Genomic DNA, 57,671 nt, shown 5'->3' on the forward strand with positions numbered 1-57,671 from the left:
TCAAAGTGAATACAGCCCAAATTCTATGTTTGGGGGTTCCCCCCAAACATAGAATCTCCCACACTTTGATTGTGTCTAACTGTTAGAGGGCTTCTCGTGACGGCTGGCCATCCACCAGGCGCTGGATGCGCAGCGGATTGCCATTCTTCAACGCGTCCGGCAGCAGACTGTCCGGGTAGTTCTGGAAGCACACCGGGCGCAGGAAACGGTCAATCGCCAAGGTGCCCACCGACGTGCCGCGCGCATCGGACGTCGCCGGGTACGGTCCGCCATGGACCATCGAATCGCAGACTTCCACGCCCGTCGGATACCCGTTCAGCAGAATCCGCCCGACCTTTTGCTCCAGCAACGCCGTCAGCTCGCCGAACTGTTCAAAGTCCGCCGGATCGCCAATGATCGTCGCCGTGAGCTGGCCATGCAGCCCGTTCAGTGCGGCGCTCAGTTGCGCCTGATCAGCCACTTCCACCACCACCGTGGTCGGACCGAAGACCTCTTCCTGCAAGACGTCATCGCCCTTGAGCAACAGGTTGACGTCCGCCTTGAACAATTGCGGCTGAGCCTGATTGCCCTTTTGCGCGTTGCCCGCCAGATGCGAGATGCCCGGATGCGCGAGGAGTTTTTCCAGGCCTTTGCCATAGCTGCTCAACGTCCCGGCATTGAGCATGGTTTGCGCCGGCTGATCGTTGATCAACCACGCGACCTGCTGCACGAACGTGCTGAACTGCGGCGAACGAATACCGATCACCAACCCAGGATTGGTGCAGAACTGACCACAGCCTTGAACCACGGACGCCGTCAGGTCTCGGGCGACCGTTTCAGCGCGGCTCTGCAATGCCTGCGGCAGCACGATCACCGGGTTGATGCTCGACATTTCCGCGAACACCGGAATCGGCTGCGCGCGTGCAGCGGCCATGTCGCATAAGGCGCGACCACCCTTCAACGAGCCGGTAAAACCGACGGCCTGAATCGCCGGGTGCTTGACCAGCGCTTCGCCTACCCCGCCACCGTAGATCATGTTGAACACACCCGCTGGCATGCCGGTTTTTTCCGCGGCACGCAGGATCGCATCGGCCACCCATTCGGCCGTGGCCATGTGGCCGCCATGCGCCTTGAACACCACCGGGCAACCGGCTGCCAGCGCCGAGGCGGTGTCGCCGCCAGCCGTCGAGAATGCCAACGGAAAATTGCTGGCCCCGAACACGGCGACCGGGCCGAGACCGATACGGTATTGGCGCAGGTCCGGACGTGGCAATGGCGTGCGCTCGGGCAATGCTTTGTCGATCCGCGCACCGTAAAAATCACCGCGACGCAGCACCTTGGCGAACAGGCGCATCTGGCCGCTGGTGCGGCCGCGCTCGCCTTGAATGCGCCCTGCAGGCAGCGCGGTTTCGCGGCAGACCACGGCGACAAACTCGTCACCCAGCGCATCCAGCTCGTCGGCAATCGCATCGAGGAATTGCGCACGACGTTCCGCGCTCAAGCTGCGATAGGCCGGGTAAGCCGCTGCGGCGGCCTTGGCGGCGGCGTCCACTTCATCCGGGGTGGCCTGGTAGAAATCGTGTGGCAACGCTTCGCCGGTGCTGGCATCGATGCTCTGGAGTTTGAGCGAGCCAACAGCGCTGCGCTGGCCACCGATGTAGTTGTGTCCAAGGATCTGGGTCATGCATGTCTCCTTAAAGGGTGCCGACGGTGCCGGGTTCGAACGCTGCCTGTGCAGGCTCGATGCCATTGATCAACGGCGCACCAAACTCGGCCTGGCTGATTTCAAATACATCACCCGGCCGCGTACGGATACCGTCGGCGAACGACAAGGTCGCGGTGCCGAAGAAATGAATGTGCACGTCACCCGGTCGCAGGAACTGGCTGTACTTGAAATGGTGGTATTCGAGGTTTTCCAGGCTGTGGCACATGTTGGCTTCGCCGCTGAGAAACTCGTTCTGCCACAGCACTTCGCCGTCGCGCAGGATGCGGCTGGTACCGGCCAGGTGTTGGGGTAATTCGCCGACCCGAAGCTCCGGGCCGTAACTGCAACTGCGCAATTTGGAGTGCGCCAGGTACAGGTAGTTTTTACGTTCCATGACGTGGTCGGAGAACTCGTTGCCGACGGCATAACCGAGGCGATAAGGCTTGCCATCGTGGCCGATGACGTAGAGGCCGCTGAGCTCGGGCTCTTCACCGGCGTCTTCGGCGAACGGTGGCAGCGGGAACGGGTGGCCCGGCCGAACGACAATGCTGCCGTCGCCCTTGTAGAACCATTCCGGTTGCACGCCAGCCTGCCCCGCGCCCGGTTTACCACCCTCCACGCCCCATTTGAAAATGCGCATGGTGTCGGTCATGGCCGCTTCGTCACCAGCGTGTTGATGCATTTTGTCCCGTGTCGAGGCGCTGCCCAAATGGGTCAGGCCAGTGCCGCTGACCAGCATGTGCGCCGCGTCCGGGTGATCCAGCGGTGGCAGGATGCGCAATGTGGCGAGCAGTTCGGCGTAGTCGTGGCTGATGCCAAGGCCCAGGGCGTTTACTTGCTGCTGCAGAGTTGTGCCGGCCTCGATCGCTGCCAATGCCAGGTCGCGAACGGTGTGCGCGTCTTGCACTTCAAGGACCAGACTGTCCTCGACGACACCGACGCGGCGCTCGCCGTTACTTAATTCGAATTGAACCAAACGCATGATTTTCTCCTTTGAACACAATTCTTCAAAACACTGCCGAACTAATGTGGGAGCGGGCTTGCTCGCGAAAGCGGTGTGTCAGTCACCATTAATGGAGAAAGTGACGGCCTCTTCGCGAGCAAGCCCGCTCCCACACTTGATTGATGTTGGCCTTAAGTGCGGGTCGCACCGCGCGCACTGGCCGCAAACTGATCCGCCGGCAGCACATGCTTGCGTTCCAGCAACCGGTAAACCACACCCGTCAGCACCAGCCCGAACACCATCACACCCGACAGGAAATACAGCCCCGACGCGAGGTTGCCGGTGTACTCCTTCAGCGCGCCGATCACGAACGGACCGATGTAACCACCGAGGTTGCCCACCGAGTTGATCAAGGCGATCCCGGCCGCCGCACTGGCCCCGGCGAAGAACCGGCCCGGCAAGGTCCAGAACACCGCCGTGCAGGAAAACAGCGCGAATGCCACCAGACACAGCGCCGCCAGTTGCAACACCGGCACCGTCAGCCAGGCGCTGAGGAACAGGCCGATGGCGCCGAGCACGTACAGCACGGCCAAGTGACCGTAGCGGTCATTCAAACGGTCGGAGCTGCGCGGAATGATCAGCAAACCGACGATGCCGAAGATGTACGGCACCGCCGAGACGAAACCGGTGACGAGGTCGCTGCCGCCGAACTGTTTGATCAACGTCGGCAACCACAGGCCCAGGCCATAAATGCTCAACGTCACTGGCAGATAAAACAGCGCCAGCAGCAGCACCCGTTTGTCCTTGAGCGCGTGCAACGGGTTGCCGTGACGGGTCTGGCCGTATTCCTCAAGGTCCTTTTTCAGCTCGCCGGACAACCAGTCCTTTTCGGCCTGGTCCATCCATTTCACTTGTTGCGGACCATTAGGCAGGTAACGCAGCACCGGCCAGGTCAGCAGGATCGCCGGCGTTCCGATGACGATGAACAGCCACTGCCAGCCGTGCAGACCAAGGGTGCCGTCCATGCCGAGCAAGCCGCCGGACACCGGGCCGGTGACCATCATCGCGATGGGTTGAGAGAGGATGAACAGGCCGAGGATCTTGCCGCGATGGCGAATCGGGAACCATTGGGTGATGTAGTACAGGACGCCCGGGAAGAACCCGGCTTCCGCCGCACCTAGCAGAAAACGCATCACATAGAAGCTCTGCGGTCCCTGAACGAACGCCATGCCGATGGTGATGGCGCCCCAGGTGATCATGATCCGCGCGAACCAGCGTCGTGCACCGAAGCGATCGAGCATCAGGTTGCTGGGGATTTCAAACAGGAAGTAACCAATGAAGAACAGCCCGGCACCCAGACCGTAAGCCGCGTCACCGAGGCCGATGTCGGCGCCCATGTGCAGCTTGGCGAAACCTACGGCGGAGCGATCCACATAGGCGATCAGGTACAGCAGGATCAGGAAGGGAATCAGTTTCAGCGTGATGCGACGAATCAGCCGCAGTTCCTGGCTCATGAGATCGGTCTCCGATTGTTGTTGTTATAGAACCTCGGGGGCCGCCTCTCGCCGAAAATCACCAGGGCCAACCCTCCGTTGAAAACGACTATATAGTAATACTAATTACCCAACAACACTTCCAAACCGGCGAATTTGCGCTTATGTTACGCCTTAGCCGCAACAATATAGTCATACAATAAGAGAATCGATCATGTCTGATAAGAAACCCACCCTGCGCTCCGCCCAATGGTTTGGCACCGCCGACAAGAACGGCTTCATGTACCGCAGCTGGATGAAGAATCAGGGCATCGCCGACCACCAGTTCCAGGGCAAGCCGATCATCGGCATCTGCAATACCTGGTCGGAACTGACCCCGTGCAACGCGCACTTCCGCCAGATCGCGGAGCACGTCAAACGCGGGGTGATCGAGGCCGGTGGCTGGCCGGTTGAATTCCCGGTGTTCTCCAACGGCGAATCCAACCTGCGCCCGACCGCCATGTTCACCCGCAACCTGACGAGCATGGACGTCGAAGAAGCGATTCGCGGCAACCCGATTGATGGCGTGGTGCTGCTGACCGGTTGCGACAAAACCACCCCGGCGCTGCTGATGGGTGCGGCCAGTTGCGACGTGCCGGCGATCGTCGTCACCGGCGGTCCGATGCTCAACGGCAAGCATAAAGGTCAGGACATCGGTTCCGGCACGGTGGTCTGGCAGCTCAGCGAACAAGTGAAAGCCGGCACCATCACCCTTGACGACTTCCTCGCAGCCGAGGGCGGCATGTCCCGCTCGGCGGGCACCTGCAACACCATGGGCACGGCATCGACCATGGCCTGCATGGCCGAAGCACTGGGCACCTCCCTGCCCCACAACGCGGCGATTCCGGCGGTTGATTCACGCCGTTATGTCCTCGCGCACATGTCCGGCATGCGTGCGGTGGAAATGGTTCGCGAAGACCTGAAGCTGTCGAAAATCCTCACTAAAGAAGCCTTCGAAAACGCCATCCGCGTCAACGCCGCCATCGGTGGTTCGACCAACGCCGTGATCCATCTGAAAGCCATCGCCGGCCGCATCGGCGTGGACCTGGAGCTGGACGACTGGACCCGCATGGGTCGCGGCATGCCGACCATCGTCGACCTGCAACCGTCCGGGCGCTTCCTGATGGAAGAGTTCTACTACGCCGGCGGCCTGCCCGCCGTGCTGCGCCGTCTCGGTGAAGCCAACCTGATCCCGCATCCGAATGCCTTGACCGTCAACGGCAAGACCCTCGGCGAGAACACCAAGGACGCGCCGATCTACGGCGATGACGAAGTGATCCGCACCCTCGACAACCCGATCCGCGCCGACGGCGGCATCTGCGTGTTGCGCGGCAATCTGGCGCCTCTCGGTGCGGTGCTCAAGCCGTCCGCGGCCACCGCAGAACTGATGCAGCATCGCGGGCGCGCGGTGGTGTTCGAGAACTTCGACATGTACAAGGCGCGGATCAATGATCCGGAGCTGGACGTCGACGCCAACTCGATCCTGGTGATGAAGAACTGCGGTCCGAAGGGTTATCCGGGCATGGCCGAAGTCGGCAACATGGGTTTGCCGGCCAAGTTGCTCGCCCAAGGTGTGACCGACATGGTGCGCATTTCCGATGCGCGCATGAGTGGCACTGCGTATGGCACCGTGGTGTTGCACGTCGCGCCGGAAGCGGCGGCAGGCGGGCCGTTGGCGGCTGTGAAGGAAGGTGACTGGATTGAGCTGGACTGTGCAAGCGGCCGTTTGCACCTGGATATTCCGGATGCTGAACTGGCGGCGCGGATGGCGGATCTGCAGCCACCGCAACAGATGATCCTGGGCGGGTATCGTCAGCTGTACATCGACCATGTACTGCAGGCGGATCAGGGTTGCGACTTCGACTTCCTGGTCGGCTGCCGCGGCGCCGAAGTGCCGCGCCACTCTCACTAACCACCACCGTCCAAGTGTGGGAGCGGGCTTGCTCGCGAAAGCGGTTTAACATTCAGCAGTGATGTTGACTGTCACACCGCCTTCGCGAGCAAGCCCGCTCCCACATTTGCTTTGCACCTGCCTCAAGATCCCGTCGTGCCTGTTATCATGCGCGACACCCCTTCGCACAGGACCGCGCCGTTCCCCATGGATTACCGCAAACCCTCCGACCGCAAAAGCATGCACTCGCGCATTGTCCAGGAACTGGGCATGCAGATCGTTTCCGGGCGCTTCAAGCCGGACGACAAACTGCCCGCCGAAGCCCTGCTGTGTGAGGAGTACGCGGTCAGCCGCCCGGTGCTGCGCGAGGCCACCCGAGTGTTGGTTGCCAAAGGCCTGGTGTATTCGCGCCCGCGTGTCGGCACGGTGGTCAAGCAGCGCAAGGAATGGCACATGCTCGACCCGGACGTTTTGCATTGGTTGATGCAAAGCAGCCCGCAAAATCAGTTTTTCGATTTGCTCACCAGTGTGCGCAGCATCATCGAACCCGCTGCTGCGGCACTGGCCGCGCAGTTCGCCACGGAGGCAGACATCGCTTCCATCGGCGAAGCCTACCAGCGCATGGAAGCGGCGCCGACGCCGGAAGCGTTGCTGCAACCGGACCTGGACTTCCACAGCCGCATCGCCGATGCGACCCACAACGACTTGCTGGCCAACCTGTGCAACATGCTGTCGGTGGCGATTGCCGAGGCGCTGAAGCATTCCAACCAGCGGCCGAACCTGCATGAACTGGCGCTGCCCCGGCACAAGGCAATCCTCACCGCCATCGAGAATCGCGATGCGCTCGGCGCCCGGCACGCGACGCTGGTGCAGCTGGATGATGCGCGCAGTGCGTTGAATGTGGTGTTGGGCAGCGATCCCGCATAATCCACAAATCCAATGTGGGAGCGGCGGTGCGGCGATTCGACTTGCTCGCGAATGCGGTGCATCATTCAATGTTGATGTCGACTGACACGCCGCCTTCGCGAGCAAGCCCGCTCCCACATGGGTTTAGCGTCAACCTTCAGATGTAAAAAAGCCGCAACCTGGGTTGCGGCTTTTTTGTTGCTGGCAAGGATCAGTGAGCGAACAGCGAGTTGCCCTTCTGCCCGGCCAGTTTCTCCGGTTTGATCAGGAAGCGTGCCAGCGCCGGCAACAGCCACAGCGCGCCGAACATGTTCCAGAGCAGCATGAAGGTCAGCATCAGGCCCATGTCGGCCTGGAACTTGATGGCCGAGAAGATCCAGGTGCACACGCCGATGGCCAGGCACAGACCGGTGAACAGCACGGCTTTACCGGTGGACTTCAGCGTCTGGTAATAGGCTTCTTGCAGCGGCAGACCGGCGCGCAGGAAGCTTTCCAGACGGCTGTAGATGTAGATGCCGTAGTCCACGCCAATCCCCACACCGAGCGCCACCACCGGCAAGGTCGCGACTTTCACGCCGATCCCCATGAAGGCCATCAGGGCGTTGCCGAGTACCGAGGTCAGCACCAGCGGCAACACGATGCACAAGGTCGCCGCCCACGAACGGAAGGTAATCATGCACATGGTCGCAACGCAGATGTAGACGAGGATCAGGATGGTCAGCTCGGATTCCTTGATCACCTCGTTGGTGGCCGCCTCGATGCCGGCGTTACCGGCCGCGAGGATGAATTCCAGGCCGTCCTTGTTGTTCTCCTTGGCGAAGTCCTGAACGGCATGCACCGCACGATCCAGCGTTGCCGCCTTGTGATCGTTGAGGAACACCAGCACCGGCGCCAGGGAGCAGCTGTTGTTGTACAGGCCGTCAGCACGGGCGATGGAGTTGTTCAGCACGTCGGGGTTACGCGACAGGGTTTCCCATTTCAGGTTGCCCTCGTTCATGCCCTTGATCATCTGCTTGGACACGGTCACCAGGGAAATCGCCGACTGCACGCCCTCGGTGTTCTGCATCTTCCACATCAGCTCATCGATCGGCGCCATGGCTTCGTAGCGTGAGCAACCTTCGGCCTTGGTCTTGACCATCACCACCAACACATCGGAACTGGTGGAATAGTTGCTGATGATGAAGTTGTTGTCCTTGTTGTAGCGCGAGTCCGGACGCAGCTCAGGAGCACCTTGGTCGAGGTCACCGATTTTCAGGTTCTGGCTGTACCAGAGACCGCCGCCGAAGGCCAGCAAGGCCAGGGCGATCGAAATCGGAGCGACTTTCGGGCTGGCAAAGTTCGACAACAGGCGCCAGAACGGGTGTTCGCGGTGTGCGTCTTTCTTGCTGCGTTCAACGGCGCGTTTGCTGATACCGACGTAGGAAATCGCCACCGGCAGCAGGATCAGGTTGGTGAACACGATTACCGCCACGCCGATGGACGCTCCGATGGCCAGCTCACGAATCACACCGATATCGATGATCAGCAGCGTGATGAAACCCACCGCATCCGCAAGGATCGCAATCATCCCCGGCAGAAACAGCTGACGGAACGTGCGTCGCGCAGCGGTCAGTGCGTTGTCGGCCTCACTGGATTGCAAGGCAATGCCGTTGATCTTCTGTACGCCGTGGGAAATACCGATGGCAAAGATCAGGAACGGCACCAGCATCGAATACGGATCGAGCCCGAAGCCGAAGAAGTGCATCAACCCCAACTGCCAGACCACCGCCACCAGCGTGGTACTGAGTACCGCCACGGTGCTGCGCATGCAGTTGGTGAACCAGTACAGCAGGATCAGCGTGATGATGAAGGCGACACCGAAGAACATCACCACCATGACCAGGCCATCGATCAGGTCGCCCACTTTCTTGGCGAAACCGACGATGTGGATCTGCACGTTAGGGTTCTGCTTTTCAAACTTGTCGCGGATCTTTTCTTCCAGCTGGTGGGAGAACTGGCGGTAGTCCAGTGCCAGCAACTTGCCCTGGTCCTGCGGGTCCGGGTAGGACTCCAGCAGCGGGATATCGACGATGCTCGACTTGAAGTCGTTGGCCACCAGACGCCCGACCTGACCGGACTTGAGGACGTTGTTGCGCAGCAGATCGAGGCTTTGCTGGGAACCGTTGTAGCTCTGCGGAATGACTTCACCCCCGGCGAAGCCCTCCTCCGTCACCTCGGTCCAGCGCACGCTCGGGCTCCACAACGACTTGAGGCCGGAACGGTCGACGCCGGAGATGTAGAACACCTCGTCGTTGATCTGACGCAGGGTCTCCATGTATTCCTTGGAGAAGATATCGCCGTCAGTGGCTTCCACCGAGATCCGCACGGTGTTGCCCAGGTTCGCCAGATCGTTGCGGTGCTCCATCATCTTCTGAATGAAGGGATGCTCGAGCGGGATCATTTTTTCGAAACTGGTGGACGGCCGGATCAGCGTCGCCTGCCAGAACAGAAAAATACTGACCAGCAGGCAGATCGTGATCACTGCCGGGCGGTTGTTGAAAATCAGGCGCTCAAGAAACGTCGCCTTGTCCTGGTGATGACTTGTCATGGATGTCATAGCTCCGCCCTTCTTATTATTTGCCCAGCTCTGAGCCGGTTGGCGAAGTAGCGCGAACGCCGCCCTGTCCTGCCAGAATCAGATTGCCGTTGCCCGCCGCCGTCACTGCCGAAACGGAAATGCGATCCGGACGGTTGAACACGCTGAAGGTTTCGCCGTTGTCGTTGCTGCGGATCACCGAGCCGCCGTTGCCGACGATCACGATGGAACCGTCGTCGAGCAGCGTTGCGCCGGACAACCCGAACTCCAGCGCGCCGCGAGCGGCTTTGAGCTCAACCTGTTCCCAGGTGCTGCCGAAATCCGTGGAGCGGTAGAGATTGCCGCGCAGTCCGTAAGCCAGCAGCGTATTGGCTTGCGCCGTGCCGATCACGCCGAACAGCGAGCCTTGATACGGACCTTCGAGTTTTTCCCAGGTCTGGCCCCAGTCAGCAGAGCGGAACATGCTGCCCTGTTCGCCGACGATGAACAGCCCGGCATCCTTGACCGATGCGATGCCGTTGAGGTGGAACTGGTCTTCGTTGTCCAGGCGGTCGCTGGCGTCTTCCCAGTGCTTGCCGCCGTCGGTGGTTTCCAGCAGCGCGCCATACGCGCCCACGGCAAAGCCGCTGTTGGCGTCCTTGAACCAGACGTCGAGCAGCGGCGCTTCGCGTTTCAAATCTTCGAATTGCTTGGTCCAGGTGGCGCCACCGTCCTCGCTGGCGAGGATCTGTGCGTCATGGCCGACGGCCCAGCCGTGTTTGTCATCGACGAAAAACACCGAGGTCAGCAGTGCCCGGGTCGGCACCTTGGCTTGAACCCAGGTTGCGCCCTGGTCGTCGGAATACAGGATGTGCCCGCGATCGCCGACCGCCACCAGGCGCTTACCGGCGTGGACGACATCGAGCATCAGGCTTTTGGTGGCCTTGGCAGACTCAATGGCATAAACAGTATCGGATGCTGGCGCGGCAGCGGCCAGCGCTGGTGCCGACAATGCGGCACAGCCCAACAGCGAGAGCGCTGTAGCCAGCAACGCGAATTTGCGCAGTGCCGGCGGGCGGCAGATACCCACACCCATGACAGGCTCACTCATAGACCTTCCCCCATTATTATTGTTAGGTCGTTCAACCTTTCAGGGCGCCGTAAGGTGGCTCGTGGTGATTGGCTGTTTGGAGCTTAGTCCTGAAACGCGCAATCTAGAGCCCCTTCGGAAGCTGGCTTATCCTATCGGGGTTTGGAAAGGTCTGACAATCGACGCCACGTTATCTTTTGTTAACCTGACGGGGGTGGGGCTTGGCTGAATGATTGGGTATTAGGTGGGGTGATTGGGGTTGGGGTTCGGGGTTCGGGGTTCGGGGTTCGGGGTTCGGGGTTCGGGGTTCGGGGTTCGGAGTACATATCCGTTGCTGCGGTAACGGCTGCTTATGGTTTCGCTCTTACAGCGACTCACTTTTCCAGACGCCGGAATGCCGGCCCAGCGAAAAGTAAGCAAAAGGCTTCGCCCCGGCGTACGGCGCCTCGCTAAAGCTCCGCGTTCCCTCGCTACGGTGTCCATCAGGGGGCATCGCCTACGGTCTGCTTCGCTACGACCTCCTCTCGATGTGTGCGGCTTCGCCGCACGGCGCTGCGCGCCTACCCCCCTGATGAACACCTCCACTCGGCCTGCCGAAGGGGCGAAAGATCAAAAGCAGATCAAGATCAAGATCAAGATCAAGATCAAGATCAAGATCAAGATCAAGATCAAATACCAAAGCCAAAGCCAAAGCCAAAGCCAAAGCCAAAGCCAAAGCCAAAGCCAAAGCCAAAGCCAAAGCCAAAGCCAAAGCCAAAGCCAAAGCCAAAGCCAAAGCCAAAGCCAAAGCCAAAGCCAAAGCCAAAGCCAAAGCCAAACACGTTCTAAAGTTTCAGCCTCCCGCACCCTCTAAAGCGAACACCTCCCGCTTCTCACCACTCAACAGGCCGAGCGTTAGCTCGCCTGAAAGCTTTTGATCTGGCTTTTGATTCACCCGCCCCTTCGGGAGGCTGAGTGGAGGTGTGCATCCGGGGAGTGGCGCGCAGCGCCGTTCGACGCAGTCGAACACGCTGCATGTAGGTCGTAGCGAAGCAGACCGGAGGGCAGTGTCCCCGGATGGATACCGGAGCGAAGGAACGCCGAGCTTTAGCGAGGGGCCGGACGCTCGGGGCGAGCCTTTTTTTGCTTACTTTTTTTTGGCGTTTGAAAAAAAAGTGAGTCGCCGTAAGGGCGAAACCCTAAGTGGCCGTTACCGCAGAAATGGATATGTACACCAAGACAGAGAATGGTCGGCTGTCAGGCCGCCAAGTCATAGAAACCTGCTCCCACAGAGCCCGAGCGAACCCTGTGGGAGCAAAGCATCACTCAGGCCAGACTCTTGCTTACAACTTCAAACACATCGCTGGACAACTGACCCGAAGCCCGAATCCGCTCCAGCTCGCCCTTCATCAACGCCTGACGCGCATCGTCATACTTGCGCCAGCGAGTCAGCGGCGCCAACTGACGGGAAGCAATCTGCGGGTTAAACCCGTTCAACTCAATCACCAGATCCGCCAGGAAGCGATACCCCGAACCATCCGCCGCATGGAAATTGATCAGGTTCTGCCCGGCAAACGCACCGACCAGCGCGCGAACCTTGTTCGGGTTCTTCATGTTGAAGGCCGGATGCTGCATCAACTGACGCACACGCTCCAGACCACCCGGCAACGCGCTGCCCGCCTGAACACTGAACCACTGATCCATGACCAGCGGATTGTCCTTGAAGTGCTCGGCAAAACTCGCCAACGCCTTGGCCTTCTCAGCTTCAAACGACGAATTGACCAACACCGCCAACGCCGTCAGGCGCTCAGTCATGTTATCGCTCGCCTCGAACTGCTCAAGCGTCGCCGCCAACACTTCCGGCTTACCGCTCAACATCAGGTACGACAGCGCAATGTTCTGCAACGCGCGACGAGCAAAGTGCTCGGCCTCGGCCACATAAGGAGTTCTCTTCGACAGATCACGATTGGCCTGATAACGCAGCCACAACGCCTCGAACAAGCCTTCAGCCAATTGCTTGCGCGCAAACTCACGGGCGATGTGAATCGCATCGACGTCAGCCACTTCGCTGATTTCAGTCAGGTACGCTTCACCCGGCAATGAAAGCATTTCCGCGACCATCGCCTGGTCCAGCGTCTCGTCCGACAGCACGGTGCGCAGGGCTGAAATCAGGCGCTGATCCAGCACCAGCGTTTCACCTGCCTGATGCTGGGCAATCAACTCTTGCAGCACTTGCACCGACAGTTGCTGACCGGCATCCCAGCGATTGAAACCATCGCTGTCATGCTGCATCAGGAACATCAGTTGATCGCGGTTGTACGGGAAGCTCAGTTTGACCGGCGCCGAGAAACCACGCAGCAACGAAGGCAACGGCTGTTCAGCGATGTCAACGAAGGTGAAGGTCTGCTCGGCTTCAATCACCGAGATCACCCGCGACGTGCCCTGGGCGCTGGCTTCGCCGGACAGGCGCAAGGCAATCGCCGCGCCTTTGGCGTCCAGCAGGCCCAATTCCACAGGAATCACGAACGGCAGTTTTTCAACCTTGTCCGGGGTCGCCGGGCAGCTTTGACGGAAGGTCAGGCTGTAGGTTTTCGCCGCCGCGTCGTAGGACTCGCTCACCGCCAAGCGCGGAGTACCGGCCTGGCTGTACCAGCGCTTGAACTGGGTCAGGTCGACACCGTTGGCGTCTTCCATCGCCTTGATGAAGTCGTCACAGGTCACGGCCTGGCCGTCGTGGCGGTCGAAATACAGGTCACTGCCTTTGCGAAAGCCTTCGGCCCCGAGCAAGGTGTGGATCATGCCGACCACTTCCGAGCCCTTTTCGTACACGGTCAGGGTGTAGAAGTTGGAAATCTCGATGAAGCTGTCCGGGCGCACGGCGTGTGCCATGGGACCGGCGTCTTCGGCGAACTGGTGCGTGCGCAGGTAAGCCACGTCCTGGATGCGCTTGACCGTGGCCGAGTTCATGTCCGAGGAGAACCCGGCATCGCGGAACACGGTGAAGCCTTCCTTGAGCGACAACTGGAACCAGTCGCGGCAGGTCACGCGGTTGCCCGACCAGTTGTGGAAGTATTCGTGGGCGACGATCGCTTCGACGCGCTGGTGCGCAGCGTCGGTCGCGGTTTCGGCGCGGGCCAGCACGGCGCTGGAGTTGAAGATGTTGAGGCCCTTGTTCTCCATGGCGCCCATGTTGAAGTCGTTGACCGCGACGATCATGAAGATGTCCAGGTCGTACTCGCGACCGTAGACCTCTTCATCCCAGCGCATCGACTTCTTCAGGCTGTTCATGGCGTGCTGGCACTTGTCGATGTTCTCCGGCTCGACGTAGATGCGCAATGCCACGGAACGCTCGGTCATGGTGGTGAAGGTGTCTTCGACGCACCACAAGTCACCGGCCACCAGCGCGAACAGGTACGCCGGCTTCATAAACGGGTCTTCCCAGGTCGCCCAGTGACGGCCGTCTTCGCCGGGACCCGAAGCAATCGGGTTGCCGTTGGACAGCAGCACCGGATAGCTGTGCTGCTCGGCGACGACCGTGGTGGTGAACTTGCTCATCACGTCCGGGCGGTCGAGGTAATAGGTGATCTTGCGGAAGCCTTCGGCCTCACACTGGGTGCAGAACATGCCGCTGGATTTGTACAGGCCTTCCAGCGCAGTGTTGGTTTCCGGGTGGATCCTGACGCTGGTATCGACCGTGAACGTGGTGCTGGTCGGGTGCAGGGTCAGGTGGTTTTCCGTCAACTGATAGTCGCTTTCGCTCAGCTCGCGATCAGCCAAAGTGACCGCCAAAAGCTCAAGCTGCTGACCGTCCAGCACCAGCGGCGGCAAGCCCGGGCCGCGCTCGGGATTGCGGCGCATCACCAGTTGCGCATGGACCAGGCTGTGGTCCTCGAACAACTCGAAGGTCAGGTGCGTCTCGTCGATCAGGTACTCGGGCGCCTGATAGTCTTTCAGGTAAATCATCTTCGGTTGTTCGGTGCGCATGCTGGAGTCCTTACTGATGCACGGCGAGCTGATAAGCCGTGTATTTACGAATATTGATCACGCCGGTGTCGAAGATCAGGTATTGACCCTTGACGCCCAACAGCGTGCCTTCGGCAATCGGATTCTTGTCCAGGTTGAAGCTGACGATCTTGGCCGGGTATTGCTCGACCGGATAGCGGATTTCGAGGGTTTCTACGTCGGCAATGGTCTGAATCGCTTGTAGGCCAAATCGTTCCTGCAAGGTTTGCAGGCCCTCGGCGCAGCTGTCGAACAGTTGATCACGCACCTCGGCCAGGTCCACCGACGCGGCTTCGCCCTTGAGCAAGGCACGCCAGTTGGTTTTGTCCGCCACCTGACTGCGGAACAGATCTTCGACGAAACCCGACTGCTGACGGGTCGACACGCGCATGATCGGCAACGCCTGACGGGCGCCCTGATCGATCCAGCGGGTCGGCAGTTGGGTGGCGCGGGTAATCCCGACTTTCACCCCCGACGAGTTGGACAAGTACACGATGTGGTCGGTCATGCAGAACTTCTCGCCCCACTCCGGCTCACGGCAAGTGCCAGCGTCGTAGTGGCAACGCTCCGGGCTCATGATGCAGAGGTCGCACTGCGCCAGTTTGGTCATGCACGGGTAGCAATAACCCTGGCTGAAACTGGTTTTGGTCTTGCGCCCGCAATGGGTGCAATGAATCGCCCCCAGGTACTCCAGGCGCACGGTGGTGCCGATCATCGGATTGACCGGCACCTCGACATCGCCCAGGCGAAACGCGTACTGCACGTCAGACCCGTCAAGACGCGCCGACATTTTGCTGATTGCACCGCGGCCAATCTCGATCAATGGATGGCATCCGACTTGAACAGAATATTCGGTACGCTGATCGACTTCGAACTGCATTCCTGCGGGCCCATGTAACCGGTGCGCTGGTCTTCGGGCAGGTTCTGGATTTCCCAGGCGATCATCGCTTGCAGCGACAGCTCGCGTTGTTCGGCGGTGAGTTTGCCACCGTCGGACCATTTGCCGATTTCTACCGCCAGTTTCAGGCTCTGGTAGATATCGGGGGTGATGTTCTGGATCATTTCGTTAAAAGAGGACATCAAGGTCTCCGCGCTCTTCAATACATAAACTGTTTTAGGCGGCCAGTTTACGGCGGTTGTACAAACCACCCAACAAACCGGTCAGGCATCCGACGAGCAACCCGCCGACGTGCGCAGCGTTGGCAATTTCACCGAAGCCGATCATCGAGACCAGCCCGGACAGGCACAGCACCAGCCACACCAGCATCATCACCAGCACGCCGCGCGGCAGGCGATAAGCCGGGTTCGGCGACAGCAGCTGGAATATCCAGCAATGCCCGAGCAGGCCGTACAGCACGCCGGACAAGCCGCCAAACAAGGTCGGGCCGCTGAAATAATACTGGGCATAGTTGGAGACGAGGCTGAACAGCAACGTCAGGCCGATCAGGTTGATGCTGCCCTGACGCGACTCGATGCGCCGGCCCAGTTCCCAGTACCACATGCCGTTCATGGCCAGGTGCAGGATGCCGAAGTGGATCAGCATCGGCGTTATCAGGCGCCACCACTGCCCCGCCGCAAGGCTGTCGGCCAACGGTACGAAATGGATGTACTCGCCGACTACGCGGAAATCGAGGAAAGTCAGCCAGCGCATCGTGTCGAGGTTTTCGCCCAGCAGCGTCACCGCACCGACAAGGATGCTCAGCAGCAAAATCGCCGCAGTCGCCCTGGCGTAGCGCAGTTGCTCGACGAAACCGGGGCGCCGGGTGGTTTGCGCGGCCGGAATGTCGAGTTGCTGATCGGGATCACCAGCCGGAAAACGTTCGTACAACGAACGCACGTCTTCGCTGATGTTGGCTGGCACCCACAGCACTTGCTCGCCCGACTCTTCGCTGACGCGGTGCGGCACCTGCATGCGCTGCAGCAGTTTGACGAACCCGCTCAAATCCACCGCCAGCGGCAGGCGTAATACGGCAACCACGCTCATCGCAGCACCTCCGGCCGTTCGACATCGACCCAGACAAATTTATGCGGATCGAGGCGGGTTTCCTGATCCAGCCGATAGGCGACCAGTTTGCCGTAGAGCACGGCGCTGTAATCCAGGCAGGCCAGGTTCGGGCGAATCGATGCCGGTTTGCCACTGCGCCAGTAGTGGCCGACGAACAACAACGGCTCGTCGACGCCGTAGCGCAGCAAGGTATTTTTTTCCGTGGATGACAGTGGCGTCCTGGCCACTGGCTCGGGCAATGCGTCGGGCTGGAACACAATGTCTCCGTAGGTTTGCGGGTCGTCTTCCCAGAATTTGGTGCGGAAGAACGAACGCACCAGACCGTCGCCACTTGTCATGGTCAAGCCATCGGGCAAACGCATGTCGGTGCCGCGCAGCAACCGGTCGAACACGGTGCAGGCGAAACTGCCCGGCACGGCCGAGGCCTGGAGGAAATGCTCATCGACGCAACCGTTGGGGAACAATCCGCGCAAGGGTTCGATCAGGCCGGAATCCCAGCATGCATGCACCACCCGGAAGCGCCCGGCATCGACGAACAACGGCATCTCGTAGAACCATTGCAGGAAGTCATGCCAGTCGCCGGGATGGTCTTCGAACTGGGTCAGGGTTTCACTGAGCAACCGTGCATGGCGTGGCGTGTGTTCACGGACAAACTGCTTGCCGCTGCCCGGCAGCGCCGGTGTGCTCCAGCCCAGTGCGTTGAATTCATGGTTGCCCATGATGCACAGCGCCTGGCCAGCCTCGACCATGTCGTGGACGATGTGCAGCGCCTCGCGAATCCGCGGGCCGCGATCAATGATGTCGCCCACAAACACGGCCATCCGCGACGGATGCCGCCAGACGCCACCTTGTTTGTGATAACCGAGCCGGTCGAGCAAGTGCTCAAGGGTCAGAGCGCAACCGTGCACGTCACCGATCAGGTCGTAGCTACGCGCGGGATCAAGCATCAGTCGCCTCCACCACCCAATCGACTGCCCCAACCGAGCTTGGTCCGGCAGACTTCATAGTAGTTGTGGTCAAGCGGATGGATCAGCCGCAGCTTCTGCGCTTTTTTGCTGATGGTGATGGTGTCACCCGGCGCGCAGGTGAAATGGTTCTGCCCGTCACAGGAGACTTGCGGGTAGATCTGCATATCTTTGGACACGACGATTTTCAGCTCACTGTTGCCATCGACCACAATCGGCCGGCCCGACAAGGTATGGGGGTACATCGGCACAATCACAATAGCGTCAAGCTTGGGGTGCATGATCGGTCCGCCCGCCGACAGCGCGTAGGCTGTCGAACCGGTGGGCGTCGCGACGATCAGGCCGTCGGCCTTCTGGCTGCAGACGAACTGGCCGTCGATGTACAGCTCGAATTCGATCATCCGCGTTGATTTGCCGGGGTGCAGCACCACATCATTGAGGGCATCGCCCTGACCAATGGCTTCGGCGTGACGGCGGACTTCGGCTTGCAGCAGGAAGCGGTTTTCCACCAAGTAGTGGCCGTCGAGCACTTCGGCGACTTTGACTTCCAGCTCGTCGGGACGAATATCGGTCAGGAAACCGAGGCTGCCACGGTTGATGCCGAGCACCGGTATGTTGTGTTTGGCCAGCGCGCGAGCGGCGCCCAGCAGGCTGCCGTCACCGCCAACCACAATCACCATGTCACAGACTTCGCCGAGCATCTTGCGGGACGAGGTTTGCAGGCCATGACCGGGAAGGACTTCGGCGATGGTGTCTTCGAGGATCACGTGCAAGTGACGATCGAGCAGAAACCGTTTCAGTCGGCGGACGGTATCCAGCACCTGGGAACTGCCCAGGCGACCGATGATGCCGATATTACGAAATTGCTCCATGGGGTTCCTGCAAGGACGGCGAAAAAGACGATTATGGGCGAAAGCGCAGGATAGACAAAATCCTTTCAGCCACAAGGGTGTACTCATGTTTAGGGCTATGCTCGCAAGATGATCCTATTTCCCGATTTGCTCTCGTTGCCCCATCAGTTGCGCCACCCCGAAGTGCGCGACCTGGCCTGGGTCATCCTCGCGCCGCCAATGCTCATCGACACGCCGTGGCCGCAGCGGCATCCGCTGGCCGGCAGCGACTGGGTGCAAGAACCGCAACGCCTGGAGCGCTGGCTGCGGCAACTGGACCGTGACAGTTATGACTTGCTGCACTGGCTGTCCCAGGCCCGAACCCGGCGCCTGGGCCTGTACTACGAACGCTTGTGGCAGTACGCGGTGCGTCACGCGCCAGGGATCGAGCTGATCGCCGCCAACCTGCCGATCCGCCGAGAAGGCCACACGCTGGGCGAACTGGACATGCTGCTGCGTGATCGCGACGGCGTGCATCACCTGGAACTGGCGATCAAGCTCTATCTGGGGCCGCAAAATGGCGACGGGCATGACGCCGCGCAGTGGCTCGGCCCCGGCTGTCATGATCGACTGGACCGCAAACTGGCGCATTTGGCTCAGCATCAACTGCCCATTTCCGCCCGCAGTGAAAGTCGCGAAGCGCTGGCGGCGCTGGATATCCAGCAGTTCAGCGCGCACTTGTGGCTCGGCGGTTATCTGCTGTATCCGTGGCCGGGACAGGCCGAGCCGCCCAGCGGTGCGCATCCGCAGCATTTGCGCGGTAGCTGGCTTCATCAGAAAGACTGGGCGGACTTTGTCGTGCAACGCCCCTCCGGTCGCTGGCAGCCCCTGCCCCGCCATGCCTGGCTGGCGCCGGCGCATTATCCTGCGGAGCAGACCTGGAGCGTCGAGCAATTGAGCGCGTGGCTCGGTGGCCTGGAGCCTTTGGCGCCGGCGCAGTTGATGGTGCGCCTGATCGAGAATGCCGAGGGGGATTGGGAGGAAGCGGAGCGATTGTTTCTGGTGGCGGATCTTTGGCCGAATGTGCCGGGTATTGGTTGAGGTTTTGTAGCGCCTGGACCGGCCTCTTCGCGAGCAAGCCCGCTCCCACATTGGACTTCGTTATGGCGCAGATCGAGTGTGGGAGCGGGCTTGCTCGCGAAGGGGCCGAAGCGGTCTAGATGGACAACCGCAAAGCCAACGCCGCCAATGTCACCAACAAAACCGGCACCGTCAACACCACCCCGACCTTGAAGTAATACCCCCACCCGATTTGGATACCCTTGCGCTCCAGCACATGCAGCCACAACAACGTCGCCAGACTGCCAATCGGCGTAATCTTCGGCCCCAGGTCGCTGCCGATGACGTTGGCGTAAATCATCGTCTCCTTCACCACACCACTGGCCTGACTGGCGTCGATCGACAGCAAACCGATCAGCACCGTCGGCAAATTGTTCATGATCGAAGACAGAATCGCTGTCAGCACGCCAGTGCCCATGGCCGCGCCCCAAACACCGTAATGGGCAAACCCGTCGAGCCAACCGGCCAGATACCCGGTCAGGCCGGCATTGCGCAGGCCATACACCACCAAATACATGCCCAGCGAGAAAATCACGATTTGCCACGGTGCTTCTTTCATCACCTTGCGCGTGGAAATCCTGTGGCCGCGGGCAGCAATACCCAGCAGCAACGCGGCGCACACCGCGGAAATGGCGCTGATCGGAATACCCAGCGGCTCCAGGGCAAAACAACCTACGAGCAGGATCACCAATACCACCCAGCCGGCATAAAACGTTGCCTTGTCATGGATCGCGGTGGCCGGTTGCTCCAGTTGTTCGGGGTCGTAATCCTTGGGAATGTCGCGCCGGAAGAACCACATCAGCATCGCCAACGTGGCCGCGACGCTCACCAGGTTGACCGGGATCATCACCGCCGCATAGCGGTTGAACGTGATGTGGAAGAAGTCGGCGGAAACGATGTTCACCAGGTTCGACACCACCAGCGGCAGGCTCGCGGTGTCGGCGATGAAACCGGCGCCCATCACGAACGCCAGGGTCGCCGCCGGGGAGAACCGCAGCGCCAGCAGCATGGAAATCACGATGGGCGTGAGGATCAGCGCCGCGCCGTCATTGGCGAACAAGGCCGAGACCAGCGCCCCCAGCAACACCATATAAGCAAACAGCTTGCGCCCGCTGCCCCGGCCCCAACGGGCCACGTGCAAGGCGGCCCAAGCGAAGAACCCGGCCTCGTCCAGCAACAGACTGATGATGATCAGCGCCACGAACGTACCGGTGGCATTCCAGATGATCTGCCACACAATCGGGATGTCACTCAACTGCACGACGCCGAAAATCAGCGCCAGCACGGCCCCGAAAACCGCACTCCAGCCCACGCCCAGGCCTTTGGGTTGCCAGATCACCAGGGTGATGGTCAGCAGGAAAATGAGTGAGGCGATGAGCATGCAAAGCAACCTTGCGCGGAAAAACAAACCGCGATTCAGCCGCAACGCACGAGCAGAGTAAAGCCCCATTTTCTACACACCACGATCCCGTAGCAGCTGACGAGCAGCGCGAGGCTGCGTTCGGCTGCTACAAGAGAGAAGGGTATTGTCAGACTTTTTTGTGTTGTTCGACCCATTTGCCGTAAGCATTGATGAAGCTCTGCAAGAACGGCTTCACCGACTCGGACAACTTTCCTGCCTCGTCAAACGCCGAGCCCGCCCCTCCGAGATAGGCTTCCGGCTGCTGCATGCACGGCACATCCAGAAACACCATGGACTGGCGCAAGTGGTGGTTGGCGCCAAATCCACCGACTGCACCCGGCGAAACACTGATCACCCCGCCCGGCTTGCCGCTCCAGGCGCTCTGGCCGTAGGGCCGCGATCCAACGTCGATGGCATTCTTCAAAGGCGCAGGTACCGAGCGGTTGTATTCCGGGGTGACGAACAGCACTGCGTCGGATGAACGTACTTGTTGCCGGAAAGTGCTGTAGGCTGCCGGCGGTGAAGCACCATCGATGTCTTCGTTGTAGAGCGGCAAGTCGCCGATTTCGACGATTTGTAGCTTGAGATTTGCCGGTGCCAGGTCAGCCAGGGCCAATGCCACCTTGCGATTGATCGATGCCTTTCTCAAGCTGCCGACCACGACGGCGATCGTATAGACGTTACTCATGGAAGATGTCTCGACTGTCCGATGGAAAGAACTTGTAGGTATAGATGACGAATCACCCAGCGGGCTCTGAATTTCACCGCCCCTGACTATTTTTTTCTTGTAGGAAAACTTACTTCGCCCAACCACGGTCTACAGAACCGAAAATTGAGTGATTTATCTCCAGAGGTTCTAAACAGATGGCAGCAGTACTTGTCGGTCAGTTCCATGCAAGAGATGCGGAAGGCCGCGTTTATTCCGTGCATGAGTTCCAGGAATCCACTCCGTCGGCAGACGGCCTCGGCGGCACGGAGCCTGTCACCACCTACAAACTGGCCATTGGCGATCGCGTCAAGAAGCTCGATGACAACCAGTTTCTGCTGGTTCAATCTGACGTGACCATCGTGCGTGAACCCGACACCTTCGTCGGCAGCGTGCCGGAAGCCAACGTCGCTTCATAACCCTGCGTTATGAGCAGAAGTCATATGCGCGCACTTGAGTTAGGATTCAGTCACTGATTCCCTCACCTGCTGAACATGGACTTCACGCATGCGTTTACGCCATATCGAAGTGATCCACGCGCTTGTGCAGACCGGTCACCTGGGCACCGCCGCCGAATGGCTGCAGTTGCCGGTGACCGAGGTTGAAGGCATTTTGCGCGAGGCCGAGGGTCAGTTGGGTTTCATGCTGTTCTCCAGCGTGCGTGGGCGCTTGCAGGCGACCCGCGAAGCGCGGGAGCTGGAAGCACAAATCACCCACGTCTACGAGGCGCTGGAGCCGGTCCAACGTCTGGCCGCCAGCCTTAAGCAGTACCAGGCCCCGCCCCTGCGCATCATCTGCACCCCGCCACTCGCTCAACAATTGTTGCCCCAGAGCATCGCCGCACTGCGCCGTCGCCTGCCCGATGCACCTTGCAGCCTGTTGAGCCAACCGACCCGCGAGATCATCAAATCCCTGTTGTTGCGCGAAAGCGACCTGGGGTTGAGCCTGCACGATCCTGATCACGCTGACATCCATTGCCAGGTGATCGCCCAAGGCAAGCTCCAGCTCCTGGCGCCCCATGGCTGGCTGCAACCCAAGCAGAAATACATTTCATTGCAGGACCTGGCGGGCCAGTCGATGGTCGGCCTCGAAGGCCACGATCCGCTGAGCCGTGCCCTGGAGAACAAATTGCAGGCGTTGCGCCCGGCCCCGGTGGTGCATATCCGGGTGCAGACGCATCAGATGATGCGCAGCATGGTCGAGGCCGGTGAAGGCCTGGCGATTGTCGACCCGTTTACCGCCCTGGGCGCCAAAACCGGCGGACTTGATGTGTGTCCACTGGCCCCGGCGGTGCCGGTCAGCCTCTACGCCCTGACCCTGAAAAACGGCGAGCCCGCCGCCGCTGTTCAGGCGCTGCTGGACATCGTTACGGAACAAGCCGCGGCGATGCTGGCGAACTGATCGGGTGTTCCAGCGCATTATCGAACAAGCGGTACCAGAATAGCGCCACTTCGGCGGTGTTCGGGTCGATCCCGCGATAGCGCAGATGATCCATCCCGCCAATCACGTAACCACAACGCTCATAGAGCCGACAGGCGCCAAGGTTGTTGTTCTGGGTTTCGAGCATGATGCCCGGCAATTTTTTCTTGCGACTCCAGAACTGAGCAACGTCCAGCAAGGCTTTGGCCACACCGTGGTGCCGCGCCGGAGCATGCACCGCCAGTTCGTCGATGTGAGCAAAGCCGTTCCAGTTGGTGCTGACCACCAGATGACCGACCGGCTCATCGTCGAGGTACGCCATGAAAATCGCACTGTCGGCGGCATCGCGAAAGCTGCTGAATTCTTCTGGGTCAATGCCGTAGCACTTTCGATAAGGGGTGATCGGCGTAATCAACCACTGTTCGACCGGTTTGCCGATTTCGGCGGCACCGTAGGCAGCCACTTCAAAACTGAAATCACTGCCCCAGATGTAGGCCGCAAAGCCGTCATCGGCAACACGCACCGAAAGGCCTGGGTACTTGGGATTAATGACAGGTTGCATACTGGGAAAGGTCCTCATTCCTTGATGCAATCGACGGTGTAGTGCCGTCCATTGCCCTCGTCCTCGTGTTGCAATCCATGCACATCGACGACGAATCCTGGGAAACTGCTATCAAACGTCCGTGCAAATGAAAGATAGTCGATGATTGACCGGGTCGACTCGGTGAACCGCTCACCCGGCATGATCAGTGGGATGCCTGGCGGATACGGAACCAGCATCACCGCAGCAATCCGCCCGTCCAGGGCATCGATCGACACCGCCTCCACCTCGCCCCGTACCAGATGATCATAGGCGTCAGCGGGCTTCATGACGATTTCCGGCAGCACGGTGTACATGCGCTTGAGGTGCTTGGCCGTGGCATTGCTGCGATAGCAGGCGTGCAGTTGATCGCACAAATCGCGCAGGCCCATGCCTTGATAGCGCCCGACGCCCTCTTGCGCCACACACGGCAGGCAGGTGGCCAGGCTGACATTGGCGTCGTAGCTGCGCTTGAACTCCAGCAACTCAGTCAGCAGCGTGCTCCATTTGCCTTTGGTGATGCCCATGGAGAACAACACCAGGAACGAATACAGCCCGGTCTTCTCGACCACCAGCCCGCGTTCCCAGAGGAATTTGCTGACTACCGCCGCCGGAATCCCGCGCTCGCTCAGCGCACCGCCCGCGGTCAGGCCGGGCATGACCAGGGTGACCTTGATCGGGTCGAGCAACACGTAATCGTCGGTGACACCGCCAAAGCCGTGCCAATCGGCATCGGGTTGCAACAGCCAGTCTTCGGTGACCACGCGATCGATGCCTTCCACCGACGGTGGCTGCCAGATGGAAAACCACCAGTCATCCGCCGCGATGTGCTGCCGCAGATTGGCCAGAGCACGACGAAAGCTCAGGGCCTCGTCGAACATCTCCTGCAACAGCGAACGGCCGGCCGGGCCTTCCATCATCGCCGAGGCTACGTCCAGCGAGGCAATGATGCTGTATTGCGGCGAGGTGGAGATGTGCATCATGAACGCTTCGTTGAAACGGTCGCGGTCCAGTTGCCGCGCGCCGCCGTCCTGGACATGAATCATCGAGGCCTGGCTGAAGGCGGCCAGCAATTTATGTGTGGAGTGCGTGGTGAACACCAGCGGGCCGTCTTCGCTGCGCGAGGTGCCCATGCCGTAGCGTCCGGCGAAAAACTCGTGAAACGCCGCGTAGGCGTACCAGGCCTCGTCGAAATGCAACACCTCGACGCTGTTGCCCAGGTTCTGCTTGATCAGCTCGGCGTTGTAGCAAAGACCGTCGTAAGTCGAGTTGGTGATCACCGCCAGTTTGACCTTGGGCGCTCGGCCCTTGGTCAGCGGGCTGGCGTCGATCTTGGCCTGGATCGATTCGCGGCTGAACTCGCTCAATGGAATCGGGCCGATGATCCCCAGTTCATTGCGCTCAGGGCACAGGTATAACGGGATCGCGCCGGTCATGATGATCGAATGCAATACCGACTTGTGGCAGTTGCGATCCACCAGCACCAGGTCATCGCGCGCGACCATGGAATGCCAGACGATTTTGTTGGCGGTCGAGGTGCCATTGATCACGAAAAAGGTGTGATCGGCGCCGAAATTGCGCGCAGCGCGGGCTTCCGCCTCAGCCAGTGGACCGGTGTGATCGAGCAACGAACCCAGTTCAGGCACCGATACCGATAAATCCGAGCGCAGGGTGTTTTCCCCGAAAAACTGGTGAAACGCTTGCCCGACCGGGCTCTTGTGATACGCCACGCCGCCACCGTGGCCAGGCGTGTGCCAGGAATAATTGGAGTCGGCAGTGTGTTGCACCAGCGCCTTGAAAAACGGTGGCAGTAGACCGTCCAGGTATTTGCGCGCGGCCCGGGCCACTTGCCGGGCCAGGAACGGCACGGTGTCTTCAAACAGATAAAGAATCCCGCGCAACTGATTGAGCTCGGCCATCGCGTCGGCCGGCGCATTTTCCAGCGTAACCTGTTCGCCGAGGGCGAAGATCGGCAGGTCCGGCGCGCGCACTCGCGCCAGGCCGATCAGTTCGGCCATGTTTTGCAACAAATGCGAGTGAGTGCTGGGGTCTTCGGCGGCAATCAACATGCAGGAGAGGCCGTGGTGGGTCGAGGCGACCAGTCGCCCTTCGGTGTAATCCACTGCCGAAACAATGCTGAAGCCTTCCTGTTCCAGCTCCCGGGCGATGCCCCGCACGCGATCACCGGCGACGGTGTCGGCCTTGATGTCGCGGTGGACGATCAGGACCGGGAATTTCAAATCTTTATACATGGGGCTCAGTGTCCTGAGGCGGCAGACCATGGCCTGCCAATACCCTCAGGGTAGAGGGTTGATGCGAATGTGGCGAGTACCGATGCCCCAAACTGGGTCACCGGCAACTGCTACAAATCAGGCCTGGGCCTTGGCATCCGCCAGTTGTTGCCACAGCGACGGGGCGCCGGCGGCTTTGGCGATGGCTTCCAGACGCGCGACATGCTGGGCCAGGTCATCTTCGCTGGCGCGGATGATTCGGGCGCGTGTGCGGTCGGCAGGCAAGCGGCGGATTTCGGTGGCGGAGTTGTCCGCGCCTTCGCCGGAGCCATTCCCGTCGGACGCATTGCCGGCCAGCGACAGGCTGGTCTGGCCGCCGGTCATGGTCAGGTAAACGTCGGCAAGAATCTCGGAGTCGAGCAACGCGCCGTGCAGTTCACGGCCCGAGTTGTCGACGCCATACCGTTTGCACAAGGCATCGAGGCTGTTGCGCTGCCCAGGGTGACGCTCCCGGGCCATCATCAAGGTGTCAAGGATCGAGCAGTGTTGCGTGATATCCGCACGCTCATGCTGGCCCATCAGGGCAAATTCGTTGTTGATGAAACCAACGTCGAACGCCGCGTTATGGATGATCAGCTGCGCACCTTTGATGAACTCGAAGAACTCATCAGCCACTTCGGTGAAGCGCGGCTTGCCCACCAGGAATTCGTTGGTGATGCCGTGGACGCCAATGGCGCCTTCGTCACTCTCGCGGTCCGGCTGCAGGTAAACGTGAAAATGCCGGCCCGTCAGGCGCCGACCAATCAACTCGACACAACCGATTTCGATAATCCGGTGGCCGTCGGTCACCGGCATGCCGGTGGTTTCGGTATCGAGTACAACGGATCTGGTGGCCATCAGTGCTCAGCTCTCAACGGGTCAATCGTGCAAAAGCGGCGATGTTAACACGCTCGCCTGGGTGTTTCAGAGAGACCGTATCGCGGCCTTCGCGAGCAGGCTCGCTTCCACATTGGATCTCCGGTGTTTGCAGATCCCTGTGGGAGCGAGCCTGCTCGCGAAGGCCGCAACTCGGTACATCGACAGAATCAGGCCTGCTTGTAGCCGCGCACTTCATCCACCCCGCGGTTGGCCAACTGGTCAGCCCGCTCGTTACCGTGGTGACCGATGTGCCCACGCACCCATTTCCAGGTGACGTTGTGGCGATTGACCTGCTCATCCAGCAACTTCCACAGGTCAGCATTTTTAACCGGCTCTTTCGCCGCTGTTTTCCAGCCGCGCTTCTTCCAGTTGTCCATCCACTCGTTGATGCCTTTCATCACGTACTGGGAGTCGGTCACCAGCAGCACGTCGCAGGAGCGCTTGAGCTCTTCGAGGCCACGAATCGCGCCCATCAACTCCATGCGGTTGTTGGTGGTGTTGGCTTCGCCGCCCCACAGTTCCTTTTCAACGCCTTTGCACACCAGCAGTGCGCCCCAGCCGCCGGGGCCCGGGTTGCCTTTGCAGGCGCCGTCGGTGAAGAGTTCTACGCTATCGCTCATGCCAATCTATCCAGAAATGCGGTGGCTCGCCGATCCGTGATCGACGATGCCCGAGGCCGGGACTGACCCGGCCGGGAAATAAAAGGTATTACGGGTCGATGCGACGGCGATTGACCTTGGCCATCGGCAAGGGAATCAGCTTGCCCATCGGTTCGCGCCGTTCCTGACGCAGTGGACGCAAACCCACGACAATCTTGCGCGCCACCAACAAATAGAAGCCACCGCCTGACAGTTGCCAGTCACCGGCCTTGCGCTCCCAACCGGCCAGACGAGTTTGCCAGGCGGGTGACGCAAGCGGCGGACGATAGCACCCGAAGCGGCGTTTCTCCAGCGCGAAACCCAGCAGGTTCAGCCAGTCGGCGACGCGTGACGGCGAGATGCAGCGCGCCTTGCGCAGGGCGTCATGGGCGAACACATGCCGCAGGCCCCAGGTGCTCCAGGGATTGATGCCGATGATCAGCAAATGCCCGCCGGGTCGCACGCTGCTCGCCGCTTCACGCAGCAAACCGTGGGGCGACAGGCAGAAATCCAGGCCATGCTGCAACACCACGACGTCGGCGGCGTGCTCGCTCAACGGCCAGGCTTGTTCTTCACATACGATTTCGACGCCGGGCAACGGCGCACCGAGGCGCACATTGCGCTGCACTTGCGGCGCCGACGGTGGCGTCTGGGCCGACGGACCGTAATGCACCAGGTAACCGCCGAAGAACCGCCCCAACTCGTCTTCGAGCATGCGGCGTTCTTCATCCAGCAAAAATTGCCCGATAGGGCCGGACAGCCATTCACGGGCCGCGCTGATCAATGTCAGCCACTCGGGATCAGCCTGAGCGAACGCTTTATCGGTCATTGCATTCTCCAACGCGCCAGGAAGTTCTAAGATGCGCCATTGTTTTCCGCTTGGCGAATCCGACGATGATACAGATCAGTGCCCTGCCCGCCTTCACCGACAACTACATCTGGTTGTTACAAGACCACCGCACCCAGCGCTGCGCCGTGGTCGATCCGGGCGACGCCGCGCCCGTGCAGGCCTGGCTTGCGGCACATCCGGGCTGGGTATTGAGCGATATTCTGATCACTCATCACCACCATGACCACGTCGGTGGTGTCGAGCAGCTGAAAAAAGCGACAAACGCGACCGTCTACGGCCCCGCCAGCGAATCCATCCCACATCGGGACGTCGCGCTCAAGGACAACGACCGGGTCAGCGTGCTCGGCTGGGACTTCGACGTGTACGCCGTCCCCGGTCATACCCTGGGGCACATTGCCTATTACCATCATGGCCTGCTGTTCTGCGGTGACACCCTGTTTGCCGCCGGTTGCGGCCGATTGTTCGAAGGCACGCCGGAACAGATGCACACCTCGCTGACACGCCTGGCCGCATTGCCCGAAGATACGCTGGTGTATTGCACCCACGAATACACCCTGAGCAACCTCAAGTTTGCCGCAGCGGTCGAGCCAGAAAACCGCGACACCGCCGAGCGTCTCGCCAAAGTGACCCAACAACGCCAGGCCGGGATCATGACCCTGCCGTCGACCCTGGCCCTGGAAAAGCTCACCAACCCGTTTCTGCGTGTTGACGAAACATCTGTTAAAGAAAAAGTGGACGAACGGAATGGCCCCTATAACCGGGCTCCGAGTGCGGTTTTTGCTGCGTTGCGGGCGTGGAAAGATACGTTCTAGGCCGTCATCCTATTGCAATGAAAATTCTGAATGGTTGACCGCAGGGGGTACCCTTTCTAGAATCGGCCGACATTTTTGCCCGGAACTTACTTCCAGCCAATGTCGTCACCTATTCGTAAAGCCATCAATTCAGACGCATTGACCCGCTTGGCTCAAGCCATCGCGGTGGCTGTGTCCGCCACTCTGGCGGGCTGTTCCAGCCATGTGCCGCAGACCGACGCGGCACATACCCCGAATATCGCCGCTCGCGCCAAGCAGAAACCGATCTGGCTCAGCGAAAAACCCTCGCCGCAAGTACCACAGGACGTCTGGGAGCGCATGCGCCAGGGCTTCCAGTTGCAGGACGGCCTGGGCGTCAACCCGCGTATCGAGCAACAGCGACTGTGGTTCGCCAGTAACCCGTCCTTTCTTGAAAACGCCGGCGAGCGCGGCAGCCTGTACATTCACTACATCATCGAACGCCTTGAAGAACGCAACATGCCGCTGGAACTGGCGCTGCTGCCAGTGATTGAAAGTGCCTACAACCCGATGGCCTATTCCCGGGCCGACGCGGTGGGACTCTGGCAATTCATCCCTTCTACCGGGCGTTACTACAACCTGCGCCAGACCCGAGCCTATGATGGCCGACGCGACATTACCGCCTCGACCACCGCGGCCATGGATTACCTGACGCGCCTGCACGACATGTTCAACGGTGACTGGCTGCTCGCCCTCGCCGCCTACAACGCCGGTGAAGGCACCGTCAGCCGGGCCATCGAGCGCAACGAAAGGCTCGGCTTGCCGACCGATTACTGGAACCTGCCGCTGCCGGCGGAAACTCAAGCGTATGTGCCGAAGCTGCTGGCCTTGTCGCAAGTGGTCCTGTCGCCCGAAGCCTACGGCGTGAACCTCAGCCCGATCGCCAACGAACCGTACTTCCAGGTCGTCGAAATCAACCAGCGCATGGACCTGTCCAAGGTTGCCGAAGTTGCCAACATCGACGAAGACGAACTGTTCCAGCTCAACCCGGCGTTCAAACAGCGCACCACCCTCGATGGCCCCCAGCACTTGCTGGTGCCAACGTCCAAGGCGCAGTTGCTGACCACCAGCCTGTCGACCATGCGTCCGGAAGAGTTGATCAGCAAGAAGCCTCGCAAACCGGTCTTCGAAGGCGCAGACGATGTACAACTCGCCAGCGTCAAGCGCACCACCTACCGGGTCAAACGCGGCGACAACCTCGGCACTATCGCCAAAGCCAACAAAGTCGACGTCGAAGACTTGCAACGCTGGAACAAGTTGTCGGGCAAGCACCTCAAGACGGGTCAGACCCTGGTGATGCAGGACACCACCAAGCGCAGCAGCGGTCGCGTCAACACGGTCGTGGCCGCCAACAGCAAAGCCGACAAAAAGAAGTCGCAGACCCAATACAAGGTCCAGCAAGGCGATTCGCTGTACATCGTCGCAAAGCGCTTCAATGTCGAGATGCAGCATCTCAAGCGCTGGAACCCGCGCGTTGGCCAGGCGTTGAAGCCTGGACAGATGCTGGTAGTGTCTTCGCCACGCTAAAAGGAGCCCCTGAATTCAGGGGCTTTTTTTTCCCGAAGGTTTTCACAATCCCCTGTAGCAGCTGGCGAAGCCTGCGTCCGACTGCGCAGCAGTCGTCAATTCAGGCGCCGCGGTGTTTCAGGAAAATAGCGGTCACCGGTTTACGACTGCTGCGCAGTCGGACGCAGGCTTCGCCAGCTGCTACAAGGGACCCGTAACTCCAATTAACCCTGCATTAACCCCCTGTCTTTTTCCTGTCGATACAAGCTGTTACTGTACGGGCCACAATGCCCAAGCCGCCTGGATCGGATCTCTGACTTGAAGCGTCCCCTCCTCCTGCTCCTGATCAGCCTGGCCTTCAGCTCCCCCGCAAGCGCGACGATCAGCGAAAGCCACGGTTATGCGCAGTTCGGCACGCTCAAGTACCCGGCCCGATTTACCCACTTCGACTGGGTCAACCCGCAAGCGCCCAAGGGCGGTACGTTGCGGGTGATGGCGTTTGGCACCTTCGATACGCTCAATCCTTACACCTTCAAGGGCTCAAGCCCGGTGTCCACCCCCAATTTCCTGCAGTACGGCATCAACGAGCTCAATGAGCCACTGATGGTCGGCACCGGCCAGTACGCGCCGTCCGGCGACGAGCCGACCTCCAGTTATGGCCTGATTGCCCAGTCGGTGGAATACAGCGAGGACCGCAGTTGGGTGGTGTTTAACCTGCGGCCCGAAGCGCGGTTCCACGATGGTTCGCCGATCACGGCCTACGACGTCGCGTTCTCCTACCGCTTGTTGCTCAAGGAAGGTCATCCGCAGTACCGCACCAGCCTTCAGGAAGTCGCACGGGTCGATATCCTCAACCCACAGCGCATCCGTTTTGTGTTCAAGCGCGCCGGCAATCCATTGCAGATCCTGCGCCTCGGCGAATTGCCGGTCATGTCACAGCATTACTGGAAAGGTCGCGATTTCAAGGCGACCACCTTCGAGCCGCCCCTGGGCAGCGGGCCGTATCGCATCACCTCGGTGACGCCTGGGCGGCAGATTGTTTTCGAACGGGTCAAGGATTACTGGGGAAAGGACCTGGCGGTCAATCGCGGCAAGTACAACTTCGATCGCATGGAAGTCGAGTTCTACCGCGACAGCGATGTGGCCTTCGAAGCGTTCAAGGCCGGCGAATTCGACGTTTACATCGAGCATCAGGCGAAGAACTGGGACAACGGCTACAACTTCCCGGCCGTACGTCGCGGGGACGTGATCAAGGCGCAGATCCCGCATCAGATCCCGACCCAGAGCCAGGGCCTGTTCATGAACAGCCGACGCCCGACTTTCGCCGAGACCAAAGTCCGCGAAGCCCTGGGGTTGATGTTCGATTTCGAGTGGACCAACCGCACGCTGTTCAGCGGCGCCTACAAACGCGCGATGAGTTACTACCCCAACAGTGAATTCGAAGCCACCGGGCTCCCGGTCGGTCACGAATGGCTGATGCTCAAGCCCTATCGCGAGCAGTTGCCTGCCAAGCTCTTCACCGAGCCGTTCAGCCTGCCGCACACCGACGGCCGCGGCATCCCCCGGGAAACCCTGCGCAAAGCCCTTGGGCTACTTGCCGAGGCCGGCTGGAAGCTCAATGGCCAGCGGTTGCAGAATGCCGTCGGGCAACCCCTGCGGTTCGAGATCCTGCTGGTCAACCCGAACCTGGAGCGCATCCTCCAGCCCTACGTTGAGAATCTGGCGAGCATTGGTATTGACGCACGACTGCGTACCGTCGACCGTGCGCAGTACAAGCAGCGCCTCGATCAGTTCGACTTCGACATGATTCTGATGACCCTCAACCAGACCCTCAGTCCGGGTCTGGAGCAATGGCAGTATTTCCATTCCAGCCAGATCGGGGTCAAGGGCAGTAAAAACTACGCCGGCATTGCCAACCCGGTGGTTGATCATTTACTTGAACAACTGCTCGCCGCCCAGAGCCGCGACGAACAAGTCGCCGCCGGCAAAGCCCTTGACCGCGTGCTGCTGTGGCAGCACTACATCATTCCCAACTGGTACCTCAATTATCATCGCCTGGCCTACCGCAACCGGTTCGCCTTTGTGACCACGCCGCCCTACACCCTGGGCCTGAGCGCGTGGTGGCTGAAGTCTTCGGAGAAAGATCAATGAAACCCGTACGCACCCTGCTGTTGCAGGCCAGCGGTCTGCTGTTCGCCGGGCTGGCCTGCGCCGCCCCGCAACACGCGGTGACCCTCTACAACGAGCCGCCGAAGTACCCGGCCGACTTCAAGCATTTCGACTACGTGAACCCGGATGCGCCCAAGGGCGGTATCTTTCGCCAGGCCGGTTTCGGTGGCTTCGACAGCCTCAATCCGTTCATCAGCAAAGGCGTTCCGGCCGATGACATCGGCATGATCTACGACACCCTCGCCCGGCAAGGCCTGGACGAACCGTTCACCGAATACGGCCTGGTCGCCGGCAAGATCGAGAAAGCCCCGGACAATAGCTGGGTGCGTTTCTACCTGCGCCCGGAAGCGCGCTTCCACGACGGCCATCCGATTCGCGCCGAAGACGTGGTGTTCAGCTTCCAGATGCTGACCAAGGACGGCGCGCCGCTCTATCGCGGTTACTACAACGACGTCGAGGAAGCGGTCGCCGAAGACCCGCTCACCGTGTTGTTCAAGTTCAAGCACTCCAACAACCGTGAACTGCCGCTGATCCTCGGCCAGTTACCGGTTTTGCCCAAACACTGGTGGGCCAACCGCGATTTCAACAAGGGCAATCTGGAAATGCCGTTGGGCAGCGGCCCGTACAAGGTCAGCGAAGTGAAGGCCGGGCGTTCGATTCGCTATGAGCGGGTCAAGGATTACTGGGGCAAGGACTTGCCGGTCAATCGCGGGTTCTACAACTTCGATGTGATGACCACCGATTACTACCGCGACAACACCGTGGCGCTCGAAGCGCTCAAGGCCAGGCAGTTCGATTACTGGCTGGAGATGACCGCGAAGAACTGGGCCAATGCCTACAACGTCCCGGCGGTCACCGAAGGCCGGTTGATCAAGGAACAGATCCCCAACGGCAACCCCACCGGCATGCAGGGCTTCGTGTTCAACCTGCGTCGCCCGGCGTTCCAGGACGTGCGCGTGCGCCAGGCCCTGACGCTGTTGCTGGACTTTGAATGGACCAACAAGCAATTGTTCAACAGCGCCTATGCGCGCACCCGCAGCTATTTCGAGAACTCGGAAATGGCCGCCACCGGCCTGCCGGATGCCGATCAACTGGCGATCCTCGATCCGTTTCGCGGCAAGATCCCCGAGCAGGTCTTCAGCGAAGCCTTCGCGAACCCGACCACTGACGGCAGCGGTATGATTCGCGACCACCAGCGCCAGGCCTATCAGCTGCTGCAAGAGGCCGACTGGCGGATCGTCGATGACAAAATGGTCGACGCAACCGGCAAACCGGTGACCATCGAGTTCCTGTTGGCCCAGACCGAATTCGAGCGCGTGCTGCTGCCGTTCAAGCGCAACCTCAGCGACCTGGGGATCGACCTGGTGATCCGCCGCGTCGACGTCTCGCAGTACATCAACCGCGTGCGCTCACGGGACTTCGACATGATCGTCGGCAGCTTCCCGCAGTCCAGCTCACCGGGCAACGAACAGCGCGAATTCTGGATGTCCGCCGCCGCTGACAAACCCGGCAGCCGCAACTCCATGGGCCTCAAGGACCCGGTGGTGGACCAACTGGTCGAGCAACTGATCAACGCCGATTCGCGTAAAAGTCTGGTGGCCCATGCCCGTGCACTGGACCGCGTGCTGCAATGGGGTTATTACGTGATCCCCAACTGGCACATCAAGACGTGGCGCGTGGCGTACTGGAACCACATCGGTCATCCGAAAATTTCACCCAAGTACGACATCGGCATCAACACCTGGTGGATCAAGCCCGACGCGACACCGGCGATAGAAGTCGAAACCAAACTGCAAGCCGATCCTGCGGGCACGGAGTAATCAGATGCTGGCGTATATTTTTCGGCGACTGCTGCTGATCATTCCGACCTTGTTCGGCATCTTGCTGATCAACTTCGTGATCATCCAGGCCGCGCCCGGCGGCCCGGTGGAGCAGATGATCGCCAAGCTCGAAGGCTTCGAAGGCGCCACCAGCCGCATTGCCGGTGGCGGCGCCGAAGTGTCGGTGGCCGGTTCCGCCTATCGCGGCGCGCAGGGTCTGGACCCCGCCTTGGTGAAAGAAATCGAGCACATGTACGGCTTCGACAAATCGGCGCCGGAACGCTTGTGGATCATGGTGAAGAACTATGCGTCCCTGGATTTCGGCGACAGCTTCTTTCGCGATGCCAAGGTCATCGACCTGATCAAGGAAAAGATGCCGGTGTCGATCTCCCTCGGGTTGTGGAGCACGCTGATCATGTACCTGGTGTCGATCCCGTTGGGGATCGCCAAGGCCACGCGACACGGCAGCCACTTCGATGTCTGGACCAGTTCGGCGATCATCGTCGGCTACGCGATCCCGGCGTTCCTGTTTGCGATCCTGCTGATCGTGGTGTTCGCCGGCGGCAGCTATTTCGACTGGTTCCCGCTGCGTGGACTGACCTCGAATAATTTTGCCGAACTGAGCATGGGCGGCAAGATCCTCGACTACTTCTGGCACCTGGCCTTGCCCGTGACGGCGCTGGTGATCGGCAACTTCGCGACCATGACCCTGCTGACCAAAAACAGCTTCCTCGACGAGATCAACAAGCAGTACGTGGTCACCGCCAAGGCCAAGGGCCTGACCCGCCACCGCGTGCTGTACGGCCACGTATTCCGCAACGCCATGTTGCTGGTGATCGCCGGATTCCCGTCGGCGTTCATCGGGATTTTCTTTACCGGCTCGTTGCTGGTGGAAGTGATTTTCTCCCTCGACGGCCTCGGGCTGATGAGTTTTGAAGCCGCGATCAACCGCGATTACCCGGTGGTGTTCGGCACGCTGTTTATCTTCACCTTGCTCGGCCTGGTGGTGAAACTGATCGGCGACCTCACCTACACCTTTGTCGATCCGCGCATCGACTTCGAAAGCCGGGAGCATTGAGATGAACCTGTCCCCGCTCAATCGACGTCGCTTCGAACTGTTCAAGGCCAACAAGCGTGGCTGGTGGTCGCTGTGGCTGTTTCTGCTGCTGTTCGGCCTGAGCCTCGGTGCGGAGCTGATCGCCAACGACAAACCGCTGGTGGTGCATTACGACAACAGCTGGTACTTCCCGGCGCTCAAGCGTTACCCGGAAACCACCTTCGGTGGCGAATTCCCGCTGGAGGCCAACTACAAGAGCCCGTACATCCGCGAATTGCTCAAGGCCAAGGATGCCTGGGTGCTGTGGGCGCCGATTCCGTACAGCTATCAAAGCATCAACTACGACCTGAAAGTCCCGGCCCCTGCGCCGCCGTCAACGGATAACCTGCTGGGCACCGACGATCAGGGCCGCGACGTGTTGGCGCGGGTGATCTACGGCTTCCGGATTTCGGTGTTGTTCGCCCTGACCCTGACCATTCTCAGCTCGATCATCGGCGTAATTGCCGGGGCCTTGCAGGGTTTTTATGGTGGCTGGGTGGACCTGGCCGGGCAGCGTTTCCTGGAAATCTGGTCCGGCTTGCCGGTGCTGTATTTGCTGATCATCCTCGCCAGTTTTGTGCAGCCGAACTTCTGGTGGCTGTTGGGGATCATGCTGCTGTTTTCCTGGATGAGCCTGGTGGACGTGGTGCGCGCCGAGTTCCTGCGCGGGCGCAACCTCGAATACGTGCGCGCAGCGCGGGCACTGGGGATGCAGAACGGTGCGATCATGTTCCGCCACATCCTGCCCAACGCGATGGTCTCGACCATGACCTTCATGCCGTTCATCCTGACGGGCGCCATCGGCACCCTGACCGCGCTGGATTTCCTCGGCTTCGGTTTGCCGCCCGGCGCGCCGTCGCTGGGTGAGCTGGTGGCCCAGGGCAAATCCAACCTGCAAGCCCCGTGGCTCGGCATCAGCGCGTTTGCGGTGCTGGCATTGATGTTGAGTTTGCTGGTGTTTATCGGCGAGTCCGCTCGCGATGCCTTCGACCCGAGGAAGTGAAATGAATCAGGACAATCTGATCGAAGTGCGCGACCTGTCCGTCGAGTTTGGTATCGGCGAGCGTGCTCAGCGCGTGGTCGAAGGCGTGAGTTTTGATATTCGGCGCGGCGAAACCCTGGCACTGGTTGGTGAAAGCGGTTCCGGCAAATCGGTCACGGCCCACTCGATCCTGCGGCTGCTGCCCTACCCGATCGCCCGGCACCCGTCCGGCACCATCGAGTACGCCGGGCACAACCTGCTGGACCTGAAAGAGAAGACGATCCGCCACATCCGCGGCAACCGGATCGCGATGATCTTCCAGGAGCCGATGACGTCGCTGAACCCGCTGCACTCCATCGAAAAGCAGATCAACGAGGTGCTGGGCATCCACAAGGGCCTGATCGGCAAAGTGGCGACCAAGCGCACCCTGGAGCTGCTTGAGATGGTCGGGATTCCCGAGCCGGAAAAACGCCTGAAAGCCCTGCCCCACGAATTGTCCGGCGGCCAGCGCCAGCGGGTGATGATCGCCATGGCCCTGGCCAACGAGCCGGAACTGCTGATCGCCGACGAGCCAACCACCGCACTGGACGTGACCGTTCAGCTGAAAATCCTCGAATTGCTCAAGGAATTACAGGCCCGCCTGGGCATGGCGCTGCTGCTGATCAGCCACGATTTGAACCTTGTGCGAAGAATTGCGCATCGCGTATGTGTCATGCAGCGCGGTTGCATCGTCGAACAGGCATCGTGCGAAGAGTTGTTCCGCGCGCCGCAGCATCCGTACACTCGGTTACTGCTGGCAGCGGAGCCCAGCGGCACGCCGGCGACCAATGTTATCGGGCCGCCATTGCTGCAAGTCGAGGACTTGAAAGTCTGGTTCCCGATCAAGAAAGGCCTGCTGAAAAAGACCGTTGACCACATCAAAGCGGTGGACGGGATCAATTTCAGCCTGCCCCAGGGGCAGACCTTGGGGATCGTGGGTGAAAGCGGTTCGGGCAAATCGACGCTCGGCCTGGCAATTTTGCGGTTGATCGGCAGCAAAGGCGCGATCCGTTTTGAAGGCAAGCAGCTAGACTGCCTGACGCAGAACGAAGTTCGACCGTTGCGCCGCGAGATGCAGGTGGTGTTTCAGGACCCGTTTGGCAGCCTGAGCCCACGGATGTGCGTGAGCCAGATCGTTGGCGAAGGCCTGCGGATCCACAAGATGGGCACCGAGGCGGAGCAGGAACAGGCAATTATTGCGGCATTGAAGGAGGTAGGTCTGGATCCGGAAACCCGGCACCGCTACCCCCACGAATTTTCCGGCGGGCAACGGCAGAGAATCGCCATTGCCCGGGCATTAGTGCTAAAACCGGCGTTGATTTTGCTGGACGAGCCGACGTCGGCCCTCGACCGCACCGTACAACGCCAAGTGGTGGAGCTGCTGCGTTCACTGCAAACCAAGTACAACCTGACGTATTTGTTTATCAGCCATGACCTGGCTGTCGTCAAAGCGCTGAGCCACCAGCTGATGGTGGTCAAGCATGGCCAAGTGGTCGAACAGGGAGACGCGCAAAGTATCTTTGCCGCCCCCCAACATCCGTATACACAGCAGTTGCTGGAAGCCGCTTTCCTGGCACCAGCCACTGCGTAATAACCTGAAAGAGAGGAGCAACACATGGGTTTTCTCGCCGGTAAGCGCGTACTGATCGTCGGTGTCGCCAGCAAGCTGTCCATCGCATCCGGCATCGCTGCCGCCATGCATCGCGAGGGCGCTGAGCTTGCCTTCACTTATCAGAACGACAAACTCAAGGGTCGTGTCGAAGAGTTCGCCCAGAGCTGGGGTTCCAACCCTGACCTGTGCTTCCCGTGCGACGTGGCCAGCGATGAAGAAATCGCCAAGGTCTTCGTTGAGCTGGGCAAGAAGTGGGACGGCCTGGATTGCATCGTGCACTCCGTCGGCTTCGCCCCGGGCGACCAACTGGACGGCGACTTCACCGAAGCCACCACCCGTGAAGGTTTCCGCATCGCTCACGACATCAGCGCCTACAGCTTCGTGGCCCTGGCCAAAGCCGGTCGCGAAATGATGAAAGGCCGCAACGGCAGCCTGCTGACCCTGTCGTACCTGGGCGCCGAGCGCACCATGCCTAACTACAACGTCATGGGCATGGCCAAGGCTTCGCTGGAAGCTGGCGTACGTTACCTGGCCGGCTCCCTGGGCCCGGACGGCACCCGCGTCAACTGCGTATCGGCTGGCCCGATCCGCACACTCGCCGCTTCCGGCATCAAGAACTTCCGCAAGATGCTGGCTGCCAACGAAGCGCAAACCCCGCTGCGTCGCAACGTCACCATCGACGAAGTCGGCAACGCCGGTGCCTTCCTGTGTTCGGACCTGGCGTCCGGCATCAGCGGCGAAATCATGTACGTGGACGGTGGCTTCAACACCACTGCGATGGGTAGCCTGGAAGAGTGATCTTCAGCTAGCCAATAAAAAACCCGCCGATTAGGCGGGTTTTTTTATGCCTGAAATAATCGTCAGGCCACACGGTCAAAATGTGGGAGCGGGCTTGCTCGCGAAGGCAGTGTGTCAGTCACTGCATGTGTCGACTGAACCGCCGCCTTCGCGAGCAAGCCCGCTCCCACAAGGGGATTTGTGTTCAGACATTGGACGGGGTGAGGCAATTGGCGAACAGTTGCTGGATCGGCTGTGTCCGCTGGCTGTAGCGCTGCAACAGCACAATCTCCCGATAGAACGTCAGCTCGCCCAGCCGAATGATCCTGACCTTCGCCCCATACTCCAGCCACAACCCCGCCTCGGGCAGCAGCGACACGCCCAAACCGCATTCGACCATTTTCACAATGGCTTCCAGCTCATCCAGTTCCAGCGCCACGTGCACGTCAATCTGATGATCGCGCAGAAACCGCGTCACCAGACGTCCGCCAAACGAGTTACGGTCATAGCGCACATGGGGATGACGGGTGAGGATCTGTAACGGGTCATCACCTTCAAGGTTCATCGGAACGATCAAAACGAACGGTTCCCGGCGAATCACCTGCGCCGACAATTCCTTGGGCAGTTCAAACGGTGGCTTGATCAAAATGGCCAGGTCCACCTCACCGGTGTCGACCTGACTCAACAGATTCAACGACACACCCGGCACCAATTTCGGTTCCAGCAACGGTGCCTGCTGCCTCAACCGCAACAACGCCTGGGGCAACAACCCGGTCTGAACCGTGGCCACAGCCCCAATCTTCAACTCGCCTCTGTATTCACTGACGTCATCACTGACCGCCATGCGGCTGAACGTTTCCAGCATCTCCCTCGCCATCGGCAACGCCCGTTGCCCTGCCGCATTGAGAATCGCCTGGCGCCCCGTACGGTCGAACAACCGGATACCCAACGCCTGCTCCAGATTGCGCATTTGCGCGCTGACCGCCGATTGCGTGAGGCCGATGTGCATCCCGGCCGCCGCGAACGTGCCGTACCGCGTCACGGCAATGAACGTTTTGAGTTCGCGCAGCATGACCGCCTCCGATTGATCGAAATAATTTGAGCTCGACGCAAAAACTATCGTCTTTCAATCAAAAAGCACAGCGCTAAACTCAGCCTCACGCAACGACCATTTGAGGCCTGCCCCATGCAATTGTCCCCTTTCCACTTGGCGATCCCGGTGTATGACCTGACCGCCGCGCGCAACTTCTACGGTGAGGTATTTGGCCTGGAAGAGGGTCGTTCCAGCGATCACTGGGTCGATTTCAACTTTTTCGGCCATCAACTGGTGATTCACCTCGCGCCAAAAAACGCCTCTCAGGAAGCCGCGCACACCAATGCCGTGGACGGCCATAACGTGCCGGTCCCGCATTTCGGCGTGGTCTTGAGCATGAATGAATGGGAGGCGCTCGCGCAGCGGCTGACTGCGCGGGGCACCTCGTTTGTGATCGAACCGGGTATTCGCTTTCAGGGACTGGTGGGTGAGCAAGCGACGATGTTCCTGTTCGACCCTTGCGGCAATGCGCTCGAGTTCAAGGCGTTCAAGGACATCAGTCAGTTGTTTGCCAAATGATCCGCCCTGCTCCGGATGCAACGACCCTCAGCGAGTCGGTGATCAACGGTGAGACGACTCCCCTCGCCATCGCCGAAACGATGCTTGAGCGCATTCTTGCGCAGGAACCGGATATCCAGGCCTTCGTCTCGTTCGACGCCCGCCAGGTACGCGCCGATGCCGCGCAGAACAAGGGCCGAGGCCTACTGGCCGGCGTGCCCGTGGGCATCAAGGACATCTTCGACACCGCTGAGTACCCCACGCAATTCTACTCACCCATTTACACCGGCCATCAACCGTCCCGGGATGCCCACGTCGTCACACTGTTGCGCGAGGCCGGCGCGCTGGCAATGGGCAAGACCCACACCACCGAGTTTGCGTATATGCAGACCGGTCCGACCCGCAACCCACATGACCTCTCTCGTACGCCTGGCAGTTCCAGCGCGGGTTCGGCAGCAGGGATGGCAGCGGGTTTCTTCGCGTTGGCGCTGGGTACACAGACCGCTGGCTCATTGCTCAAGCCAGCGTCTTACTGCGGCCTCTTTGCCTTCAAACCGTCATTGGGACTGGTGTCGCTGGAAGGGGTAAAACCGCTGGCACCGAGCTTCGACACTGTGGGTTGGTATGGTCGATCGGTGCGCGATCTGCAGCTGCTGGCGCGAGTGCTGATCCCTGGTTTCGTCGTACCTGACGTCGAGCGGCGTCCGCTGCGATTGGGTTTCTGCCGCACGTCACGCTGGGATCAGGTGGACCCGCAAGTGGCTCAAGCGCTGGAACAGGCAGCGAATCAACTCAGAAACGCCGGCCATCAGGTGAGCGAAATCCGGCTGCCCGATGAATTTGCCGGTGTGTTCGACGACCATCATCTGATCAACGACTGCGAAGGCGCCCGTTCGCTGGCAAAGGAATTTCAACGGCACCGGACCCAATTGAGCCCTTCGACATTGGCCATGTTCGAGCGCGCAGCGGCGACAACATGGGAACAGGAGTCAGCGGCCAAGGCGCGCCTGGCGAGGCTTGCCCCTCGCTTGGATGAGCTTTGCCAGCCCTACGACGCCATGCTCGGCGCCTCATGCGGGATGGTCGCGCCGATTGGCCTTGAAAGCACCGGACCGTCAGACTTCATCAAGTTCTGGGGAGCGTTTGGCCTGCCACAGATCAATCTTCCTTTGATTCGCCCCGAAGGCGATCTACCGATCGGGTTACAGCTGATCGGACGGTTCAGAGACGATGGACAGTTATTGCGTACCGCCGAGCACGTTGCAGCGGACTTGCAAGGCATCTCTCAATCCTGAATCGACAGCGGTTTTTCAGCGCGCAGCGCCTCATCGACCACCGTCAAAAGCTCTTCCACTGGCTGATGCAACTGCGGGTCAAATTCGATCTGTCCGAGGCTGAAGTGCAGGTCAGAACGGCGATGCACCGTGGCGTTACGCGCGGCGAGTATTTCTTCGAGTCGCGCCCGGATAGCGGCGATATCTAAACTGCTTGAACCCAGTAGCAAGGCAACGAATTTGTCGGCGCCCAGCCGGCCGATCACATCGCTTTCGCGAAAAGCGATGCGCAGCACATCAGCGAAGGTTTTCAGTGCGCGGTTGCCCTCGGCGCGGCCATACAGGTAGTTGATGTGCTTGAGCTCATCGAGTTTGAAATGCAACAGCGTCGTCGGTTTATCCAGTTGCTGGCAGGCGTCCAGCCCCTGTTGGGCCAATACGGTGAAACCGTGTCGGTTGGGCAGCAGCGTCAACTCGTCCATGCTTGCCATCTGCACGCCCATCAGCTCTTGCTCGGCCTTGCGGGCCAGGTCGCGCAGCAATTGACGTTCCTGTTGGGGCGAACGCAATGGATCAGCGCGAACGCCGTTTTTCACCGGTTTGCCTGGGATCAACATGACTCACTCCGTTGGCGGATATGGTCTTTAGAGTCGGCCATACCCGCATTGACTCCCTGTTAACGGACCGCCGGTCAGCTACCCAGCACCGGACAAGGCCCTCCCGCCTCGGCCCACAGTTTGAATTGCGTGACAAAAATGTCGTGCGGCACCGGCACCGGCGCCCTGCCCTCACCGGGATTCCAGCCCCACAACACCAGTTTGTCGTCGCTGACATGCTTGATCAGCGCAGCGAAATCACGGTCGCCATTGCTCGCGCGATCCTTGATCATCGCGCACAGCTTGTCCGCCGGCAGGCCGATCCAGGCCATCTTGTGCGACGCCGGCGGCAGGCTCCAGTGCGGCGCCCCCGGTGGCGAGTGCGGCCCGTAACTGGACGGCGGATTGGTCTCGGCGTGACAGGTCGCACAGGGCAGACCCGCCGCGCCCTTGCCGTCCATCCCGCGCACCACGTTCATGGCATGTGGGGTTCCGGCATCGAACTGCAACGGCGAATCCCCTGGAATGTGACAGTTCTGGCAACGCGGACTTTGAAAGACTTTCTGCACCGTATCGAATGCCTTGATCGCCTCCTTGTCGTCCGCAAACAGGTCTTCGGCGTAGCCGGCCAGGCCAATCAACAGCACCGCACCCAACATCAGATGTCGTTTCATGTCACACCCCCGACAATTGCAGCGGCAGCTCACGCAAGCGTTGCCCAGTCAGGGCGAACACTGCGTTGGCAACGGCCGGTGCGGTGGGTGGAACGCCGGCCTCACCGATGCCGCCGGACCGTTCGGTGCTGGGCACGATATGCACTTCAACCACCGGCATTTCATTCAGCCGCAACACTTGATAGTCGTGGTAGTTGGATTGCACCACCTGCCCGTCCTTGAAGGTCAGTTTGCTGTGCAAGGCGAAGCCGAGGCCGAAGGTGATGCACGATTCCATCTGCGCCGCGATGCTCATCGGGTTGACCGCAATCCCGCAATCCACCGCGCACACCACCCGGTGCACGCGGATTTTCAGGTTGTCCTGGGACACTTCCGCGACGTGCGCCACGTAGCTGCCGAACGACTCGTGCACCGCCACGCCCAACGCATGACCGTCCGGCAACGGCGCGGTCCAGTTGGCTTTCTCGACCGCCAGATTGAGCACGCCCAAGTGTCGAGGGTGGTTCTTGAGCAAGGTTCGTCGGTATTCCACCGGATCCTTGCCGGCCGCCTCGGCCAGTTCATCGATCAACGATTCCATGACGAACGCCGTGTGACTGTGCCCCACCGAACGCAGCCACAGCACACTGATGCCGGTTTTCGGCGAGTGCAGGTCCACCTGGTGATTGGCCAGGTCTTCCAGATAAGGGCTGTCGGCGACGCCTTCCACCGAGGTCTTGTCGACGCCGTCCTTGACCATCATGGCCGCAAACGCGGTGCCGTCCATGATCGACTGCCCGACCATCACATGTTTCCAGGCGATCGGCATGCCGCCGGCATCCAGACCGATATTGGCCTGATGCAGGAACATCGAGCGGTAGTAACCGCCGCGAATATCGTCCTCGCGCGACCACACGGTTTTCACTGGAGCGCCGGCGGCTTTGGCTACCTGCACGGCTTCGGCGACAAAATCCGAGGTCGGATTGGCCCGGCGACCGAAGCCGCCACCGAGGAATTCGGTGTGAATGTCCACCTGTTCGGGTTTGAGCCCGGTGATCTTGCCCGCGATCATTTGATCCAGCGTCTGGAACTGAGTACCGGTCCAGATTTCACACTTATCCTTGCTGATCTTCACCGTGCAATTGAGCGGTTCCATCGGCGCATGGGCCAGGTACGGCACGCTGTATTCGACGTCGATCTTCTTGGTTGCTTTGCCCAGTGCGGCCGTTGCATCGCCCGCCTTGCTCGCCGAAATGCCGGGGGTGGCGGCCAGTTTGCGGAAACTCTCCAGCAGCTTCTGGCTGTCGAGCCCGGTGTTCGGCCCCAGGTCCCAGTCGACTTTCAGCGCATCGCGCCCCAGCTTCGCAGCCCAGTAATGATCGGCAATCACCGCCACGCCCGTGGGCACTTGCACCACTTTATGCACGCCCGGTACTGCCAGCGCCTCGGCGCCTTCGAAGGATTTGACGCTGCCGCCAAACACCGGCGACCGCGCGACCATGGCGGTCATCAAGCCGTCGAACTGCACGTCCATGCCAAACTTGGCCCGGCCGGTGATTTTCTCCGGCGTGTCGAGGCGCTTGGTGGGTTTGCCGATGACCTTCCAGTCCTTGGCCTCCTTGAACTTGATGGAAGCCGGATCCGGCACCGGCAACTTGCCGGCGTCGTCAGCCAGTTCGCCATAGGTGGCGCGCTTGTCGCCGGCAATCACCACACCGGATTCGGTGCGGATCTGCGAAGGCGCGACGTCGAAGCGCTTGGCGGCCGCATCGACCAACATCAAACGCGCCGCCGCACCGGCCTGCCGGTAGCGATCAAACTCCATCCAGGTCGACGTCGAACCGCCGGTAATCTGCATACCGCCAAACCCGGCCAACCCGTAATCGGCGGCCGAGGCAGGTGAGTGCTCGACGCGAATGGTCGTCCAGTCGGCGTCCAGTTCTTCGGCGATCAACATGGTGAGGCCGGTCCAGATGCCCTGGCCCATTTCCGAATGGCCGAGCAGCACGGTGACGCTGTTGTCGTTGCCGATGCGCAGGAACGCATTGGGCGCAAAGATGTTGCCCTCATTCTCCGCGCCCACGGCAAAACGATGGGCGCCGGGGATGACAAACGCCACCACCAGCCCACCGCCCAACAACGCACTGCCCTTGAGAAATCGGCGACGTGAGACATCCAGGATGCTGTTCATGATTCTAATCCCCTCCACATGGCATCAACCGATCTCGGCGGCGCGTTTGACCGCCGCGCGAATCCTTGGGTAAGTGCCACAACGGCAGATGTTGCCGGAGAGCGCCTGATCGATGTCGCTGTCGGTGGGTTTGGGAATTTTTGCGAGCAATGCGGCGGCAGACATGATTTGCCCGGACTGGCAGTAACCGCACTGCACCACATCGAGCTCGGCCCAGGCTTGTTGTACCGGGTGCGAGCCGTCGGTGGACAGGCCTTCGATGGTGAGGATTTTTTGCCCGTTGGCCACGGCGGTCGCGGGCGTGATGCAGGCGCGTAAAGGTGCGCCATCGACGTGCACGGTGCAGGCGCCGCACTGGGCCATGCCGCAACCGAACTTGGTGCCAGTGAGGTGCGCGACATCGCGCAGGACCCAGAGCAGCGGCATGTCCGCGGGGACATCCAACTCCTGATCCTTGCCATTGATGTTGAGGGTCAGCATTGCGAATTTCCTCAGACTCACGGTGTTCTGAAGGGCGTCGCTACGACAAACAACTGCCTGTGCGCGCCTTGGGTTATCCCTTCAGCTAAGCGCAAAATGCCGGGCGAGACCGGTTCATCGACCACCGGTCACACAAAGGCCGCCTCAAATGGGCGGCCGTTGCATTGATCTTTTGCAGTGAAAGCGCTCTAGCCATAACAGCTGTCGTGCCACAAAAAAGCTGTTTAGAAGTCGGTGGACACTGACACCTCGTGCCATGCCTGCAACTCTTCGGCAACGAAGGTATTTTTGGCTTCAATCGCCGCCACACAATCACTGCCCAGTGGCAGGCGCAGCGGTGCGTTGGTTGCCTCTACCAAGGTGATCATGGCCTGCGCGAGCTTGTCCGGATCACCAGGCTGATTGAGGGTCACGGCCTTGGCGATTTTGCGCACCTCGCCTGCGGTGCCGTCGTAGTCGCCAATGGAGGCGGGAGATTCGACCAGCGAATTGCCTTCGAGGAATTCCGTACGGAAGTAACCGGGCTCCACCACGGTGACTTTAATTCCCAGCGGCGCCAGCTCGGCATGCAGCGCCTCGCTCAAGCCTTCAACGGCAAACTTGGTCGAGCAGTACACACCGAACCCCGACCCCGACCGGTATCCGCCCACCGAAGACAGGTTGATCACATGCCCGCTGCGAGCGGCACGCAGGTGTGGGAGAACTGCACGGGTGACGTTCAGCAGGCCAAAAACGTTGGTCTCGTACAAGCGCCGCACTTCATCGGCGCTCGCTTCTTCTACCGCGCCCAGCAAACCGTAGCCGGCGTTGTTGACCAGCACGTCGATACGCCCGAAGTGCTCGATAGCCGCGTTGGCGACCGCAATGCCCTGCGCCTCGTTGGTGACGTCCAGCGCAACGGCGAGCAACCCTGGTTGGGTGCCGAAACGCTGGGTGATCGTCCCCGCGTCACGGGCAGTGGCGACGACCGCATCACCGTTTGCCAGGGCGGCGGCGGCGATTTTGGCGCCGATGCCACGGGAAGCGCCGGTAATGAGCCAGACACGTTTGAAAGAGTGGGAAGTGGTCATGAGCGTGTTCCTTGTTTGCGGTTGGGGTGAGCACAAGGTACGCAGGAAGATTGATCGGAAAAATCGCCTCGTGCTACAAGCACTATGAAACTGTCTTTCATAATGGCGGCCCTATGAATCACGATCCTTTTGATGGCTTGACCGAATTCCTGGCGGTCGCCGAGCACAAAAGCTTCACCCTCGCCGCGACTCGCCTGGCCGTGACGCCCACCGCCGTCAGCCACGCGATCAAGCTGCTTGAGCGTCGCACGGGTGTGCTGCTGTTTCAGCGCACCACGCGACGGGTCGCATTGACCGAGGCCGGCGCCAGCCTGTTCGCGCGCTTGCGCCCGGCGGCCAGTGAAATCGACGAAGCGCTGGCGGTACTCAGCGGTTTTCGTGATCAACCGATGGGCACGTTGCGCATCACCGCGCCACGGCTGTCCGGCGCACTCCTGATCGAGCCGTTGATTCCGTTGTTTCGCCAGGCCTGCCCGCAAGTCAACCTCGATATTTCCCTGGACGATGCCACCGTCGACCTGATGACAGGTGGTTTCGACGTCGGGATCCGGCTCGGGGAATCCATCGAGAAAGACATGGTTGCGGTGCGCCTGACCCCGGACCTGCAATGGTCGGTGGTGGGATCGCCGGCGTACTTCTCCAAGGCTGGTAAACCGCTCAGCCCGGAAGAACTCACCCGGCATGACTGCATCGGCTTCCGCTTCTCCACCTCGGGCAACGCGCACCGCTGGGAATTTCGCCGTGACGGGCGCGACTTCACGGTGGGCGTCGAGGGCGGCCTGACTGTTAATGACCGTCGGCTACTGGTCTCGGCCGCGCGAAACGGTCAGGGATTGGCCTACGCCTGTGATCTGGAGATCATCGACGACTTGGCGAACGGCCGGTTGGAGCGTGTGCTGCAGCCCTTTGTGCCGCTGAGTACGGCGCTGTACCTGTACTTCCCCAGCCGTACCCAGACACAGCCGAAACTGCGCGCTTTTATCGATTTGGCCACCCGCTGGATCGCCGACCAGGGTGGCCTGGGGCGCTAGACCCGTGGTTTGAACAGGATCGTGGTGTAGCGCGTCAGGAACAGGCCGAACGCCGCGCACCACAGCAGCGCCGAGAGTGCCAGTCCTGCCCCGGAAAACGGAACGAGCAACACCCGGCACATGCCAGCGACGACCAGCAAGGCAAAGCCCAGTACCACGGTTTTTGATGGCTGCAATAATCGCCCGGTATGGCCGAGGCTCACGCGGGCAATCATCGCCAGGATCAACCCGCCAATGCCGCCCACGGCCAGCGCATGGGTGGCCAGACTCTGTTGCGGCATCAGGCCCGCGTGCCACAGCGCCATCGCCAGCGCAGCCATCAACATCCAGGCATAGGCCAGGTACAGCGACCAAAGCAGCGGTACCCGCCAGATCCCTCGATCATGCCAGCGCCACAAGCGCCACAGATGCAAAGTGCCCATCAGCAGAAACAACACGGACAACCACGCCCTCGGGCTGTCATTCAAGCCACTGGCGAACGACACCGCCGCCAGCAATGAACTCACCAGCAGGATTTTAGTGGGCAACGGGTTAGCCGCCGGTGTGGCAGGACGGTTCAAACCGCGCTGGATGAAAAACGGAATGACCCGCCCGCCAATGACCGTCATCAGTGCCGCCACCAGCCACAAAGCCGCGAGCACACCGTGTCGTTGCAACCCCGCGTCATCGGTGGCGATCCCCCACAGCGTCAAGGCCTGGCAGCCCGCCATAAAGGCAACCACCAGCAGAATCGGATAGTTCTCACGTTTACCGGCCGCGATCAGATCCCGACCCAGCATCCAGGCCAGCAGCGGCAGAAACGGTGTCTGCAGAGCAATCAGAAGGGGCGCAGGAATCGGCAGCAACCACGCCAATCGCGCCAGCAGCCACACCAGCAACAACCCGATCAACGGCCAGCCGCTCAAGCCGGGACGCCCGGTCCAGTTCGGCACCGCCGTCAGCAGAAACCCGGCAATGATCGCCGAGGCAAACCCGAACGGCATCTCATGCCGATGCCAGCTCAACATGCCGCCAATGGGTTGCGCACCGGGCAATCGGCCGTACAACCACAGCGCCCAGATCGCGACGGCCACCAGCGCAAACAGCGCACCGGCAAAAAAGAATGGACGAAACCCGAGGCTGAACACCGGTGCGGCGGCAAGTTTTCTCACTTCACGCCACCACAGGGATCAGGGCTTTAGACAACCGGTATTGCGCCAGCAGGCGCATGACGTAGCCGATCTTGAGCAATGTAGGGCCGACGATGGTCATGGCATGCATCGCCACCAACAACGCGATGGGCATATGACCGGCGTACAGGTAGGCGCCATAGATTCCGGCAAACAGCATGACCAGGCCGGCGCCGAGGACTTTGCTCGACAGGTGCAGAACGCGCAGAGGGTCATTGAAAAAATTGAACATTTTGTCGTACTCCTGAAGCGGGTCAGTTGTACGTCAGGAGTATCAAGCGCCGTGCCAGATATTGTCCCCTTTAAAATCAATACGTTGAACGTTGAAGAGTCATATCGACAACAAGCATAAGCAGTCTTTATGACACCTGATTAAGTCATATTGACTCGATTCTTCCCACCCAGGCAAGGCTGGCCAAGCGATTCACGCCATGCACGAGGGCATGGTGCTGACCGATCCAGCGCATGGAAATGCTGAAAAGCCCGGACACCACCAAGTCTCAGCGAGCCTTTGACGGCGAGAGCTAATACACTCCGTTGCTGGCCTGCCGAGGACATTGACGATGAAGCACACCGTTGCCAAAGACGTTGACAAAGCCCCCCGCTTCTGGCGTGACGATGCCCTGCCCTTCATCGAAGCCCGCTCCATCGCCGACGGCCGCGAGGTCTGCTACACCCGGCATTCCCATGAGCACTTTTCCATCGGTGCGATCACCGCCGGGCGCAGCACCTACCTTCACGAGCAAGCGCAGTTCGAGGTCAGCACCGGCACCGTGGTGTTGATGAACCCTGATGATGTGCATGCCTGCAATCCGATCGACGACCAGCCGTGGTCGTACCTGATGCTGTACGTCGAGACGCCTTGGCTGACCGATCTGCAACATCAGCTCGGTTTCAGCCAGGACTCGGCCTTCAGACGGTTTTCCATCACCCACACCCGCGACGGCAACCTGTTCGCCGGCCTCAACGATTTGTACGAAATACTGGTTGATCCTCTGCAGGATGTGTTGTGCAAACACAGCGCGGCGGTAGAGTTTTTTACCGAAGTACAACAGCGGCTCAACCCGGTCGATCAAGCGCCGCGCGAACCCAATTTCAAGCTGGAGCGGGCTGCCGACTACATTTGTGACAACTGCACACACCCACTCAAGCTCGAAGACATTTGCGACGCGGCTCAACTGTCGCCGTCCTACCTGATTCGCGCCTTCAAGCAACATTACGGCATGACACCCCATGCCTTTCTGGTTAACCGGCGTATCCAGTTCGCTCGTGATCAATTGCGCATTGGCAAGTTGATTGCTGATGTTGCCCTGGAAGCGGGATTTGCTGATCAGGCGCATTTCCAGCGCGTCTTCAAACAGCACTTGGCAGCGACGCCGGGGCAGTATCGCGGCTGAGAAAATACTCTACAGTTAGAACGTTAGTTAATTGCACGGAAACTATTAAAACCGCACTAAACCATATGCAAGTCATACAAAGACATACAACTAATATGACAACGCAGCGCCCACTTATTTAAGCTCCTCTTCCAAGTCACACCCGAAACCAACATCAGAAGATGGAACTTCTTTTTGAGCAATTCATATAACAACCTTTTTAACTCCAACAACCAACAAGAGAAACAATCAATTACCGAGGTTATTGCCAACTTCCTCAGTGATGCAGACGTCATGGAAACCATCGGTTGGTCGTGGGACCGCTTATCGGTCACACGCATGACAAACTCTCATCTGGATAACTTGCATCGCCCTGCCGCCATATGCCTATCGAGGCTTATTCGTCACCCCGACTTTTTAAAGATTCGCGCTGAACGGTCCATCCCCCCGACAAGTTCTTTTCAAGTCGATGAGTCGGGTCATCTCTATTACACCCATGAGAACATCAGCAGCCGCACCGTCGAAACCGACGTTATCACCGTCGGCTACTTCTCTGCCCGCACAGACATCACTCACTATGTCGCCGGTCTTGAATCGTTCGAAGAAGACCTTCAACTGTTGGCGAGTATGGCCAGGTTGACCGGTGGGTGGGTGACCGCCACCGAGAAAATGGCGGTCAGTCAGTGGTTAAACATTCACGGCTTGCCACTGCCTGGCACCGTAGAAAGCGCCAAAGAGCTGATCGACTTGATCAATCACTCGACACTGCCAGACAGCCCTGCTTATGAAAATTACTGGCAACTACTGGATTCACCGGAAGACTCTCCGTTCAATCTCACGGAAGAAAACCGTGCACTCATTCGCCAGGTCTCCGAGGCGCAAACCGCAGGCGAAGTTTCTCTGGTTGCCCTGCTTGGCGATTCGCTGAGACTCGAAAGCGGTTCCTCCGATGGATTGCCCACCAGCCAAAGTTACCGAATGGCGCGGCTGATCGACATTGCCGTGCGGGCCTCCGACAATGGGCAAGCGTACATCGATGCCTTGGGATGGTTCGCCGATGAGACGGGCCTCAAACCCGCAGAGCCGTTTATTGAGCAACTGGTCATCGCGGCGATACTGCTTGACCTGGACCCCGCTGCTGATCGGGCCAATACCACATTTGCCGGCTTCGACCTCTATTCCAAACGATACTTGCTGGCCAGTCCGGCCGACGTTCGCACGCAACTTGAACAGCATTTGGTTTCTACATTCAAACTGCATGAACTCTTTTCGCCGCTGGTGGCAGAGCTGATCCTGGGAGGCATGGCACCGGAATATCTGGTCCATGATCTGCCGCCCGAATTACACCTTGGAACGCCCGGCTGGGTTGTATTCACCCAAGCCGTGCACTTTGCCGAATCGATTGTTCACGGCGTTTCTCGAAGCATGACGTATCAGCAGTTGCTCGGGTTTGGCCGGGTATCGGAATTGAGCCCGGCTGTAAAAAACCTGTCGACGACGGTATCGGTCGATCCGGTCATCACCTGGGCCTTGATGAACAGGCTTGTCTCCCGGGACGCCGAAGGCAACCTGAGCACGGATGCTGTGACCCTGGCCATGGATGAATATCAACAGCACATCGATATGATCAACAGCGCCGTGAATCAACTGGGCAAGCCATTACCCCATCGCAAGGCACTTGCGTTGAAAGAGTTGAAATCCTGGGAATCGGACTGCGACCCTGAAGAATTGTTGGTCAAACATCGCGGTACCGGTGGAGGGGCGGGAAGAAAGGTGTCGGTGATAGACCTTTATATGGGGGACGAACTTCATACTGAGGAATGGGACCGGATCTCAGGAGAAAGTGTTTACAAGTCTTTCCCTCACCTGGTCCGCATGCCTCCCGTTGCCGAACTGTACGAGCCGGTCTTTGACGACCATATCGATATGATGACCCACGGGTTATCTGCCTCGATCAACATTGCATTTTCGCAACTTCGCCCCCTGGACAGGCAGTTCATCGAAGAAGGGCATTTGGCTATTTACCAGGTTTATTCGTGGGGACCGGCCGGACTTGACGGCGTCGTTCCATTGGGCGAAAAACACCCGTATGGAACCTTCATCTATGCACGAAAAGATTCGCAACTTCGTTGTTATGAACTTTTCCCACTCAGAATGGAATGTGTTTTAAACAAGGAACTTGTCGAACATTATCGATTGAATCCCTTCAACACTGACGACGCCGACTATCCGGAAAAACGAGTATTCATGGATTACCCCATCGACGCTCGTGCTTACTTCAAGAACTTGCCAGCCCGTAGCGGCCAGAATTCTCAGGTTGTCTTCCACAAACTCGGCGAGTTCAATGTACCTTCTGACAATACCGACACTACTTCGCCGAACCGCTACTTCCGCTCCCAGCGGAAAAATGAAATCAGCGATTTTATTGCCAAGCAGAACCCGTACTTCAACAAAGCCGCCTTGAAAACGTTGAGCCTTGACGAGACAGCACGCGAAAAAGCAATTGCCAGTACCGATGCCGCATTTAACGTCATTTTGAACCTGATCATTCCGTTCAAAGGCTGCATTGAGGACCTGTCCTCAGGTGTTCCCTCCAGACAACGTAGCGCGATACTGGGGTGCGTCATCGACGCCGCAGCGCTGGTCATGTCCTTCGCGATTATCGGCGTCAAAGTCGTCGCGATCAGTGCAAAAGCCTCGACCCTGGTGTCGAAACTGTTGTCTGCGTCCAAAGTTGTGGCCGGTACCGCCGCCAGTCTGGTCAATCCGGTCAGCGGTGCATCACATCTGCTCAAGGGGGGCGCCAAGCTACTCGGCCGGGGCGTAGCAAAACTAAGCGGCAGCGGCCTCTCCGCGTCACACGCTGCCAGACAGCAACTGCGTTATATAACCGGTGCCAACAACTATAACTTGATCAAGGCCGTCGACCATACCGGTGTCGGGCCCCGGCTTCGCATGTCGCTGGACACGGTTGCCCATGGGCGTGCGCTGTTCAAGGACGACAGCATTCAGACGGTCGAACAGATTGTCGCCCGTCTGGGGGACAAGAACATTCGATTGCCCGAGGGTGCGACCCACCTTGAACTTGAGCATCTGTTCAATAAAGCGGTCATCGAATCGGCGATCCCATTCAAGCAAGCGCAGGATCTGGAGGCATTGATCGGCCGAACGGCGGTCGATGACCTGTTCGCCGCAGTCCTGGACAAATCGCAATATGGCTACACCACCGCACGGTCCGCATCGGGTGCCCAAGGGTATGCCGACACGCTGGCCACCTATGCCCAGTTCGAAGCAAAAAACGTCAATTACATGAAGGGCTACCAGCAAAACGTGCTGATACAGGATCTGGGCAAGGCGCCGTTTAACCAGGCCATGCCGGAAGCAACGTTCAACCCGAACGGCTTTACGGATAATTCGCGCAGGGCCGGTGCCTGGATTGTCAACGGTTCGACCTCTCCCGGTAATGACGTTGAGAGCATCGTTCAGGTCCTGCGTGACTATGCAGGCAACAACAAACCGCTGACCGATCCGGCGGTGATCAAAGAGGTGCACGCACGGATTGCCCCCGCGACCTCTGACGTCGTGCGCATTGGCGTCAATGACAAGAAGTACGCCAGCAACATCAGTGGCTTCGCCGCAATGGAGCAGCACCTGAAAACGCTGGACACCGGCCATGAGTACTTCGACAAACATTTGCTGGCAACTGTCGTGGGTTTCCACGGTTTGGGCGACGGCAATGGCCGCACAGGTCGCGCGCTGTATGCCATCAGCCAACTGCGAAACAACCGCTTCACTGCGCTGACAAAAAACGAGTTCAGTTTGCTGCACGGCCTCGATTGAGGCGACTTGTCTTGGGGTCAGGAAACCAGCAGATACACGGCACTCGCCCCCAGCAATAGCGCCATGACCCGGTTGAACAAGCGCATTCCTGCCGGATTATTCAAATAACCCTGCAGGAATGTTCCGGCATACACCCAACACCCCACCGACACATAACAGATCACCAAATACACCGCCGCAAACTGCCACACCAACCGCGCCTCGCCGTCCGCGACGAAGGCGCCCATCCCCGCCACGCAGGCCAGCCAGGCTTTCGGGTTGAGCCATTGCATCACCGCGCCGTACAGCATCGACGGCGCCCGGCGCGACTCTTTGGCGTCGATGCGACCATCGTCCGCTGCAAGCTTCCAGGCCATGAACAACAGAAACGCCACGCCCGCCCATTGCACCGCCCGCGTCAGCGCCGGCCACACCTGCAAGACCTCATGCAGCCCCAGCCCCATCAACACCAACAACAAAACGAACCCCAGCGTAGCCCCGGCGACGTGTCGCTGACTGGCGCGAAAGCCAAACTGCGCACCCGAGCTCAACGCCACAATGTTCACCGGCCCCGGCGTGATTGACGCCACCAGTGCAAACGTTGCCATGGAAATCAACAGACTCATCGCACACCTTCTTCAATTCAGGGAACTCAGCGCTCACGGTACTGAGCGCCAAACCCTGCGTATTGAAGAAAACTGCCTATCGCGTTTTGTAGGGCTTAATCGTCCTCATGCAGCTTGATGCCCCGAGCATGGAGCAAATGCGGGACGATCAGCACCAGCAGCGTCAGTGCGAGGAACGACGCGGCAATGGGTTGTGTGAGAAAGGTTGTCCAGTCACCCTCGCTGATGGACAAGGCATTACGCAGCTGCTTTTCAGCCATCGGCCCCAGCAACATACCCACGATGACCGGCGCCACGGGGAAATCAAAACGCCGCATCAGCACTCCGCCCCAGCCGATGCCGAGCATCAGCAAAAGATCGAACGAGGAGTGACGCATGCCGTACACACCGATGGTGGCGAACACCAGGATGCCAGCGTTCAGGTAAGGACGCGGAATCTGCAGCAGCTTGACCCACAACCCCACCAGCGGCAGGTTCAGCACCAGCAGGATGACGTTGCCGATGTACAGCGAGGCGACAAGGGTCCAGACCAGATCCCCCGAGGTCTGGAACAGCATCGGGCCCGGTTGCAGGTTGTAGTTCTGGAACGCGGCCAGCAGGATGGCGGCCGTGGCAGAGGTCGGAATGCCCAGCGTCAGCAGCGGCACCAACGAGCCGGTGGCACTGGCGTTGTTGGCCGCCTCAGGCCCGGCAACGCCTTCAATCGCGCCCTCGCCTTTGCTGCCGGCAAACTCTTTCGGGTATTTGCTCAGTTTGCGTTCGGCCGAATAGGACAGAAATGTCGGAATCTCGGCCCCACCGGCGGGAATCGAACCGAACGGAAAGCCGATCAGCGTGCCGCGCAGCCAGGCCGGAACGGAGCGTTTCCAGTCGGCGCGGGTCATCCACAACGAGGTCAAACGGTGCCGGTTGCTGGCTTCTTCTTTTTGATACAACAAGCTGTATAACGCCTCCCCCACCGCAAACAGCCCCACCGCCACCAGCACCACTTCAATGCCGTCCACCAACTCAGGCACCCCCAGTGTGTAGCGAGCAATGCCCGAGGTCGAATCCAGGCCGATCAAGCCAATGGCCAGGCCCACCCCCAGCGAGGCGAAACCGCGCAGCATCGACGCGCCGAGGACCGCCGACACGGTGGTGAACGACAACACCAGAATCGCAAAATACTCTGCCGGGCCAAATTTCAGCGCCAGCGTGGCAACCACCGGGGCAAACAGGGTCAGCAAAATCGTGGCAATCGTCCCGGCCACAAATGAACCGATGGCCGCCGTGGCAAGCGCCGGCCCGGCCCTGCCGTTGCGGGCCATCAGGTTTCCCTCCAGGGCCGTGACCATGGAGGACGACTCCCCCGGCGTGTTGAGCAAAATGGAAGTCGTCGAGCCGCCAAACTGTGCGCCGTAGTAGATACCGGCAAACATGATCAGCGCCCCGGTAGGATCGACCTTGGCAGTGATCGGCAGCAACAGCGCCACGGTCAGCGCCGGCCCGATGCCGGGCAACACGCCAATCGCCGTGCCGAGCAGACAGCCGATAAAGCCCCACATCAGGTTGATCGGCGACAACGCCGCGGAAAACCCCATCGCCAGACTTGCAAGAATATCCACCGGGTTGATCTCCTTCGGCCCGACTCAGATCCAGGCGTTGACAAGGGGCGGCAGGGAAACCCCGAGCCCGGCGTTGAACAGCCAGTAGATCGGCAGCGTCAGGGCAATGCCGATGGCCAGGTCGCGCAGCGGATGACGACTGCCAAACCCGCGTGCAGCGCAGACAAACAACAGCCCGGCGGCGAGCACGAAGCCGATCAGGTTAATCAGCACCGCCACGCCCACCAGTCCCGCCGTGACCCACGCCGCACCCCGTTTGCCGCCGGGCAGCGCTTTGGCCGATTCATCGTCGTGATCCGCCAGCTCGCGAAAACCACCGGTAACGGCCTGATAACTCAGCAGCAACCCAACGACGCCAAGGAACACCGCCAACCCGTAGGGATAGACATGCGCGCCCAAAATGACGAAACCCATCTCGGGCGGAAACCGGAAGGCACCGACCGCCAGAACGGCGCTGATGGCGATCAGGCCAAGGCCGATCGCCAACTGTGGCGGCACAATGTTGCGCGGGCCGGCCATGTCAATTCAGCAGCCCGACGTTGACCAGCATCGCGTGCAACCGCACGTGTTCTTCGGCGACAAACTTGCCGAACTCATCGCCGGTCAACACGCTCGGCGACCATGCGTTGGTCTGGATGTTGTCCTTCCAGGATTGGCTGTTGGAAGCCGCGACAACGGCGTCGGTCAGTTCTTTACGCTGCTCCGGGCTCAGGCCCGCCGCGCCGTACACACCGCGCCAGTTGCCGATGATCACGTCGTAACCTTTCTCTTTGAGGGTCGGTGCATCAATGCCGGGAACGCGCTCCGGCGCGCCGATGGCGAGCACGCGGAACTGGCCGTTCTTGATGTATTGACCCAGTTCGGCATAACCGCCGGTGATCACTTTGATCTGCCCGCCCAACGCCTGAGCAACCACTTCACCGCCACCGGCGAAAGCGACGTAGTTGACCTTGCTCACCGGGATGTCCATTTTGCCGGCCAGTTCGGCGATGCCGATGTGATCGACCGAGCCTTTGGAGCCGCCGCCCCACGTGATGCTGGTCGGTTTTTCCTTGAAGGCCTTGAGCAAGTCTTCCAGGGTTTTGAACTCGGACTCTTTGCGCACTGCAATCACGT

49 protein-coding genes (1 of these 49 running past the window's edge) are annotated in these 57,671 nt (G+C 60.0%); 18 read left to right on the forward strand and 31 right to left on the reverse strand.

All coding sequences use genetic code 11. The features are described 5' to 3' along the window. Positions 1 to 82: 82 nt before the first annotated feature. From BK660_RS25240 to BK660_RS25250, 3 genes are all read right to left on the reverse strand, one after another. The gene (locus BK660_RS25240; protein WP_123435595.1) at positions 83 to 1,663 is read right to left on the reverse strand and encodes an aldehyde dehydrogenase (NADP(+)); all 1,581 of its coding nucleotides are present in this window, start codon (positions 1,661 to 1,663) and stop codon (positions 83 to 85) included. A 10-nt stretch (positions 1,664 to 1,673) separates the two neighbouring features. After that, complete coding sequence (gene araD1, locus BK660_RS25245) at positions 1,674 to 2,666, reverse strand: AraD1 family protein (protein WP_123435596.1); 993 nt, start codon at positions 2,664 to 2,666, stop codon at positions 1,674 to 1,676. Between the two features lie 152 nt (positions 2,667 to 2,818). Then, a complete protein-coding gene (locus BK660_RS25250) occupies positions 2,819 to 4,141 on the reverse strand; it encodes an MFS transporter (protein ID WP_123435597.1) in 1,323 nt (440 codons plus the stop codon). Between the two features lie 193 nt (positions 4,142 to 4,334). Here BK660_RS25250 and BK660_RS25255 point away from each other — a divergent pair, with 193 nt between their 5' ends. Next, positions 4,335 to 6,071, forward strand: a complete 1,737-nt coding sequence (locus tag BK660_RS25255) for an IlvD/Edd family dehydratase (protein ID WP_123435598.1) — start codon at positions 4,335 to 4,337, stop codon at positions 6,069 to 6,071. A 186-nt stretch (positions 6,072 to 6,257) separates the two neighbouring features. Then, positions 6,258 to 6,977, forward strand: a complete 720-nt coding sequence (locus BK660_RS25260) for a FadR/GntR family transcriptional regulator (protein WP_185045220.1) — start codon at positions 6,258 to 6,260, stop codon at positions 6,975 to 6,977. A 190-nt stretch (positions 6,978 to 7,167) separates the two neighbouring features. On the opposite strand, the gene BK660_RS25270 is transcribed toward BK660_RS25260, so the two are convergent. The 9 genes from BK660_RS25270 to BK660_RS25315 form a co-directional block, all read right to left on the reverse strand. After that, positions 7,168 to 9,543, reverse strand: coding sequence for an efflux RND transporter permease subunit (locus BK660_RS25270; protein ID WP_404942957.1), 2,376 nt, complete (start codon positions 9,541 to 9,543; stop codon positions 7,168 to 7,170). 25 nt (positions 9,544 to 9,568) lie between these two features. Further along, positions 9,569 to 10,621 (reverse strand): WD40/YVTN/BNR-like repeat-containing protein, encoded by a 1,053-nt coding sequence (locus BK660_RS25275; protein ID WP_123435601.1) that lies wholly within the window; start codon positions 10,619 to 10,621, stop codon positions 9,569 to 9,571. 647 nt (positions 10,622 to 11,268) lie between these two features. Further along, the gene (locus BK660_RS32690; protein WP_185045215.1) at positions 11,269 to 11,421 is read right to left on the reverse strand and encodes a hypothetical protein; all 153 of its coding nucleotides are present in this window, start codon (positions 11,419 to 11,421) and stop codon (positions 11,269 to 11,271) included. Between the two features lie 484 nt (positions 11,422 to 11,905). Next, a complete protein-coding gene (pepN, locus tag BK660_RS25290) occupies positions 11,906 to 14,563 on the reverse strand; it encodes an aminopeptidase N (RefSeq protein ID WP_123435604.1) in 2,658 nt (885 codons plus the stop codon). Between the two features lie 10 nt (positions 14,564 to 14,573). Further along, positions 14,574 to 15,404 carry a DUF2797 domain-containing protein gene (locus BK660_RS25295; RefSeq protein ID WP_123435605.1) on the reverse strand — a complete coding sequence of 277 codons (831 nt, stop codon included), beginning with the start codon at positions 15,402 to 15,404 and terminating at the stop codon, positions 14,574 to 14,576. Then, positions 15,401 to 15,661, reverse strand: a complete 261-nt coding sequence (locus BK660_RS25300) for a YeaC family protein (RefSeq protein ID WP_123435606.1) — start codon at positions 15,659 to 15,661, stop codon at positions 15,401 to 15,403. Before BK660_RS25300 ends, BK660_RS25295 begins: the two co-directional genes overlap by 4 nt. 34 nt (positions 15,662 to 15,695) lie before the next feature. Further along, positions 15,696 to 16,565 (reverse strand): rhomboid family intramembrane serine protease, encoded by an 870-nt coding sequence (locus BK660_RS25305; protein ID WP_123435607.1) that lies wholly within the window; start codon positions 16,563 to 16,565, stop codon positions 15,696 to 15,698. Then, entirely contained in the window at positions 16,562 to 17,533 is a 972-nt protein-coding gene (locus tag BK660_RS25310) for a metallophosphoesterase (protein WP_123435608.1), read from the reverse strand. Before BK660_RS25310 ends, BK660_RS25305 begins: the two co-directional genes overlap by 4 nt. Next, complete coding sequence (locus BK660_RS25315; RefSeq protein WP_027923400.1) at positions 17,533 to 18,423, reverse strand: NAD(+) kinase; 891 nt, start codon at positions 18,421 to 18,423, stop codon at positions 17,533 to 17,535. The genes BK660_RS25310 and BK660_RS25315 overlap by 1 nt, the downstream gene beginning before the upstream one ends. Positions 18,424 to 18,531: 108 nt before the next feature. Between BK660_RS25315 and BK660_RS25320 the strand changes: the two genes are divergently transcribed. Beyond that, a complete protein-coding gene (locus BK660_RS25320) occupies positions 18,532 to 19,482 on the forward strand; it encodes a DUF1853 family protein (RefSeq protein WP_123435609.1) in 951 nt (316 codons plus the stop codon). Positions 19,483 to 19,597: 115 nt separating this feature from the next. Here BK660_RS25320 and BK660_RS25325 read toward each other — a convergent pair whose 3' ends face one another. Together BK660_RS25325 and BK660_RS25330 are read right to left on the reverse strand one after the other, a co-directional pair. Next, positions 19,598 to 20,881: an arsenic transporter gene (locus BK660_RS25325; protein ID WP_123435610.1), complete on the reverse strand. Its 1,284-nt coding sequence runs from the start codon at positions 20,879 to 20,881 to the stop codon at positions 19,598 to 19,600. 148 nt (positions 20,882 to 21,029) lie between these two features. Continuing rightward, on the reverse strand, positions 21,030 to 21,590 hold the full coding sequence (locus tag BK660_RS25330) for an NADPH-dependent FMN reductase (RefSeq protein WP_027923395.1): 561 nt from the start codon (positions 21,588 to 21,590) through the stop codon (positions 21,030 to 21,032). A 176-nt stretch (positions 21,591 to 21,766) separates the two neighbouring features. On the opposite strand from BK660_RS25330, the gene BK660_RS25335 reads away from it, so the two are divergent. Beyond that, on the forward strand, positions 21,767 to 22,027 hold the full coding sequence (locus tag BK660_RS25335; protein WP_123435611.1) for a hypothetical protein: 261 nt from the start codon (positions 21,767 to 21,769) through the stop codon (positions 22,025 to 22,027). 88 nt (positions 22,028 to 22,115) lie between these two features. Then, on the forward strand, positions 22,116 to 23,009 hold the full coding sequence (locus tag BK660_RS25340) for a LysR family transcriptional regulator (protein ID WP_123435612.1): 894 nt from the start codon (positions 22,116 to 22,118) through the stop codon (positions 23,007 to 23,009). On the opposite strand, the gene BK660_RS25345 is transcribed toward BK660_RS25340, so the two are convergent. The 5 genes from BK660_RS25345 to BK660_RS25365 all read right to left on the reverse strand — a co-directional run bounded on the left by BK660_RS25345 (position 22,975) and on the right by BK660_RS25365 (position 28,223). Further along, positions 22,975 to 23,589 (reverse strand): GNAT family N-acetyltransferase, encoded by a 615-nt coding sequence (locus BK660_RS25345; protein ID WP_027923392.1) that lies wholly within the window; start codon positions 23,587 to 23,589, stop codon positions 22,975 to 22,977. The genes BK660_RS25340 and BK660_RS25345 overlap by 35 nt on opposite strands. Positions 23,590 to 23,603: 14 nt before the next feature. Continuing rightward, on the reverse strand, positions 23,604 to 25,859 hold the full coding sequence (locus tag BK660_RS25350) for an Orn/Lys/Arg family decarboxylase (RefSeq protein ID WP_123435613.1): 2,256 nt from the start codon (positions 25,857 to 25,859) through the stop codon (positions 23,604 to 23,606). Between the two features lie 117 nt (positions 25,860 to 25,976). After that, positions 25,977 to 26,735 (reverse strand): DNA polymerase III subunit epsilon, encoded by a 759-nt coding sequence (gene dnaQ, locus BK660_RS25355; RefSeq protein WP_123435614.1) that lies wholly within the window; start codon positions 26,733 to 26,735, stop codon positions 25,977 to 25,979. A gap of 188 nt (positions 26,736 to 26,923) precedes the next feature. Further along, complete coding sequence (gene rnhA / locus BK660_RS25360; protein ID WP_008028618.1) at positions 26,924 to 27,376, reverse strand: ribonuclease HI; 453 nt, start codon at positions 27,374 to 27,376, stop codon at positions 26,924 to 26,926. 88 nt (positions 27,377 to 27,464) lie between these two features. Then, positions 27,465 to 28,223 (reverse strand): methyltransferase domain-containing protein, encoded by a 759-nt coding sequence (locus BK660_RS25365; RefSeq protein WP_123435615.1) that lies wholly within the window; start codon positions 28,221 to 28,223, stop codon positions 27,465 to 27,467. Positions 28,224 to 28,288: 65 nt separating this feature from the next. Between BK660_RS25365 and gloB the strand changes: the two genes are divergently transcribed. From gloB to fabI, 8 genes are all read left to right on the forward strand, one after another. Beyond that, on the forward strand, positions 28,289 to 29,056 hold the full coding sequence (gloB, locus tag BK660_RS25370) for a hydroxyacylglutathione hydrolase (protein WP_123435616.1): 768 nt from the start codon (positions 28,289 to 28,291) through the stop codon (positions 29,054 to 29,056). A gap of 99 nt (positions 29,057 to 29,155) precedes the next feature. Further along, the gene (locus BK660_RS25375) at positions 29,156 to 30,601 is read left to right on the forward strand and encodes a transglycosylase SLT domain-containing protein (protein WP_123435617.1); all 1,446 of its coding nucleotides are present in this window, start codon (positions 29,156 to 29,158) and stop codon (positions 30,599 to 30,601) included. Positions 30,602 to 30,898: 297 nt separating this feature from the next. Then, entirely contained in the window at positions 30,899 to 32,731 is a 1,833-nt protein-coding gene (locus BK660_RS25380) for an extracellular solute-binding protein (protein WP_123435618.1), read from the forward strand. Further along, positions 32,728 to 34,569, forward strand: coding sequence for an extracellular solute-binding protein (locus BK660_RS25385; protein WP_123435619.1), 1,842 nt, complete (start codon positions 32,728 to 32,730; stop codon positions 34,567 to 34,569). The genes BK660_RS25380 and BK660_RS25385 overlap by 4 nt, the downstream gene beginning before the upstream one ends. A 4-nt stretch (positions 34,570 to 34,573) precedes the next feature. Further along, positions 34,574 to 35,647 carry a microcin C ABC transporter permease YejB gene (locus tag BK660_RS25390; protein ID WP_027923384.1) on the forward strand — a complete coding sequence of 358 codons (1,074 nt, stop codon included), beginning with the start codon at positions 34,574 to 34,576 and terminating at the stop codon, positions 35,645 to 35,647. Position 35,648: 1 nt separating this feature from the next. Beyond that, positions 35,649 to 36,668 carry an ABC transporter permease gene (locus BK660_RS25395; protein ID WP_123435620.1) on the forward strand — a complete coding sequence of 340 codons (1,020 nt, stop codon included), beginning with the start codon at positions 35,649 to 35,651 and terminating at the stop codon, positions 36,666 to 36,668. Between the two features lies 1 nt (position 36,669). Continuing rightward, a complete protein-coding gene (locus tag BK660_RS25400) occupies positions 36,670 to 38,277 on the forward strand; it encodes an ABC transporter ATP-binding protein (protein WP_123435621.1) in 1,608 nt (535 codons plus the stop codon). 24 nt (positions 38,278 to 38,301) lie between these two features. Then, complete coding sequence (fabI, locus tag BK660_RS25405; protein ID WP_008152082.1) at positions 38,302 to 39,096, forward strand: enoyl-ACP reductase FabI; 795 nt, start codon at positions 38,302 to 38,304, stop codon at positions 39,094 to 39,096. Positions 39,097 to 39,280: 184 nt separating this feature from the next. Here the strand turns inward: fabI and BK660_RS25410 are convergent, their stop codons facing one another. Beyond that, positions 39,281 to 40,147: a LysR family transcriptional regulator gene (locus BK660_RS25410; protein ID WP_123435622.1), complete on the reverse strand. Its 867-nt coding sequence runs from the start codon at positions 40,145 to 40,147 to the stop codon at positions 39,281 to 39,283. A 114-nt stretch (positions 40,148 to 40,261) separates the two neighbouring features. Here BK660_RS25410 and BK660_RS25415 point away from each other — a divergent pair, with 114 nt between their 5' ends. Both BK660_RS25415 and BK660_RS25420 read left to right on the forward strand, forming a co-directional pair. Further along, positions 40,262 to 40,687 (forward strand): VOC family protein, encoded by a 426-nt coding sequence (locus BK660_RS25415; protein WP_123435623.1) that lies wholly within the window; start codon positions 40,262 to 40,264, stop codon positions 40,685 to 40,687. Beyond that, entirely contained in the window at positions 40,684 to 41,961 is a 1,278-nt protein-coding gene (locus BK660_RS25420) for an amidase (protein ID WP_123435624.1), read from the forward strand. Before BK660_RS25415 ends, BK660_RS25420 begins: the two co-directional genes overlap by 4 nt. Here the strand turns inward: BK660_RS25420 and BK660_RS25425 are convergent. The 5 genes from BK660_RS25425 to BK660_RS25445 form a co-directional block, all read right to left on the reverse strand. Then, on the reverse strand, positions 41,952 to 42,557 hold the full coding sequence (locus tag BK660_RS25425) for a GGDEF domain-containing protein (protein WP_123435625.1): 606 nt from the start codon (positions 42,555 to 42,557) through the stop codon (positions 41,952 to 41,954). The two genes, BK660_RS25420 and BK660_RS25425, sit on opposite strands and share 10 nt — an antisense overlap. Positions 42,558 to 42,631: 74 nt before the next feature. Continuing rightward, positions 42,632 to 43,210, reverse strand: a complete 579-nt coding sequence (locus tag BK660_RS25430; RefSeq protein ID WP_123435626.1) for a hypothetical protein — start codon at positions 43,208 to 43,210, stop codon at positions 42,632 to 42,634. A gap of 1 nt (position 43,211) precedes the next feature. Next, positions 43,212 to 45,380 (reverse strand): xanthine dehydrogenase family protein molybdopterin-binding subunit, encoded by a 2,169-nt coding sequence (locus BK660_RS25435; RefSeq protein ID WP_123435627.1) that lies wholly within the window; start codon positions 45,378 to 45,380, stop codon positions 43,212 to 43,214. A gap of 24 nt (positions 45,381 to 45,404) precedes the next feature. Then, positions 45,405 to 45,860 (reverse strand): (2Fe-2S)-binding protein, encoded by a 456-nt coding sequence (locus BK660_RS25440; RefSeq protein ID WP_025111491.1) that lies wholly within the window; start codon positions 45,858 to 45,860, stop codon positions 45,405 to 45,407. 224 nt (positions 45,861 to 46,084) lie between these two features. Continuing rightward, entirely contained in the window at positions 46,085 to 46,930 is an 846-nt protein-coding gene (locus BK660_RS25445) for an oxidoreductase (RefSeq protein ID WP_123435628.1), read from the reverse strand. A 113-nt stretch (positions 46,931 to 47,043) separates the two neighbouring features. Here BK660_RS25445 and BK660_RS25450 point away from each other — a divergent pair, with 113 nt between their 5' ends. Further along, a complete protein-coding gene (locus BK660_RS25450) occupies positions 47,044 to 47,961 on the forward strand; it encodes a LysR family transcriptional regulator (protein ID WP_123435629.1) in 918 nt (305 codons plus the stop codon). Here BK660_RS25450 and BK660_RS25455 read toward each other — a convergent pair. Both BK660_RS25455 and BK660_RS25460 read right to left on the reverse strand, forming a co-directional pair. Beyond that, positions 47,958 to 49,112 carry an NnrS family protein gene (locus BK660_RS25455; protein WP_123435630.1) on the reverse strand — a complete coding sequence of 385 codons (1,155 nt, stop codon included), beginning with the start codon at positions 49,110 to 49,112 and terminating at the stop codon, positions 47,958 to 47,960. The two genes, BK660_RS25450 and BK660_RS25455, sit on opposite strands and share 4 nt — an antisense overlap. A 1-nt stretch (position 49,113) precedes the next feature. Then, complete coding sequence (locus tag BK660_RS25460; protein WP_123435631.1) at positions 49,114 to 49,362, reverse strand: transmembrane sensor/regulator PpyR; 249 nt, start codon at positions 49,360 to 49,362, stop codon at positions 49,114 to 49,116. Positions 49,363 to 49,693: 331 nt separating this feature from the next. Between BK660_RS25460 and BK660_RS25465 the strand changes: the two genes are divergently transcribed. After that, complete coding sequence (locus BK660_RS25465) at positions 49,694 to 50,527, forward strand: AraC family transcriptional regulator (protein WP_123435632.1); 834 nt, start codon at positions 49,694 to 49,696, stop codon at positions 50,525 to 50,527. Between the two features lie 174 nt (positions 50,528 to 50,701). Then, complete coding sequence (locus BK660_RS25470; protein ID WP_123435633.1) at positions 50,702 to 54,346, forward strand: hypothetical protein; 3,645 nt, start codon at positions 50,702 to 50,704, stop codon at positions 54,344 to 54,346. A 17-nt stretch (positions 54,347 to 54,363) separates the two neighbouring features. On the opposite strand, the gene BK660_RS25475 is transcribed toward BK660_RS25470, so the two are convergent. The 4 genes from BK660_RS25475 to BK660_RS25490 form a co-directional block, all read right to left on the reverse strand. Continuing rightward, entirely contained in the window at positions 54,364 to 54,951 is a 588-nt protein-coding gene (locus BK660_RS25475; protein ID WP_123435634.1) for a LysE family translocator, read from the reverse strand. A 95-nt stretch (positions 54,952 to 55,046) separates the two neighbouring features. Continuing rightward, the gene (locus BK660_RS25480) at positions 55,047 to 56,555 is read right to left on the reverse strand and encodes a tripartite tricarboxylate transporter permease (protein ID WP_123435635.1); all 1,509 of its coding nucleotides are present in this window, start codon (positions 56,553 to 56,555) and stop codon (positions 55,047 to 55,049) included. Between the two features lie 24 nt (positions 56,556 to 56,579). Then, positions 56,580 to 57,074: a tripartite tricarboxylate transporter TctB family protein gene (locus BK660_RS25485; RefSeq protein ID WP_123435636.1), complete on the reverse strand. Its 495-nt coding sequence runs from the start codon at positions 57,072 to 57,074 to the stop codon at positions 56,580 to 56,582. Between the two features lies 1 nt (position 57,075). Continuing rightward, positions 57,076 to 57,671, reverse strand: the 3' portion of a protein-coding gene (locus tag BK660_RS25490; RefSeq protein ID WP_123435637.1) for a tripartite tricarboxylate transporter substrate binding protein. 373 nt of this gene lie beyond the right edge of the window; only the last 596 of its 969 coding nucleotides appear in the window; its start codon lies beyond the right edge, outside the window; the stop codon is at positions 57,076 to 57,078.

Source organism: Pseudomonas brassicacearum (assembly GCF_003732265.1).
GTDB lineage: Bacteria > Pseudomonadota > Gammaproteobacteria > Pseudomonadales > Pseudomonadaceae > Aquipseudomonas > Aquipseudomonas brassicacearum_D.

Bases quoted from the DNA above. Each gene is read 5' to 3' on its own strand.
- BK660_RS25240 (WP_123435595.1), bottom strand. From the start codon at position 1,663: ATGACCCAGATCCTTGGACACAACTACATCGGTGGCCAGCGCAGCGCT.
- BK660_RS25310 (WP_123435608.1), bottom strand. From the start codon at position 17,533: ATGCTTGATCCCGCGCGTAGCTACGACCTGATCGGTGACGTGCACGGT.
- BK660_RS25300 (WP_123435606.1), bottom strand. From the start codon at position 15,661: ATGTCCTCTTTTAACGAAATGATCCAGAACATCACCCCCGATATCTAC.
- BK660_RS25450 (WP_123435629.1), top strand. From the start codon at position 47,044: ATGAATCACGATCCTTTTGATGGCTTGACCGAATTCCTGGCGGTCGCC.
- fabI (WP_008152082.1), top strand. From the start codon at position 38,302: ATGGGTTTTCTCGCCGGTAAGCGCGTACTGATCGTCGGTGTCGCCAGC.
- BK660_RS25400 (WP_123435621.1), top strand. From the start codon at position 36,670: ATGAATCAGGACAATCTGATCGAAGTGCGCGACCTGTCCGTCGAGTTT.
- BK660_RS25345 (WP_027923392.1), bottom strand. From the start codon at position 23,589: ATGCAACCTGTCATTAATCCCAAGTACCCAGGCCTTTCGGTGCGTGTT.
- BK660_RS25270 (WP_404942957.1), bottom strand. From the start codon at position 9,543: ATGACAAGTCATCACCAGGACAAGGCGACGTTTCTTGAGCGCCTGATT.
- BK660_RS25445 (WP_123435628.1), bottom strand. From the start codon at position 46,930: ATGACCACTTCCCACTCTTTCAAACGTGTCTGGCTCATTACCGGCGCT.
- pepN (WP_123435604.1), bottom strand. From the start codon at position 14,563: ATGCGCACCGAACAACCGAAGATGATTTACCTGAAAGACTATCAGGCG.
- BK660_RS25365 (WP_123435615.1), bottom strand. From the start codon at position 28,223: ATGACCGATAAAGCGTTCGCTCAGGCTGATCCCGAGTGGCTGACATTG.
- BK660_RS25305 (WP_123435607.1), bottom strand. From the start codon at position 16,565: ATGAGCGTGGTTGCCGTATTACGCCTGCCGCTGGCGGTGGATTTGAGC.
- BK660_RS25460 (WP_123435631.1), bottom strand. From the start codon at position 49,362: ATGTTCAATTTTTTCAATGACCCTCTGCGCGTTCTGCACCTGTCGAGC.
- BK660_RS25485 (WP_123435636.1), bottom strand. From the start codon at position 57,074: ATGGCCGGCCCGCGCAACATTGTGCCGCCACAGTTGGCGATCGGCCTT.
- BK660_RS25375 (WP_123435617.1), top strand. From the start codon at position 29,156: ATGTCGTCACCTATTCGTAAAGCCATCAATTCAGACGCATTGACCCGC.
- araD1 (WP_123435596.1), bottom strand. From the start codon at position 2,666: ATGCGTTTGGTTCAATTCGAATTAAGTAACGGCGAGCGCCGCGTCGGT.
- BK660_RS25260 (WP_185045220.1), top strand. From the start codon at position 6,258: ATGGATTACCGCAAACCCTCCGACCGCAAAAGCATGCACTCGCGCATT.
- BK660_RS25255 (WP_123435598.1), top strand. From the start codon at position 4,335: ATGTCTGATAAGAAACCCACCCTGCGCTCCGCCCAATGGTTTGGCACC.
- gloB (WP_123435616.1), top strand. From the start codon at position 28,289: ATGATACAGATCAGTGCCCTGCCCGCCTTCACCGACAACTACATCTGG.
- BK660_RS25335 (WP_123435611.1), top strand. From the start codon at position 21,767: ATGGCAGCAGTACTTGTCGGTCAGTTCCATGCAAGAGATGCGGAAGGC.
- BK660_RS25315 (WP_027923400.1), bottom strand. From the start codon at position 18,423: ATGGAGCAATTTCGTAATATCGGCATCATCGGTCGCCTGGGCAGTTCC.
- BK660_RS25465 (WP_123435632.1), top strand. From the start codon at position 49,694: ATGAAGCACACCGTTGCCAAAGACGTTGACAAAGCCCCCCGCTTCTGG.
- BK660_RS25410 (WP_123435622.1), bottom strand. From the start codon at position 40,147: ATGCTGCGCGAACTCAAAACGTTCATTGCCGTGACGCGGTACGGCACG.
- BK660_RS25340 (WP_123435612.1), top strand. From the start codon at position 22,116: ATGCGTTTACGCCATATCGAAGTGATCCACGCGCTTGTGCAGACCGGT.
- BK660_RS25415 (WP_123435623.1), top strand. From the start codon at position 40,262: ATGCAATTGTCCCCTTTCCACTTGGCGATCCCGGTGTATGACCTGACC.
- BK660_RS25425 (WP_123435625.1), bottom strand. From the start codon at position 42,557: ATGTTGATCCCAGGCAAACCGGTGAAAAACGGCGTTCGCGCTGATCCA.
- BK660_RS25420 (WP_123435624.1), top strand. From the start codon at position 40,684: ATGATCCGCCCTGCTCCGGATGCAACGACCCTCAGCGAGTCGGTGATC.
- BK660_RS25250 (WP_123435597.1), bottom strand. From the start codon at position 4,141: ATGAGCCAGGAACTGCGGCTGATTCGTCGCATCACGCTGAAACTGATT.
- BK660_RS25325 (WP_123435610.1), bottom strand. From the start codon at position 20,881: ATGCTCATCGCCTCACTCATTTTCCTGCTGACCATCACCCTGGTGATC.
- BK660_RS25395 (WP_123435620.1), top strand. From the start codon at position 35,649: ATGAACCTGTCCCCGCTCAATCGACGTCGCTTCGAACTGTTCAAGGCC.
- BK660_RS25430 (WP_123435626.1), bottom strand. From the start codon at position 43,210: ATGAAACGACATCTGATGTTGGGTGCGGTGCTGTTGATTGGCCTGGCC.
- BK660_RS25275 (WP_123435601.1), bottom strand. From the start codon at position 10,621: ATGAGTGAGCCTGTCATGGGTGTGGGTATCTGCCGCCCGCCGGCACTG.
- rnhA (WP_008028618.1), bottom strand. From the start codon at position 27,376: ATGAGCGATAGCGTAGAACTCTTCACCGACGGCGCCTGCAAAGGCAAC.
- BK660_RS25385 (WP_123435619.1), top strand. From the start codon at position 32,728: ATGAAACCCGTACGCACCCTGCTGTTGCAGGCCAGCGGTCTGCTGTTC.
- BK660_RS25330 (WP_027923395.1), bottom strand. From the start codon at position 21,590: ATGAGTAACGTCTATACGATCGCCGTCGTGGTCGGCAGCTTGAGAAAG.
- BK660_RS25390 (WP_027923384.1), top strand. From the start codon at position 34,574: ATGCTGGCGTATATTTTTCGGCGACTGCTGCTGATCATTCCGACCTTG.
- BK660_RS25320 (WP_123435609.1), top strand. From the start codon at position 18,532: ATGATCCTATTTCCCGATTTGCTCTCGTTGCCCCATCAGTTGCGCCAC.
- dnaQ (WP_123435614.1), bottom strand. From the start codon at position 26,735: ATGGCCACCAGATCCGTTGTACTCGATACCGAAACCACCGGCATGCCG.
- BK660_RS25435 (WP_123435627.1), bottom strand. From the start codon at position 45,380: ATGAACAGCATCCTGGATGTCTCACGTCGCCGATTTCTCAAGGGCAGT.
- BK660_RS25440 (WP_025111491.1), bottom strand. From the start codon at position 45,860: ATGCTGACCCTCAACATCAATGGCAAGGATCAGGAGTTGGATGTCCCC.
- BK660_RS25475 (WP_123435634.1), bottom strand. From the start codon at position 54,951: ATGAGTCTGTTGATTTCCATGGCAACGTTTGCACTGGTGGCGTCAATC.
- BK660_RS25350 (WP_123435613.1), bottom strand. From the start codon at position 25,859: ATGTATAAAGATTTGAAATTCCCGGTCCTGATCGTCCACCGCGACATC.